This is a genomic window from Streptomyces coacervatus, assembly GCF_029223485.1.
GTDB lineage: Bacteria > Actinomycetota > Actinomycetes > Streptomycetales > Streptomycetaceae > Streptomyces > Streptomyces coacervatus.
On sequence record NZ_JARHTP010000005.1, the window covers coordinates 1 to 57,671 of the forward strand.

Below are 57,671 nucleotides of genomic sequence, written 5' to 3' on the forward strand. Positions count from 1 at the left end.
TTGATGGGGTAAGGCTCCCAGTAGACGACTGGGTTGATAGGCCGGATCTGGAAGCACCGCAAGGTGTGGAGGTGACCGGTACTAATAGGCCGAGGGCTTGTCCTCAGTTGCTCGCGTCCACTGTGTTGGTTCTGAAACCACGAACAGCCCCACGCCATGGTCACGGCGTGGTGCGGCTGACAGTTTCATAGTGTTTCGGTGGTTATAGCGTGAGGGAAACGCCCGGTTACATTCCGAACCCGGAAGCTAAGCCTTACAGCGCCGATGGTACTGCAGGGGGGACCCTGTGGGAGAGTAGGACGCCGCCGAACAATCATTGAGAAAACCCCCGGCCGGGGATACCGGTACGGGGGTTTTCTGCATTTAAGGGCTTACGTCTCGGGAGCCCTTCACAGGACCCCCTCTTGCTATAGACGTCCTGCTGCCTTTAGGGCCAGATACGCATCTGCCAGTGCTGGCGCCAATTCATCCGGGGTCTCGTCGACGACCGTGACCCCGTGACGGCGGAGTTGCTCCGCGGTGCGATGGCGTTCGCTCTGGGCCTGGGCGGCGGCTGCAGCCTCGTAGACGGCCTCGGTGTTTCCACGGGCGCTCGCCATACGGGCGACGTATGGGTCCGCTACCGATGCCAACAGAATTGTGTGGCGTTGGGTGAGTTGGGAGAGGACGGGCAGCAGGCCTTCCTCCACGGGCGCCGTGTCGAGGCTTGTGAGCAGCACGATGAGTGAGCGGCGTGGGGCTGTGCGCAGTGCGGTCGCCGTCAAGCCTCGGGCGTCTAGTTCGACCAGTTCGGGTTCAAGTGTGGCCATCGCGTTGACCATGGACGGGAGGACGTCGCGTGCTGTGCGGCCCTGGACGAGGGCGCGTACCCGGCGGTCGTATGCGAGCAGGTCCACCCGGTCGCCGGCGCGTGCAGCGAGTGCAGCCAGGAGCAGGGCCGCGTCCATCGAGGCGTCGAGGCGTGGAGCGTCACCCACGCGGCCTGCAGAGGTGCGGCCGGTATCCAGGACGAGAAGGATGTGGCGGTCGCGTTCGGGACGCCACGTGCGCACGGCGACCGTGGACTGGCGGGCCGTTGCGCGCCAGTCGATGGAGCGGGTGTCGTCGCCCGGTACGTACTCGCGCAGGCTGTCGAATTCTGTGCCTTCGCCGCGAGTGAGCACGCTGGTGCGGCCGTCGAGCTCGCGCAGGCGGGCGAGTTTCGAGGGCAGGTGCTTGCGGCTGGTGAAGGGCGGCAGGACGCGTACCGTCCAGGGGACCCGGTGGCTGCCTTGGCGCGAGAACAGACCGAGGGGGCCGTAGGAGCGGATCGTCACGCGGTCTGCCTGGCGGTCGCCGCGGCGGGTGGGGCGTAGACGGGTCGTGGCGCGGCGGCGTTCGCCGGCAGGCACGGTCAAGAGGTGGCGGGAGGCTGCTACTTCAGTGCCGGGTTGCCAACTGCTGGGGGGCCAGGCGTCGCGCAGCCGGGCCCGGAGGAGGCGCCGGGATGGATTGGTGACAGTCAGGGTCACGTCGGCGGCCTCGCCCAGGCGTACGGATGTGTCGCCGGAGCGGGCCAGGCCGAGGCGCCGTACCGGTGCTGCGAAGGCGAAGTCGCAGGCGCAGGCCACGGCCAGGGGGGCATTCACGGCGAGGATGCCCGTCCAGCTGGGGTCCCAGATGCCGACGGGGAGAGAGCCGAGGGCCGCGAGGAGCGCTGTGCGTCCGGTGGGTGCCATCAGCGGGGGACGGGGACGTGGGCGAGGATCGCGTTGATGACCGAGTCGGCCGTGACGCCTTCCATCTCTGCCTCAGGGCGGAGTTGCACGCGGTGGCGGAGGGTGGGGAGTGCCAGGGCCTTGACGTCGTCGGGGATGACGTAGTCGCGGCCTGTGAGCCAGGCCCATGCGCGCGAGGTGGCCAGAAGGGCCGTGGCGCCGCGTGGGGAGACGCCCAGGGCGAGGGAAGGCGACTCGCGGGTGGCTCGGCAGATGTCCACCACGTAGGCGGTGATTTCAGGGGAGATAGCAGTCTTGGCCACGGCTGCGCGGGCGGCCTCCAAGTCGGCCGGGCCGGCCACGGGTCGTACGCCGGCGGCGCGCAGGTCGCGTGGGTTGAAGCCCTCGGCGTGGCGGGTGAGGACGTCGATCTCGTCCTGGCGGGAGGGGAGAGGGACCGTCAGTTTGAGGAGGAAGCGGTCGAGTTGGGCTTCGGGGAGGGGGTACGTGCCCTCGTACTCGACCGGGTTCTGGGTTGCGGCGACCAAGAAGGGGTCGGGGAGCGGGCGCGGGGTGCCGTCGACCGTGACCTGGCGTTCCTCCATGGCTTCCAGGAGGGACGACTGGGTCTTCGGGGGCGTGCGGTTGATCTCGTCGGCCAGGAGGAGGTTGGTGAAGACGGGGCCGGGCTGGAACGAGAACTCGGCGGTGCGAGTGTCGTAGACCAAGGAGCCCGTGACGTCACTCGGCATCAGGTCGGGGGTGAACTGGACGCGCTTTGTGTCGAGTTCGAGTGCGGAGGCGAGGGCGCGTACGAGCAACGTTTTGGCGACCCCGGGGACTCCTTCTAGTAGTACGTGTCCGCGGCAGAGGAGGGCGACGACGAGGCCGGTCACGGCGGGGTCCTGGCCGACCACGGCTTTGGCGATCTCGGAGCGCAGGGCTTCCAGGGAGGCTCGGGCCTTGCCCGGATCCCCGGCGTACCCGGCGTTGTCAGTGGTCGGGTCCATCATGGACGGCGTACCTCTCTTTCGAGGGCGTCGAGTTGGTCGGCGAGTGCGATGAGAGCCACGTCGTCACTGGGCGGCGGGCCGAAGAGGAGCGAGTGCAGGGCCTGTCCGTCGTCGTGGAGATGGGCGGACACGGCGGGGAGCAGGGCCTCGGGCGAGTGCGCCTGGGCGACGGGGACGCCGACGAGGGGAGCGAGGCGGGTGCGGGTGGAGGAGCGAAGAGCGGAGGCCGCGCGGTCGCGGGCGTTCGCTTTGCGGTAGAGGCGGGCGCGGCCCTCGACGGTTTCGGAGGCACGGATCGCCACAGGGAGTCTTTCAGGCACGAGGGGGCCGAGTCGGCGTGCCCGCCAGAGGGCGGTGAGGGCTGCCGCGATGAAGAGTTGCAGCGTGCCCCAGAGCCAGCCTGCGGGGAGCAGGTCGAGGAAGCCTTTTTCGTCGCCCGTGTCGGTGGCGGAGTTGTCGGAGAGCGAGGGGAGGTACCAGACCAGATGGGAGCGGGAGCCGAGGAGTTGGAGGGCGAGCGAGGCGTTGCCCTCCTTGTCGAGGCGGTCGTTGAAGAGGATGTCGGGCGCGCCGAGGACGACGGTGTCGCCGTTCCCGGAGGTCTCCGGGATGCGCAGGAGGGTGGCCAGGCGCTCGCTGGGGTAGCACTCGTCGGAGCCCAGACGTGTGGTGGTGTAGCGGATGCCACCCGTGTCTGCGGTGCCCGCGCGGAGGGCTGCGGGCAGTCGGCAGTCGGGAGAGAGCGTCGAGTCGAAGCTGGTGGCGGGGTCCGCGGTGACGCCGGGGGCCAGCTTTTCGACGGACCAGCTGCCCGGGGCGATGAGGACGGTGCGGCCACCGGAGTTTGCGATCGCGGAGTGCAGCCACGTCTGTTGATGGTGTGTCAACAGGTCGGGGAGAGCGACCAGAAGCGTGGTGTCCGGGGCGGCTGCGGCGCGCGCCTCGTCCAGGGTGGTGACCACGCGTGTGGACACGCCCCGGTCGGCGAGGAGTTCGGCTACGGCGCGGCTGCCGTAGGGGTCGACGGAGCGCGGGTCGAGTTCGCCGTGCCGGGTGTCGGAGCGGATCACGGCGATCACGACGGCCGCTGCCAGGAGGAGCACGACGGCGAGCGCGATGCCCCGTGCGCGGGTCCACACCTGGCGTGCGGTGGGCGAGGCCGAAGTGGACGGGAGCGTGGCCTCGGTCGTCATCCGGCGGCTCCCTGGCGGGCGTTGTGGGTCGTGCTGGGGCTGCTGCTCGCGAGCTGGGGCTTGGTCCGTTCGAGGTCGCGGTCGAGTTCCGCGATGCGGTGGTACGACTGCTCGCTCGCCCTTCGGCCGCCGTATGTCACATCGTCGAAGTCGCGGGCGGCGGCACGCAGCCGGTCCGCGTGGGTGGGCAGTGCGCGGCCTGCTTCAGCTGCTGCCTCGTCCGCGGTACGGCCGGGGCGGATGTCGAGGAGTGCACGTTCCTCGAGGGAGCGGACGATGCCGCGCATGCGTTCCTGGACGGCTTGGTTCCAGTGGCCCTGGGCGGCGTGCGCCTCGGCGGCGGCGCGGTGTTCGGTGGCGCTGCGCGGACGGTCGTCGAACAGGGTGGCGGACGAGGTGGGTTCGCGGCGCGGTGTGCCCAGGCGCCACCACAGTGCGCCCAGCACCGCGAGGACAGCCACGATGACGACGACCAGGCCGAGCGTGCCCCCGGGTGTCGCGGCCGCGGCCGAGCCGAACAGCTTGTCGACCCAGTCCCAGAAGGCGTTCAGGGCACGCTGGAACAGGCTGGGGTCGTTCTCGTGGTACATGCGCTTGGACAGCTCGCGACGGGCTGCCTCACGTGCGGGATCCCGCGGAATCGTCACCAGCGGTTCGTCGCCGGAGCGCGCCAACGACAAGACGGATGTGTCGCCGACGCGCAGCAGCGTACGTACGGCCGATTCGGCGGCGCGCGGCAGGGCCGTCGGCACCGCTATGAGAACTCCCCCCGTCACGCTCACCGCATCAGCCTCCCGAGCCGGCGTCGGTGCCGTAGCCCTGGACACCGGCAGCGCGGGCCAGTTCGAGATCAAGGGCTTCGCGGCGGATGCGCTGGTCGATGTAGAGGAGCACAGTGACGCCGGCATTGATCGGGAAGGTGATCATGGAGCCGATCACCGAGCCGATGCCACTGATGATGAGGAAGGTCCAGCCCAGGTTGCTGCCGTCACTGTTGAGGAAGCCGATGACACCGTCGCCGCCGAGCGCTGCGGCGAGGAAAGTGAACGGGAGGATGACGATCGCCGAGATGATGTTTGCGATGATTCCGGCGAGCAACTGAATGCCGAAGACACGCCACCAGGAGCCTCGGACGAGCTTTGCGGATCGGCTCATCGACTTCACGACGCCCTGCTTCTCCAGCATCAGTGCCGGCGAGGCCAGGGAGAAGCGGATCATCAGCCACAGTGCGACGACGCCGGCTGCGATGCCGCCTACGACTGCGAGCGCGACACCCGCATCGGCGTTCCCGAAGATCGCCACGAGGATGCCGGGCAGTGTGCCCCCGAGGACAATTGCGGCGGCGATGAGAGGCAACAGCACGATCAGGCCGAACAGCTTCACGACCTGAGGACGGGCGTCGCGCCAGGCCTCGCCGGTGGTCACGGGTCGGCCGAGGACCGCGCGGCTGGTGACGGTGGTGAGCAGGGCGGTCGCGGCGACTGTGGCGATCAGAGAGATCAGAAAGACGGCGCTGGAGCTGAGCATCACCTCGCCCAGGGCGCGGGTCAGTTCGCTCGGGGTGGCGCTGGGGTCGTCGAGGGCCGCGGTGCTGGTGTCGTTCAGCACGAGGCCCTGGAGCAGGATGACGAGGATCTCGGTAACCACCGCGACGGTCAGGGAGATACCCAGCACCGTGCGCCAGTAGGTGCGCATGGTGGAGACGGCGCCGTCGAGGATCTCGCCGACGCCGAGCGGGCGGAGCGGAATGACGCCTGGCTTGGCAGCGGGTGGGGGGCCGCCCCAGCCGCCTCCCCATGCGGGGTATCCGGGAGTGCCGTATGCCCGGTGGCCGCCGGGACCGGGAGTGCCGTAGCCGCCGGGTCCGGGGGGAGGCTGGGTGCCCCAGCCGGGGCCGGGTGGCGGGGGCGGCGGAGTGGGCCGGCCGGGGTCTGCAGGGCCGGTGGGCGCGGACCACTGGCCGGGTGGGGGCTGCTGCTTGGACCACTGCGAGCCGGGGCCCTGCGGGTCAGGGGCGTCCTGCGGGTCGGGACCGGGCTGGTCCGAGGGCTCCGCGGAGCCGGGGCGGTCGGTGGGCCCGGCAGGGCCGGACGCGCCTGGCTCCTGCCCGTCGGACGGGGCAGATCCGGGCGAGGCCCAGCCCGGAGTGTCTTTCATCGTCGCTCCTTCACGGTGCCCGTCCGCGGTCGCGGCGGCAGGTTGGCAGCCATCGTGCCATGGGGTGGTCGCCGAGGTACCGGCCGCGGTATGGGCTGCGCACCTTCAATTGTCTGCCGGATAAGGGGCAGACTGACCGCATGGCTGATCAGTACGCGCAATCCGGCGAAGACAGCAGGCCGACCGAGATACCGGCGATCCGCTGGGAGGAGCCACCCGAAGGCCCCGTACTGGTACTTCTCGACCAGACGAGGTTGCCGGCCGAGGAGGTCGAGCGGGTCTGTACGGATGCGCCCGCGCTGGTGGAGGCGATCCGTTCGCTGGCCGTGCGCGGGGCGCCGCTGCTCGGCATCGCGGGAGCGTACGGTGTCGCGCTCGCCGCCGCGCGCGGCTTCGACGTGGACGAGGCTGCTACCGCGCTGGGCGGTGCCCGGCCCACTGCGGTGAACCTCGCCGTCGGTGTGCGCAGGGCCCAAACCGCCTACCGGACCGAGTTCGCCACCAGCGGCGATGCCGGGCAGGCTGCGTCGGCGGCGCTTGCCGCAGCACGGCAGCTGCACAAGGAGGACGCCGAGGCCAGTGCTCGTATGGCCGAGTGCGGGCTGGCGCTCCTGGACGAGCTGTTGCCCGGTGGCGGGCACAGGATCCTCACCCACTGCAACACCGGGTCGTTGGTGTCGGGCGGGGAGGGGACTGCGTTCGCGGTGGCGCTCGCTGCGCACCGTGCGGGGAGGCTGCGGCGGCTGTGGGTGGATGAAACGCGTCCGTTGCTGCAAGGTGCTCGCCTTACGGGTTATGAGGCGGCGCGCAGCGGCATGGCGTACACCTTGCTCACGGACAACGCCGCGGGCTCGCTCTTCGCGGCCGGCGAGGTGGATGCGGTGCTGATCGGGGCGGACCGCATCGCGGCCGACGGTTCGGTGGCGAACAAGGTGGGGAGTTATCCGCTCGCGGTGCTCGCCCGGTACCACCATGTGCCGTTCATCGTGGTGGCACCGGTGACGACGGTGGATCCGGATACCCCGGACGGGGCCTCCATAGAGATCGAGCAGCGCCCCGGCCATGAGGTGACCGAGGTCACAGCGCCTCAGGTGCCGGTGGCGGGAGCGGAAGCAGGGGGCGGGATTCCGGTGGCACCCCTGGGGACCCAGGCGTACAACCCGGCCTTTGACGTGACGCCGCCCGAGCTGGTGACCGCGATCGTCACGGAAGAGGGTGCCGTGTCGCCCGTGACGGCTGAGGCTCTTGCAGAGCTGTGTGCCAGGTCGCGTCAGGTGACGATCAGCTAATGGGGTGATGTCGGCTGGATCGATGCGAACGGCCCCTGCGCCTACGCCGATTCGCACGCCGCGGGGCCGTGGCGTCCAGTGACATATCCAACGGCCGCACCAGCGGGCGCCGGAGTTCGGTTGAGCGGCTTCCCTCCGATGTTCTCCCAGCGCAGGCGGCACGTCTCGGCCCGGCGCAGAGCTAGCGAGCTTGGCCACGTTCCGGGTGAGCCCGGTGTCTTTGACGCGCCGGAAGCTTGCGGGGCCGTGATCACTCGCGCCAAATCTGCTGCGGCCCAAAGCCGTTCTGCTGCCCGTGCGCGCTCAACGTCTCGGCAGTGTGGCCCGGACCGGAGCGCGACATCACCTGTGCCTGTCGGTGCGGCTGACCCGACGAACTCAACTGGCTCGCCGACCAGTTGGGTACCCGCCTCTTGGTTCGTGCTGCCGCGTTGACAGGTGTGTGACGGCACAGTGACGGGCCGGTGAACGATGCCCCAGATGCGGGTGGGGCAATTGATTGGCCTTGTGGGACGGGTGTCCGAACAACTCCTTCGGTGGCGAATCTCGGTGTCAGACGCCGGGTGCACGCAACCGGCGCACGAGCAGGAGAACGTTCCTGAAGCTGCTCACTCGATTCGGCCGGATGGCGCCGAAAGTGCAGAGGAGACAAGCGTGAAGATCAATGGCGGTGCACGCCGTGGTGTGGGTTCCGTGCCCGTGCGGAAGAAGCGTCTGGCGAGCAAGTGGATGGGGCTGGTGGCGTTCGCGCTGGCTCCTCTGGTGGTGATCGCCGCCCCCGGTTCCGCCTCGGCAGCCAGCACGGTGTGTCTGCAGAACTCGGACGGTTCTCAGAGCGATATCGCCGGCAACTGGTCGACTCCCGACAAGACGCGGTCGGTGGGCGTGCAGCAGGCGAACAAGACCTGGCAGGACTGGGTGTGGCGGGGCCCGACGTTCCAGTGCCCCTGGAACGTTCCCAGCTGCTCCTACGCCTGGCAGCAGGCGAAGACGACGGGCTGGCAGTGGTCGGCAGGTCTCAACCTCAAGGTCCCGGGCCCCCTCAGCAAGGCCCTGAGCGACCTCGCCGCTCTCACCCCCTCGTACGGGCGCAACGGCTCCACCACCACCTCGTTCACCTTCACGACCAACCTGTCGCCGGGGCAGTTCGCCCAGCCGATCCAGGTCGTGGAGCGTCGTTGGACGCAGGGCGTCTACCAGGGCATCTACCACTCCACCGGGAGGTCCTGCCTGCCGAGCCCGACCAGGCCGAACGGCAAGGCCTGGCAGTACACCTGGTCCCCCAACGAGCGTTGGGGCAGCTGGACGACCAACCTGAAGGTCAGCGACTACGGGACGTACCACGTCTGGAAGTGACCACGCCTGATCGTGACCGTGTTCGGTCGTGACCAGCCCGCTGAGGCACCCCGTCGGTCGGCGGGGTGCCTTTCGGCTCGAACACTTCCCGGATTCCCCCGACGAACAGGACCTGATCCCGTGATGGTGCGTCGTTTCTCCCGTGTCGCGGCGGGTTCGATCGCGGCGCTCGCATTCGGTCTGCTGGCCGCCTGCAGCACCCCGACCCATTCCACGCCCTCGGCTGACGGTGGCACCGCCGCTGCTGTCGCCGGGACCGGCGCCGCCGGTTCGGTGAAGACGGCGCCACCGTCCCAGCTGTGCACCGCCCTGACTGCGGGCGCTGCCAAGCGGCTCATCGCCGACGCCCGCCTCACGGCCCGGGTCGGTCCCGACAAGGGCGAGGCCCCGGACATCTGCGGTTACACCTCCGCCGACCGAACGTCGACGCTGTCCCTCACCCCCGCCTCCCGCGCCTACGACGCCGAACTGTCCGCCGCTCACAACCTGAGCGCGCACCCGGCCTCTGCCGGGATGCGTGACGTGCGGGTCGACCCGGTGAGCGGCCTGGGCCGGCGGGCCTTTCGGGAAACCGCCTATCAGATCCAGGCGCGGCAGCACATCACCTTTGTCGTGTGGAACTCGGGAGCCCGGACCTGGGTGCTGACCTTCGCGACCACGGCGGACACCCGGACAAAGCCGGCCACTGTGTCGGACGACAAGGTGGTCCGGGTGGCTCGCTCCGTCACCGCGAAACTGCCAGCCGGTCGGTGACCGCGATCTGGTCGTAGGCGGCCTTGCCGTCGCGGCATCGTCGCAGCCCGGCCAAGAGCCGCAGGGCCGAGCCTGTGGTCAGGCTGCGCCTACCCTGGGTAGCTGACATCCGTTACGGACATCGACGTCGCGGGGCAGGGGCAGACAGTGACGGCCGAGTACGACTATCGTCACGGGCCAGTGACGCTGCTCACCTGCACCTTCGCCACCGTTATGAGAATGGGATGATGTCGTTTATGAAGGGACGAGTCCTTGTCGTCGACGACGACACGGCACTGGCCGAGATGCTCGGCATCGTGCTGCGTGGTGAAGGTTTTGAGCCGTCTTTCGTAGCCGACGGCGACAAGGCGCTGGCTGCATTCCGTGAGAGCAAACCCGACCTGGTGCTGCTCGATCTGATGCTGCCGGGGCGGGACGGCATCGAGGTGTGCCGCCTGATCAGGGCGGAGTCGGGTGTGCCGATCGTGATGCTCACGGCCAAGAGCGACACCGTAGACGTGGTGGTCGGGCTGGAGTCCGGTGCCGACGACTACATCGTGAAGCCGTTCAAGCCGAAGGAGCTGGTGGCCCGGATCCGGGCCAGGCTGCGGAGGTCTGAGGAGCCCGCGCCGGAACAGCTGGCCATAGGTGACCTTGTCATCGACGTGGCGGGTCACTCCGTGAAGCGGGACGGGCAGTCGATCGCGCTGACGCCGCTGGAGTTCGATCTGCTGGTGGCGCTGGCGCGGAAGCCGTGGCAGGTGTTCACGCGTGAGGTGCTGCTCGAGCAGGTGTGGGGATACCGGCACGCTGCGGACACCCGGCTTGTGAATGTTCACGTGCAGCGGCTGCGCTCCAAGGTCGAGAAGGACCCCGAGCGGCCGGAGATCGTGGTGACCGTCAGGGGCGTCGGTTACAAGGCAGGGCCCAGCTGACATGTCCGGTGACAGTGCCGCTTCGGCGCCCGGGCCGGACAGGGCCCGCGCGGGGCGGCCTGTCGGCCGGAAGACGACAGGCTCCCGCTGGGGCCGTCTGCTGGAGGGCGGGCTGCTGCAGGGCGGAGTCCAGGGCAGCCCGGTGCTCCGGTTGTTCATGCGCTGGGTCCGGCGGCCCTTGCTGCCCGTCATGCGGTTGTGGCGGCGGAACATCCAGCTCAAGGTCGTCGTCACCACGCTGCTGATGTCCTTGGGCGTGGTGCTGCTGCTCGGGTTCGTCGTCATCGGTCAGGTGCGCAACGGGCTGCTGGACGCCAAGGTGAAGGCCTCGCAGAGTCAGGCGACCGGTGGGTTCGCGGTGGCCAAGCAGAAGGCCGACGAGGCTGCGGTCGGGACCGGCGACGACGGCACGACCGGGGACGCACGCCCCTCGCAGAACCTCACCCCGTGGATGAGCGACCTCGTGTCGTCGCTGTCCAGCGGCGGTCAGGGCGCCTTCGACGTGGTGACGCTGCCCGCGGGCGACAACAGCGGCGGCGGGCGCGGGCCACGTGCCTCCGGGTACGTCGACCCTACGGCCAGCGTGCCCGAGGCACTGCGCGCGCGGATCAACGTGAACCCGACGGCTGCCCAGAGCTATACCCGCATCGTCTACAACAACGACAAGGAACCCCAGCCGGCGCTGGTCATCGGCAAGCAGGTCAACGACCCCAACGGCGACCCGTACCAGCTGTACTACCTCTTCCCGCTCACCCAGGAGGAGAAGTCGCTGAGCCTGGTCAAGGGCACGCTGGCGACCGCCGGGCTCTTCGTCGTCGTACTCCTGGGGGCCATTGCCTGGCTCGTGGTGCGGCAGGTCGTCACGCCCGTGCGGATGGCGGCCGGGATCGCCGAGCGGCTGTCCGCCGGGCGGCTGCAGGAACGCATGAAGGTCACCGGCGAGGACGACATCGCGCGCCTCGGTGAGGCCTTCAACAAGATGGCGCAGAACCTGCAGCTGAAGATCCAGCAGCTGGAGGACCTGTCGCGGATGCAGCGGCGGTTCGTGTCGGACGTGTCGCACGAGCTGCGGACGCCGCTGACGACCGTACGCATGGCCGCAGACGTCATCCATGAGGCGCGGGAGGACTTCGATCCGATCACCGCGCGGTCTGCGGAGCTGCTCGCCGATCAGCTGGACCGGTTCGAGTCGCTGCTCGCGGATCTGCTGGAGATCAGCCGGTTCGACGCGGGTGCGGCGGCGCTGGAGGCGGAGCCGATAGACCTCAGGGAGGTCGTACGGCGCGTCGTCAGCGGGGCCGAGCCGCTCGCCGAGCGCAAGGGCACGCACATACGCGTGCTGGGCGACCAGCAGCCCGTCGTGGCCGAGGCGGACGCGCGACGCGTGGAGCGGGTGCTGCGCAACCTCGTCGTCAACGCCGTGGAGCACGGCGAAGGCAGGGACGTCGTCGTCAAGCTCGCCGCGGCGGGCGGGGCGGTCGCCGTCGCGGTGCGCGACTACGGGGTCGGGCTCAAGCCCGGCGAGGCCACGCGCGTGTTCAGCCGCTTCTGGCGGGCCGACCCGGCACGCGCGCGTACCACCGGCGGTACCGGCCTCGGGCTGTCCATCGCCCTGGAGGACGCGCGGCTGCACGGCGGCTGGCTGCAGGCGTGGGGCGAGCCGGGCGGCGGCTCGCAGTTCCGGCTGACGCTGCCGCGGACCGCCGACGAGCCGCTGCGGGGCTCGCCGATACCGCTGGAGCCCAAGGACTCGCGGCGCAACCGAGGACTCAACGATGCCGGGCTGCCGCGCGGGGGCGGGGACAAGGTCGCCACCGTGCCCGTGCAGCCGGTCGGGGACCAGATACCGCCGATAGCCCCGAGACTGGCCGGTGCGGCCCCCACCGCCGACCCGACGGCGCTGCCCGGGAACGGCGCGCGCGTGGTGCCCCGGCCCGCCTCGGGAGCGCGGCGACAGGACGGGACAGCCAGTGAGGACGGGGCGCTGGGCGACACCTCGGGCCGACCGGAGGACACCGGGCCCAAGGATGCGAAGAAACCAGGGGAGGCATTTCGTGGGCGCTGACCGCGACGGGGGCGCCGGGCGGATACCGATGCGCGCGGTGGCGTACACCGCCTGTGGTGTCGTACTGCTGGCGGGGTGCGCCTCGATGCCCGACAGTGGCGACCTGCGCGGCGTCGACTCCACACCGCGGCAGGACACCCAGGTGCGGGTCTTTGCCATGCCGCCCCAGGACGACGCCCAGCCCTCGGACATCGTCTCGGGTTTCCTCGAGGCGTTGACCAGCGACGACCCGAACTACTCGACGGCGCGCCAATACCTGACCAAGGCTGCGTCGCAGGCATGGAAGCCGGGGCTGTCCAGCACTGTCCTCGCGGACGGGCCGGGCATCGACCCCAACCGCCTGGGCGGCCGGGAGGGCGCCGACGACCTCTCGTTCACCCTGACCGGCACGAAGGTCGCCAAGGTGGACGAGCAGCAGGCGTACTCGCCCGCCGGGGGGTCCTACGAGGCGCCGGTGCATCTCACACGCGACAAGAAGACCAAGCAGTGGCGCATCGACAGGCTGCCGCAGGGCGTCGTCATGGGTAAGTCGGACTTCCAACGCAACTACATGTCCGTCAACAAGTACTACTTCGCCTCGAACGCCGCGGCCGGGACGACGACGCAGCCGGCGGCCGTCGCCGATCCCGTGTACGTGCGCCGGCGCGTGGACCCCATGACGCAGATGGTCCGCTCGCTGCTGAACGGGCCCACGAACTGGCTCGATCACGTGGTCCGGACGAGTTTCCCGACCGGTACGGCGTTGAACAAGGGCGTCACCGCGCTGACGCCCGACGACCAGAACAAGCTGACCGTGCCGCTGAACGAGAAAGCCGCCCGGGTCGGCCAGGGCCAGTGCAACGAGATGGCGGCCCAGCTCCTCTTCACCCTGCAGAACCTCACCCCGGCGGTGGACCAGGTCGAGCTGCAGTCCGGCAACTCGCGGCTGTGCTCGCTCAGGGAGGACCAGGCCGACACCGTCGCCGCGCGCGGCTCGGTGCAGCAACCCGACTATCTGTACTTCATCGACCGCAAGAACCGGCTCGTACGGACGGCGGCCGGCAAGAACAGCACCAAGGCCGAACCGGTGCCCGGGGCGCTCGGCGAGGGCGCCAAGGAGCTGCGCTCGGTGGCCGTGTCGCGCGACGAGGACACGGCGGCCGGGATCGCGGCCGACGGCAAGGAGCTGTACGTCACGTCGCTGGTGTCCGGCGGTTCGCTCGGGGACCCCGTGCTGACCAGCCACGGCAAGAAGGAGCAGGACCGGCTGGCGATGCCCAGCTGGGACGCGAACGGCGACCTCTGGGTGGCCGACCGCGACCCCGACAACCCCCGGCTGCTCCTGCTGGAGCAGGGCAAGGGCGAGCCGCTCGTGGTGAAGACCCCGGAGCTGGACGGCCGCATCCAGGACGTCAGGGTGGCCGCCGACGGGGTGCGAATAGCGCTCGTGGTGGCGAAGGGCAGCAAGAAGTCCCTGCTCATCGGGCGGATCGAGCGGCGGCAGGAGGCCGGGGAGGACCGGCCGGCCGTTTCGGTGCTCGGACTGCACTCCGTGACACCGGAGTTGGAGGACATCACGGCCATGTCGTGGGCCGGGGACAGCCGGCTCGTGGTGGTCGGGCGTGAACAGGGCGGACTGCAGACCATGCTGTACGTACAGGTCGACGGCTCCACACCGGAGGGACCGGCGCCCGCGGCCCTGTCCGGGATCAAGGAGATCACCGCGGCCGACTCCGACCGGCTGCCGTTGGTGGCGTACTCGGAGGACGGGATCGTACGACTGCCGACCGGGACGCAGTGGCAGAAGGTCACGGACGGGGTGGCGCCGGTTTACCCGGGGTGAAGTGCCGTCGAGGGGGCGGTTTGCGTCCGGCGCGAGTTGTCCACAGCTAGTTATCCACAGGGGTGGCCGGGCGGCTCGGGCATTGGCACAGTGGTGGGCATGCGGGGGTGGTGGCAGGACCTCACCGACCTGGTGCTGCCGGCCGAGTGCGGAGGCTGCGGGAGGCCTCGCACGGTGCTCTGCCCGGAGTGCCGTGCCGCCCTGAACGGGGCCGCACCGAGCCGGGTGCGACCGGTGCCGGAGCCGCCCGGGCTGCCCGTGGTGCACGCGGCCGCCCGGTACGCCGACGAGGTGCGAGCCGCGCTGCTGGCCCACAAGGAACGGGGTGCGCTGGCCCTCGCAGCACCACTGGGCACGGCACTGGCAGGAGCTGTGCGGGCGGGGCTCAGAGAGGCGCCCGGCCATGCGGCTGCGGGCGGTGAAGTGCCCGTACTGCTCGTTCCCGTTCCGTCCGCGCGTGGGGCGGTTCGGGCGCGGGGTCACGACCCGGCGCGGCGGATCGCGCTGGTGGCGGCGGGTGAGCTGCGGCGGACCGGGACCGCGGCGCGAGTACTCGCCGTGCTGCGGCAGCGGCGTGCCGTGGCCGACCAGTCGGGGCTCAACTCCCGGCAGCGGCTGGACAATCTCGCAGGCGCGCTGGCCGTGGCCCCCGGTGGTGACCGGCTGCTTCGCGGTGGTTCGGTCGTGCTCGTCGACGACCTGATGACCACGGGCGCGTCCCTGGCGGAGGCGGCGCGTGCCGTGCGAACGGCGACTGCGGCGGCGGAAGAGGAGACGGGCGCGTATGAGAGGAGGGCACAAGAGGCGGTTGCGTACCGGCACTTCTCGGAGCTGGATTCGTACGCCGAAGCAACTACGGCTGTGTACACGGCAGCTGCTCGGGAAGGCACAGAGGAACGGATGGCTGGATCAGCGGAGGAAGGGACCGGCCGTATGCACTCCGTGCCAGGAATGGCGGGCGCGGGCGGCGCAGGTGACGTGATGTGCGCAGCAGTGGTCGCCGCGCCGCCGGATTCTTTCGAAATAAACCGGAACTGACTGCCAACTTGCATCGTTGCAGGTAATGAGAGGGTCAATTCACCTGAACGGAGGTACGCCGCGGTAGAGGGTGACGACATCCGTCCGGGCGAGATATGTTCGGTTGTGAGAGAAAGGCGCAGGCCATCGCTCTCGTACCGGAATGCCGTGCTGCGGGTTTTTCACAATCACCCGTCGCGGTGGAGTGGAGATCTTGCCCGCGGGGGAGGAGGTGGAAGTCACCGAGTCCGAGGTTCCGGAGCACCGGAGCCTGGTGCAAAAGGGAGATGCTCCGCAGCGAGGCGGAGCGATCCGGGAACGGAGTTCTGCGTGGACATCGTCGTCAAGGGCCGCAAGACCGAGGTGCCCGAGCGGTTCCGCAAGCACGTGGCCGAGAAGCTGAAGCTGGAGAAGATCCAGAAGCTCGACGGCAAGGTGATCAGCCTCGACGTCGAGGTGTCCAAGGAGCCCAACCCCCGACAGGCCGACCGTTGTGACCGAGTGGAGATCACGCTCCGCTCCCGCGGTCCGGTGATCCGGGCGGAGGCAGCGGCCAGCGATCCGTACGCGGCACTCGACCTGGCGGCGGAGAAGCTGGATGCCCGGCTGCGCAAGCAGCACGACAAGCGGTTCTCTCGCCGTGGCGCGCGCAGGATCTCGGCCGCCGAGGTCCCCGACCACGTCCCGGGCGCGGCGACGCTCAACGGGAACGGCCACCCCGTCCACGAGGAAGACCAGGACGGAGTGCCCACCAAGAAGATCGGCTCGCTGGAGGTCAAGGGCGAAGGCCCCCTCATCGTCCGCGAGAAGACGCATGTCGCCTCCCCGATGACCCTCGACCAGGCCCTCTACGAGATGGAACTGGTCGGACACGACTTCTACCTGTTCGTCGACTCCGAGACGAAGGAGCCCAGTGTCGTCTACCGGCGGCACGCCTACGACTACGGCGTCATCCACCTCAGCACCGACCCGATGGTTGCCCAGGCGCAGTCTCCCGCGCCGGGCGGCACGCTGGGTGGCTGACCCACGCGGCTGACGGCTGAGCCGGTGCCCCTGGAGCGCCTGTGCGCCCCCAGGGGCACCGGTGTGCGACCCCTTCACGAGCCGCTCTGTCACCGTGTTGTCGTCCGGGCATGGAATCATGGCGGCAATGGCCCAACCGGTGGGTCGCTGCCTTGGGTTGGCGATGGCACAGCACCACAGGCCACAGCCTTCAGGGGGAGGAACGATGGCGGACAGCTTCGGACCGATGCATGACGAGGGTGCCGACGGCGGCGTCGTCGGCATGGGCCCGGACGCGGGCTCTCCACGCAAGGAGCCGATCAGAGTCCTTGTCGTGGACGACCACGCCCTCTTCCGCCGGGGCCTGGAGATCGTGCTCGCGGCCGAGGAGGACATCCAGGTCGTCGGGGAGGCCGGGGACGGCGCGGAGGCCGTCGACAAGGCGGCCGACCTGCTGCCGGACATCGTCCTGATGGATGTGCGGATGCCCAAGCGCGGCGGGATCGAGGCCTGCACCTCCATCAAGGAGGTCGCACCCAGCGCCAAGATCATCATGCTGACGATCAGCGACGAGGAGGCCGACCTCTACGACGCGATCAAGGCGGGCGCGACCGGTTATCTCCTCAAGGAGATCTCCACGGACGAGGTGGCCACCGCCATTCGCGCGGTGGCCGACGGGCAGTCCCAGATCAGCCCTTCCATGGCGTCGAAGCTGCTCACCGAGTTCAAGTCGATGATCCAGCGGACCGACGAGCGTCGGCTCGTGCCCGCGCCGCGGCTGACGGACCGCGAGCTGGAGGTCCTCAAACTCGTCGCCACCGGAATGAACAACCGGGACATCGCCAAGGAACTGTTCATCTCCGAGAACACCGTGAAGAACCACGTCCGCAACATCCTGGAGAAGCTGCAGCTGCACTCCAGGATGGAAGCGGTGGTCTACGCGATGCGGGAGAAGATCCTCGAAATCCGCTGAGCAGCTGGTCCGCCGGCCGTGACGCCGGTCAGCGCAGGGCGGCGATCAGTGCTCGGGTCACCGCCTTGGTGAGCGGCTCATGCAGCTCCGGGGCGTCCACGCGCTCCACGCGTACGCTCGTGCAGTTCACCCAGCTCGCCGCCTCGACCAGCGCCTCCGCCACGGCCGGGACCACCTTGGCGCCGTCCAGGGTGACCTGCTTGGCGACCAGGGTGCTGCCCTCCCGGGCCGGGTCGACACGGCCGACGAGGCGCCCGCCGGCGAGGACCGGCATCGCGAAGTAGCCGTACACCCGCTTCGGCTTGGGGACGTAGGCCTCCAGGCGGTGGGTGAAGCCAAAGATCCGCTCCGTGCGCGCCCTTTCCCAGATCAGGGAGTCGAAAGGGGACAGGAGTGTGGTGCGGTGGCGGCCGCGCGGCGGCGTGTCCAGGGCTGCCGGGTCGGCCCAGGCCGGTTTGGACCAGCCCTCGACCGTGACCGGGACCAGGCCCGAGTCGGCGATCACCGCGTCGACCTGCTCGCCCTTGAGACGGTGGTAGTCGGCGATGTCCGCGCGCGTGCCGATGCCCAGGGACTGGCCCGCCAGGCGGACCAGACGGCGCAGGCACTCAGTGTCGTCCAGCTCGTCGTGCAGCAGGGTGTCCGGGATCGCGCGCTCGGCGAGGTCGTAGACCCGCTTCCAGCCGCGGCGCTCCACGCACACCACCTCGCCGTACATCAGCGCGCGCTCCGCGGCGACTTTGGCGCCGGACCAGTCCCACCACTCGCTGGTGCGCTTTGCGCCGCCCAACTCTGTGGCCGTGAGGGGGCCTTCGGTGCGGAGCTGCTTGATGACCTGGTCGTAGGTGCCGTCAGGGAGCTCGTGGTTCCAGTGCGGGCGGCTGCGGTAGGCGCGGCGGCGGAAGGCGAAGTGGGGCCATTCCTCGACGGGGAGGATGCACGCCGCGTGCGACCAGTACTCGAAGGCGTGCGTCTGCGTCCAGTAGGCGTCCTCGACCGTCCTGCGTCCCACCGCACCGAGGCGGGCGTACGGGATGAGCTCGTGGGAGCGTGCCAGCACCGAGATCGTGTCCAGTTGGACCGCGCCGAGGTGGCGGAGGACGCCGCGGACGCCGGCCCTGCGGTCGGGCGCGCCGAGAAAGCCCTGGGCGCGCAGGGCGATGCGGCGGGCGTCGTCTGCCGAGAGGTCGGTGGCGGGGCGCGGGGTCGTCATGGTCCGCACGATAGAAGGCGGCACTGACAACGCAGGTTGACCTGCGGATTCGTCACTGGGCGCCCGCTGTTGAGGCGGGTGCGGGGAGATACGGCGCCGTCGACGGCAGCCCCAGGTCCGACGGCAGCAGGGCACCCACCCAGGAGTCCCTGCGGACGCCCTGGTGGATGATCGAGGAGCGCAGGACGCCCTCGATGACGAAGCCGGCGCGCTCCGCCACCGCGCGGGAGGGGCTGTTGCCGACTTCCGCACGCCATTCCACGCGGTCGACCGACAGTTGGGTGAAGGCCCAGCGGGAGACCTCGACGACGGCTTCGGTGACGTAGCCGTTGCCGCGGTGCTCCTTCGTGCCCCAGAACCCGATCTCGGCCGTGCTCAGGGAATGCATGGAGAGGCTGAGCATGCCCACGAGTTCCTCCCCTTCGGGGAGGAACAGAGCGAAGGTGAGTATGGAGCCGTTCGCCCAGCCGCCCGGGGCGAGTTCCTCAGTGAAACTCCGCGCGTGCTCGGCGAGGTAGGGCGAGGGAATCGTCGTCCAGCGCTGGATGTCGGGATCCTGGGCCGCGGCGTACACCGCGTCGGTGTCCTCGGGGCCGACCGTGCGCAGGAGCAGCCGGGAGGTCTTGAGCGTGACGGGTTCCATCGGCTGATTCTGCTCGGAGGCCCGACACGGACGCCATCCTTTTGCCGTGCGTGAGCGCGTGATCACAATTCGCGCAATTCGTCGGTGTGATGCGGCACCATCCGCAGGGCCCGTCCGTTGTCTCCTTTGAAGAAGATTTGAAGCGGTGCGCGAAGCCTTCGGGGTCGTCGTACCGGCAGGCCTCCCGGCTTGGTGGGGTCCTCGCATACGATGGCCGTTGCTCAGCAAGTCAAATGGAAACCGACCGTCCCAGGCCCGACCGGCAAGGAGACCCACCCCCGTGTCCGTCCTCTCGAAGATCATGCGTGCAGGCGAAGGCAAAATCCTGCGCAAGCTGCACCGCATCGCGGACCAGGTCAGCTCCATCGAAGAGGACTTCGTCGACCTCTCCGACGCCGAGCTGCGGGCCCTCACCGATGAGTACAAGCAGCGCTACGCCGACGGCGAGAGTCTGGACGACCTGCTTCCCGAAGCGTTCGCCACCGTGCGCGAGGCCGCCAAGCGCGTTCTCGGACAGCGTCACTACGACGTCCAGATGATGGGCGGCGCCGCGCTCCACCTCGGCTATGTCGCCGAGATGAAGACCGGTGAGGGCAAGACCCTGGTGGGCACACTGCCCGCGTATCTGAACGCCCTCTCCGGGGAGGGCGTTCACCTGATCACGGTGAACGACTACCTGGCCGAGCGCGACTCCGAGATGATGGGCCGCGTCCACAAGTTCCTCGGCCTGACCGTCGGCTGCATCCTCGCCAACATGACGCCGGCCGAGCGCCGCCAGCAGTACGAGTGCGACATCACGTACGGCACGAACAATGAGTTCGGCTTCGACTACCTGCGCGACAACATGGCGTGGTCGAAGGACGAACTGGTGCAGCGCGGCCACAACTTCGCCATCGTCGACGAGGTCGACTCCATCCTCGTCGACGAGGCCCGGACGCCGCTGATCATCTCCGGCCCGGCCGACCAGGCCACCAAGTGGTACGGCGACTTCGCCAAGCTGGTCACGCGCCTGAAGAAGGGCGAGGCGGGCAACCAGCTGAAGGGCGAGGAGGAGACCGGCGACTACGACGTCGACGAGAAGAAGCGCACGGTCGCCATCCACGAGCCCGGTGTCAGCAAGGTCGAGGACTGGCTGGGCATCGACAACCTCTACGAGTCGGTGAACACGCCGCTGGTGGGCTACCTGAACAACGCCATCAAGGCCAAGGAACTCTTCAAGAAGGACAAGGACTACGTCGTCATCGACGGCGAGGTCATGATCGTCGACGAGCACACCGGCCGTATCCTCGCCGGCCGCCGCTACAACGAGGGCATGCACCAGGCGATCGAGGCGAAGGAAGGGGTGGACATCAAGGACGAGAACCAGACGCTCGCCACGATCACCCTGCAGAACTTCTTCCGCCTCTACAGCAAGCTCTCCGGCATGACCGGTACGGCGATGACCGAGGCCGCCGAGTTCCACCAGATCTACAAGCTCGGTGTCGTCCCGATCCCGACCAACAGGCCGATGATCCGCAAGGACCAGTCGGACCTGATCTACCGCACCGAGGTGGCCAAGTTCGAGGCGGTCGTCGACGACATCGCCGAGAAGCACGAGAAGGGCCAGCCGATCCTCGTCGGTACGACGTCGGTCGAGAAGTCCGAATACCTCTCGCAGCAGCTCTCCAAGCGCGGCATCCAGCACGAAGTGCTGAACGCGAAGCAGCACGACCGTGAGGCGACGATCGTCGCCCAGGCCGGCCGCAAGGGCGCCGTGACCGTCGCGACCAACATGGCCGGCCGTGGTACGGACATCAAGCTCGGCGGCAACCCCGATGACCTCGCCGAGGCGGAGCTGCGCCAGCGCGGCCTCGACCCCGAGGAGCACATCGAGGAGTGGGCCCAGTTCCTGCCCGACGCCCTGGAGCGTGCCGAGAAGGCCGTGAAGGCGGAGTTCGAGGAGGTCAAGGACCTCGGCGGGCTCTATGTCCTGGGCACCGAGCGGCACGAGTCGCGGCGTATCGACAACCAGCTGCGCGGCCGCAGCGGCCGTCAGGGCGACCCTGGCGAGTCCCGCTTCTACCTCTCGCTCGGCGACGACCTGATGAGGCTCTTCAAGGCCCAGATGGTCGAGCGCGTGATGTCGATGGCGAACGTCCCGGACGACGTCCCGATCGAGAACAAGATGGTCACGCGCGCGATCGCGTCCGCCCAGTCGCAGGTCGAGCAGCAGAACTTCGAGACCCGCAAGAACGTCCTGAAGTACGACGAGGTCCTCAACCGCCAGCGCGAGGTCATCTACGGCGAGCGGCGCCGCGTCCTGGAGGGCGAGGACCTGCAGGAGCAGGTCGTGCACTTCATGGACGACACGATTGACGCGTACATCTCCGCGGAGACCGCCGAGGGCTTCGCGGAGGACTGGGACCTGGAGCGGCTGTGGGGCGCCTTCAAGCAGCTCTACCCGGTGAAGGTGACCGTCGAGGAGCTGGAGGAGGCGGCCGGCGACCGGGCCGGTCTGACCGCCGAGTGGATCTCCGAGTCCATCAAGGACGACATCCACGAGCAGTACGAGTCGCGTGAGGCGCAGCTCGGCTCCGAGATCATGCGTGAGCTGGAGCGCCGGGTCGTGCTGTCGGTCCTGGACCGCAAGTGGCGCGAGCACCTCTACGAGATGGACTACCTCCAGGAGGGCATCGGCCTGCGCGCGATGGCGCAGAAGGACCCGCTGGTCGAGTACCAGCGCGAGGGCTTCGACATGTTCACCGCGATGATGGAGGGCATCAAGGAGGAGTCCGTCGGCTACCTGTTCAACCTGGAGGTCCAGGTCGAGCAGCAGGTCGAGGAGGTCCCGGTCGAGGACGCCGAGCCGGTCGACATGGAGAAGCAGGACGTGGTGCCGGCGCAGGCGGGCAGCCGTCCGGAGATCCGGGCCAAGGGGCTGGACGCCCCGCAGCGCCGGAACCTGCACTTCTCCGCGCCGACCGTGGACGGCGAGGGCGGCACCATCGAGGGCGACTTCGTCGGCGACGAGGAGCCGGTGCGCTCCGAGGCCGACGGTCTCACGCGCGCGGAGCGGCGCAAGCAGTCCCGGAGCGGGCGGCGCCGCAAGAAGTAGCCGGCGGAGCAGTAGCGGCTTGAAGGGCCGGGTCACCCCGAGGGTGACCCGGCCCTTCGGCGTACGGCGGTGTGGCGGGGGCCGGGCTGTGCCGGCGGCCCTCCGGTCGTCTAGTCGTCGCCGGTGGGTCGGGGCGGGCGTGGGCCGCCGAGTTCCACCGCGGTGCAGCGCCAGCGCAGGTCCCGGCCCCGTTCCAGGCGGAAGGCCATGGCCCGCAGCTGGTCGCCGGCGCCGATGCGGGCGAAGGCCTCGACGGCACCGGGACGGGCTTCGTAGTAGCCGATGTCGCGGACGACCGGGCTGGCGCCGCGGGTGCGCAGGGGGCCGCGTTCGGCGAGCCAGGCCAGTTCGTCGTAGGCCCGGCCCGCGGTGTGCCGCAGCATCGAGTGAACGGGGCGGCGGCCGCTCAGCACCGCGAGCAGCAGGTCGGCGAAGACGTCGGTGGGGCGGGGCTGGGGGACCGGCCGCGGGTGGGTCCCGGCGTGGACGGCGGGGCAGGCCGGGTGGTCGGCTGTGAGCCCTCCCGCCGGGGCGGGAAGCGCGTTCGGCGGCGCGTGGGTGGTGGTGCGGGCGCGGGCCGCGGTCTCGGCACCCGCGTCTGGAGCCGTGGTGGCGGTCGTGGCGCCCTCGGGCGGTGCGGCCGGTCCGGGAGGGCGGACCGGCCCGGTACGTGCCGTGGTCGCGCTCCTGGCCGGAGTGGCAGGAGCTGTCGGTGGGCGGTTGTCGGCGGGCCTGGTGCTCGGGGAGACGCCGCCGGCCCGGGAGCCCGGCGGGCGGCCGCCGCCCAGGGCGGTGCGGGTCGGGGTTCCGCCCGGGGTGCGGGGCGGGGCGCCGCCGGGGCGGCGGGAGTCGCGGCGGCCGGGAGGGCGGCTGCCCGGCTGGTGCTGTGCCCTGGTCATGACCTTGTGCATGTGCGTCCCCGTTCGGTGAACCCGGCTGATACCGGTCGGTAACTTGGCGTTGGGGATCTTGTACGGGGCGAGGGGTGCCGGCAGCAAGGACGCGTGGAGCCGGGGCGGGGTGGCCGGAATCTTCACCTATCAGGGTGATGGAGAGGGCGCGGAAGCCCGTGACCATGGGGGTGCGCCGGGTGAATTCCGGGGCCTCAAGTGGACGGCTGCGGGCCTGTGGGCAGGGACTCGAAAGGGGACGCCCACACGTATCCTGAAGGCCCTCCAGGAGGCGCGTGAGCGCGCCCAGCCACCGACCACGAAAGCGGCCAGCCATGCGCGTCTACGTCCCCCTGACCCTCTCCGGTCTCGCCGAGGCGTACAAGACGGGAGAGCTGGGGGCAGGGCCGCTCGCCGCGTACGCCGTCACGCCCGCCCTGCGCGAGTGGTACCTCTCCGACGACATCGAGGAACTGGAGTACGCGGCCCTCAACCGCGCCGCGCTCGCCTCGCTGCGGCTGCTGGCCGCGGACCCCGGGGCGGTACGGCGCCGGGTCGTGGTCGCCGTCGACGTGCCCGACGGTGCGGCGGCCGCCGACCCCGACCGGGGCCTCGACCCGGCCGCGCTCGGCGAGGTACGGGTGACCGGGACCGTGGCGCTGGCCAAGGCGGCCGCCGTGCACGTCGACCTCGACGATGCGGCGCAGGACGTGGCCGCCGCTGCCGAGGCGCTCGAGGCGGCCGACCGCGGGGACGACGACGCACAGTTCGTGGTGGACGGGGCCGAGGACCACGAACTGCTGTGGTACGCGACGCAGGAGATCCCCAACCTGGTCGGGCTCGGTGACTGAGCCCTCCCGCATGCGCCCCTTTCACACCTGCTCAATGGCGTTCTGACCTGCGGAGCTCTTGATTGTCAGTGGCGGCGGGTACGTTTTTGGCATGGGGAAGCAGACAGGGGTGCACATCGTCTGGGACTGGAACGGGACGCTGTTCCACGACAATGACGCGATCATCGGGGCGACGAACGCGGCGTTCGCCGAGCTGGGTCTTGAGCCGATCACGATGGAGCAGTACCGGGCGCTGTACTGCGTGCCGGTGCCGAAGTTCTACGAGCGGCTCATGGGCCGGCTGCCGACGGACGCCGAATGGGAGGTCATGGACGAGACCTTCCACCGGTACTACGCGGAGCACCGGGTCGGCTGCGGGCTGACCGAGGGGGCGCCGGAGCTGCTCGCCGGGTGGCGATCGGCAGGGCGCAGCCAGTCGATCCTGAGTATGTACGTGCATGACGAACTCGTCCCGCTGGTGCGGGGGTTCGGGATAGAGGCGCACTTCATACGTGTCGACGGGCGGACCGGGCCCTCGGGGGGCAGCAAGGCGGAGCACATGGTGCGCCACCTCGCCTCGCTCGCCGGTGTGGACCCGGCTCGTACGGTGGTGATCGGCGATGCCGCCGACGATGCGGTGGCCGCGCGGCATGTGGGGGCGGGTGCGGTGCTGTACACCGGCGGGTCGCACGGCCGGGCCAGCCTCGAAGAGGTGGGGGTGCCGGTGGTGGACTCGTTGGCGGAGGCCGTCGCAGAAGCGGAGCGGCTGGCCGCATAGGTGCCCCGAGCAGGGGGCCGGCTGGGGGGTGGATTTCGCTCGCCGCGCTTGGCGGGTGCCGCCTCTCTTTGGGTCGGGAGCCGCCCCAGCGGCACGACTGCCCGCAGACGGCACGGCGTGGTGGGTCTGCCCGCAGACGGCACGGCGTGGTGGGTCTGCCCGCAGACGGCACGGCGGGGGCGGCCGTCCCCAGCTGCGTCAGGTCACCGGTGCCTTCGCCCGTAGCACCGTCAAGAACTCCCGCATCCACGCCGAGTGGTCCGGCCATGCCCGGGACGAGACAAGGGTGCCGTCGACCACCGCCTCGGCGTCCTGGAAGTCGGCGCCGGCGGCCTGCATGTCCGGTTCCAGCGCCGGATATGCCGTGACGCGCCGGCCGCGGAGGCCGTCGATCGCGGCGGTGAGCAGGGGGCCGTGGCAGATCTGGGCGACCGGCTTGTCAGCGTCGAAGAAGGACTTGAGGATCTTGCGGAGTTCGGGGTCGTTGCGGAGGTACTCGGGGGCGCGGCCGCCGGGGATGACGAGGGCGGCGTACTGGCCGGGGTCGACCTCGGCGAAGGCGAGGTCGGCGGGCCAGGTGTAGCCGGGCTTTTCGGTGTAGGTGTCGAAGCCGGGTTCGAAGTCGTGGACGACGAACTGGAGCTTCTTGCGGGCGGGGGCTGCGATATGGACGTCGTAGCCCTCCTCGCGGAGGCGCTGGTAGGGGTACAGGACCTCGAGTGACTCTGCTGCGTCACCGGTGACGATGAGGATTTTCGCGGTCATGTTCGGGCGGCTCCCCTCGGGCGGGTGTGCGCTGTCATGGGCAACGTGCCTCTTGGGGGTGGCCTTGCCAAGAGGTCCGGTCGTTTTCGAACAGGGGATCATGAACAGGGGGATCAGATGACGGATTCGTATGGCCGACCCGCACGACCGTGGGGCCTTTGCCCCTGTGCAGAGTGTCAAAGTTCCACCCCTGGTTTTGTACACATACGGCTCATGACGGGGCCCCCGTACTGAGCGATAGCCTTGTGGCGTGATCAGCGCGATAGTTCGCGGGGGCATCGTTGCCCCTGCCCTGCGCCCGGTGAGCACGGACTACCTCCGTGACCGGGCGGCGGTCGCTGGTCTTCGCGGGCAGGAGGGGGCCGGAAGGGCTCCCGGGATGCCATTCACCCCCTGGACGCGGGCGCTGCGGAGAGCAGCGTCACACCCTCGGGGCAGCTCAAATATGGCTCATATTTGCCCGCTCTTCTCACCTTGCGGCATAGCGTCGGACCAGACCGGAGAACCCGGGCCGTGGCGTCGAGCCGCAGGGGAAGAGACCGTACTTCCTTCTACGTCACGCAACGGCGCGCGACAGGAGCCAGAGGACAATGCAGACCAAGCTGGACGAAGCCAAGGCCGAGCTGCTCGAGAGGGCCGCCCGGGTAGCTGAGAACAGCCCGGTCGGGGGGCACCTACCGACTGGGACGACGGATGAGAGTACGCCCGACCGGGACACCGTGCTCGCGTTCCTCCAGCGCTACTACCTGCACACCGCCCCGGAGGACCTCACCGGCCGTGACCCGGTCGACATCTTCGGAGCCGCGCTCTCGCACTACCGGCTGGCCGAGAACCGCCCCCAGGGCACGGCCAACGTACGGGTCCACACGCCCACGGTGGAGGAGAACGGGTGGACGTGCAGCCACTCCGTCGTCGAGGTCGTCACCGACGACATGCCCTTTCTCGTCGACTCCGTCACCAATGAGCTGACGCGACAGGGACGTGGCATCCACGTCGTCATCCACCCGCAGATCGTGGTCCGCCGGGATGTCACCGGCAAGCTCATCGAGGTGCTCCACGCGCAGTCCAACGGCGAGCTGCCGCACGACGCGCACACCGAGTCCTGGATCCATGTCGAGATCGACCGGGAGACCGACCGCGGCGACCTCAAGCAGATCACCGCCGACCTGCTGCGCGTCCTGTCCGACGTCCGCGAGACCGTCGAGGACTGGGACAAGATGCGGGACGCTGCTCTGCGCATGGCCGACGAGCTGCCCGAGGAGCCGATCGCCACCGACCTGCGTGAGCAGGACATCGAGGAGGCCCGCGAGCTGCTGCGCTGGCTGTCCGCCGATCACTTCACCTTCCTCGGCTACCGCGAGTACCAGCTGCTGGACGACGACTCCCTGGCCGCCGTGCCCGGCACCGGGCTCGGCATCCTGCGCTCCGACCCGCACCACGCCGGGGACGACAGCCACCCGGTGAGCCCGTCCTTCGAGCGGCTGCCCGCCGACGCCCGCGCCAAGGCCCGCGAGCACAAGCTGCTGGTCCTGACCAAGGCGAACAGCCGGGCCACCGTGCACCGGCCCTCGTATCTGGACTACATCGGCGTCAAGAAGTTCGACGCGGACGGCAATGTCGTCGGTGAGCGCCGCTTCCTCGGTCTGTTCTCCTCCGCGGCCTACACCGAATCGGTGCGCCGGGTGCCGGTCATCCGCCGCAAGGTCGAGGAGGTCCTGGAGCGCGCCGGCTTCTCGCCCAACAGCCATGACGGGCGCGACCTGCTGCAGATCCTGGAGACGTACCCGCGCGACGAGCTCTTCCAGACCCCGGCCGACGAGCTCGAGTCCATCGCCACCTCCGTGCTCTATCTGCAGGAGCGCAGGCGGCTCAGGCTCTACCTCCGGCAGGACGAGTACGGGCGCTACTACTCCGCCCTCGTCTACCTCCCGCGCGACCGCTACACCACCGGCGTCCGGCTCAGGATCATCGACATCCTGAAGGAGGAACTCGGCGGCATCAGCGTCGACTTCACGGCCTGGAACACCGAGTCGATCCTCTCCCGGCTGCACTTCGTGGTCCGTGTCCCGCAGGGCACCGAGCTGCCGCAGCTGTCCGACTCCGACAAGGAACGCATCGAGGCCCGCCTGGTGGAGGCCGCCCGCTCCTGGGCCGACGGCTTCGCCGAGGCGCTGAACGCCGAGTGCGGCGAGGAGCGCGCCGCCGAACTGCTGCGCCGCTACAACAACGCCTTCCCCGAGGGCTACAAGGCCGACCACACCCCGCGTGCCGCGGTCGCCGACCTCGTCCACCTCGAACAGCTCAGCGAGGCACAGGCCCACAGCGGCCAGGACTTCTCCCTCAGTCTGTACGAGCCCGTCGGCGCCGCCCCCGAGGAGCGCCGGTTCAAGATCTACCGCAAGGGCGAGGCCGTCTCCCTGTCCGCCGTACTGCCGGCCCTCAGCCGGCTCGGCGTCGAGGTGACGGACGAGCGGCCGTACGAGCTGCGCTGCTCGGACCGCACCACCGCCTGGATCTACGACTTCGGCCTGCGTATGCCCAAGTCGCTGAACGGCAGCGGCGACTACCTCGGCGACGACGCCCGCGAGCGCTTCCAGGAGGCCTTCGCCGCCACCTGGACCGGCAAGGCGGAGAACGACGGCTTCAACGCCCTTGTGCTGAGCGCCGGGCTGAACTGGCGGCAGGCGATGGTGCTGCGGGCGTACGCCAAGTACCTGCGCCAGGCTGGTTCCACCTTCAGTCAGGACTACATGGAGGACACCCTCCGCAACAATGTCCACACCACCCGGCTGCTCGTCTCGCTGTTCGAGGCGCGGATGTCGCCGGACCGGCAGAGGGCCGGGCACGAGATCGTCGACGCCCTCCTCGAAGAGGTCGACGCGGCCCTCGACCAGGTGGCCTCCCTCGACGAGGACCGGATCCTGCGGTCCTTCCTGACCGTCATCAAGGCGACCCTCCGGACGAACTTCTTCCAGGAGGCGGCGGGCGGCAAGCCGCACGCGTACGTGTCCATGAAGTTCGACCCGCAGGCCATCCCCGATCTCCCGGCGCCGCGACCGGCGTACGAGATCTGGGTGTACTCGCCGCGCGTCGAGGGCGTGCACCTGCGCTTCGGCAAGGTCGCGCGCGGAGGCCTGCGCTGGTCCGACCGGCGTGAGGACTTCCGTACCGAGATCCTCGGCCTGGTCAAGGCGCAGATGGTGAAGAACACCGTCATCGTGCCGGTCGGCGCCAAGGGCGGCTTCGTCGCCAAGCAGCTGCCGGACCCGAGCGTGGACCGGGACGCGTGGCTGGCCGAGGGCATCGCCAGCTACAAGACGTTCATCTCGGCGCTGCTCGACATCACCGACAACATGGTCGCGGGTGAGGTCGTGCCGCCCGCCGACGTCGTACGGCACGACGAGGACGACACCTACCTCGTCGTCGCCGCCGACAAGGGCACCGCGACCTTCTCCGACATCGCCAACGGGGTTGCGGAAACGTACAACTTCTGGCTCGGCGACGCCTTCGCCTCCGGCGGCTCGGCCGGCTACGACCACAAGGGCATGGGCATCACCGCCCGCGGTGCCTGGGAGTCCGTCAAGCGGCACTTCCAGGAGCTGGGTGTCGACACGCAGAGCGAGGACTTCACCGTCGTCGGCATCGGCGACATGTCCGGCGACGTGTTCGGCAACGGCATGCTGCTGAGCGAGCACATCCGCCTGGTAGCCGCCTTCGACCACCGGCACATCTTCATCGACCCGAACCCGGACGCGGAGGCCTCGTACGCCGAGCGCCGGCGCATCTTCGAGCTGCCACGCTCCAGCTGGGCCGACTACAACACCGAGCTCATCTCCGCCGGCGGCGGCGTGTTCCCGCGTACCGCCAAGGCCATCCAGCTCAACTCGCAGATCCGCGAGGCCCTCGGCATCGAGGGCAAGGTCGCCAAGATGACCCCGGCCGACCTGATGAAGACCATCCTCCAGGCACCGGTGGACCTGCTGTGGAACGGCGGCATCGGTACGTATGTGAAGGCCAGCACGGAGACCCAGGCGGACGTCGGCGACAAGGCCAACGACCCGATCCGCGTCGACGGCGCCGACCTGCGCGTCAAGGTCGTCGGCGAGGGCGGCAACCTGGGCCTGACCCAGCTCGGGCGGATCGAGTTCGCACGGCACGGCGGCAAGATCAACACGGATGCGATCGACAACAGCGCGGGCGTGGACACCTCCGACCACGAGGTGAACATCAAGATCCTGCTCAACGGCCTGGTCGCCGACGGCGACATGACCGTCAAGCAGCGCAACAAGCTGCTCGCCGAGATGACCGACGAGGTCGGCGCCCTGGTCCTGCGCAACAACTACGCGCAGAACACAGCGCTCGCCAACGCGCTGGCCCAGTCCAAGGACATGCTCCACGCCCAGCAGCGCTTCATCCGCCACCTGGTGCGCGAGGGCCACCTCGACCGGGCCCTGGAATTCCTGCCCGCGGACCGCCAGATCCGTGAGCGCCTCGGCGCCGGCCAGGGCCTCACCAGCCCGGAGACGGCCGTCCTGCTGGCGTACACGAAGATCACGGTCTCCGACGAGCTGCTGCACACCTCGCTGCCGGACGACCCGTACCTGCGCAGCCTGCTGCACGCGTACTTCCCGACGGCGCTGCGCGAGCAGTTCCCCGAGTACATCGACAGCCACCCGCTGCACCGCGAGATCGTCACGACGGTCCTGGTCAACGACACGGTCAACACGGGCGGTACGACCTATCTGCACCGGCTGCGCGAGGAGACCGGCGCCTCGCTGGAGGAGATCGTCAGGGCGCAGACCGCGGCCCGCGCGATCTTCCGTTCGGCGCCGGTGTGGGACGGGGTGGAGGACCTCGACAACCAGGTCGAGGCCGCCGTCCAGACCCGTATCCGGCTGCACTCGCGCCGTCTGGTGGAGCGCGGCACGCGCTGGCTGCTCAACAACCGGCCGCAGCCGCTGCAGCTCGCCGAGACGGTCGAGTTCTTCGCCGAGCGTGTCGAGCAGGTCTGGCAGCAGCTGACGAAGCTGCTGCGCGGTGCGGACCTCGAGTGGTGGCAGCAGATCTACGACGAGCTGACCGGCGCCGGCGTCCCGGACGAGCTCGCCACCCGCGTGGCCGGGTTCTCCTCCGCCTTCCCGGCGCTGGACATCGTCTCGGTGGCCGACCGCATGGGCAAGGAGCCGCTGGACGTCGCCGAGGTCTACTACGACCTCGCCGACCGGCTGCACATCACCCAGCTCATGGACCGCATCATCGAGCTGCCGCGCGCCGACCGCTGGCAGTCCATGGCCCGCGCCTCCATCCGCGAGGACCTGTACGCGGCCCACGCGGCCCTGACCGCGGACGTCCTGGCTGTCGGCAACGGCACCTCGACCCCCGAGCAGCGCTTCAAGGCGTGGAACGAGAAGAACGCCGCGATCCTGGGCCGGGCGCGCACGACCCTGGAGGAGATCCAGAGCTCGGAAACGTTCGACCTCGCCAACCTGTCGGTGGCGATGCGGACGATGCGGACGCTGCTGCGGACGCATTCGTAGGCGGTACGTCTTCCAGTACGTCTTCCACTTCGAGTACGTCTGCTACGACTAAGGGGGCGCCCCGGGCCGGATCGGCTCGGGGCGCCCCCTTTTGCGCAGGGTCTCGCAGGGCGTCGCAGGTGCTCAGGCGGCCTTCGGCTTGGCCTTGTCGGCGCCGCCGGTGAACTCCTCGTACGCGGCCATGACCTCCTCGGTCGGGCCGTCCATGCGCAGCTCGCCGCGCTCCAGCCACAGGACCCGCTCGCAGGTGTCGCGGATCGACTTGTTGTTGTGGCTGACCAGGAACACCGTGCCCGCGTGCTGGCGCAGTTCGCGGATGCGCTCCTCGGAGCGCCGCTGGAAGGAACGGTCGCCGGTGGCGAGCGCCTCGTCGATGAGGAGCACGTCGTGGTCCTTGGCGGCGGCGATGGAGAAGCGCAGCCGGGCGCCCATGCCGGAGGAGTAGGTGCGCATGGGGAGGGTGATGAAGTCGCCCTTCTCGTTGATGCCGGAGAAGTCGACGATGTCGTCGTAGCGCTCCTTGATCTCCTCGCGGGACATGCCCATGGCGAGGCCGCCGAGGTAGACGTTCTTCTCGCCGGTCAGGTCGCCCATGAGGGCCGCGTTGACGCCGAGGAGGGAGGGCTGGCCGTCGGTGTAGATGTGGCCGTTCTCCACCGGGAGAAGGCCCGCGACCGCCTTGAGCAGCGTCGACTTGCCGGAACCGTTGGTGCCGATGAGGCCGATGGCCTCACCCTTGTACGCGACGAAGGACACCTTCTTGACCGCGTGCACCGTGCGCACGCCTGCCGCCTTCTCGGCCTGCTGGCGGCGCAGCATGCGGTTGAGGGCCGCGGTCGCGGAGCCGCGTCCGGCACCCGTGCCGTTGACCCGGTAGACGATGTCGACGCTGTCGCAGACGACGGTGGGGATCGTGCTGTCCGCGGGCACGGGGGTCCGCTCGGTGATGTGCTCAGCCACGGCCGTACGTCTCCTCAGCCTTCCAGAAGTAGATGAATCCGCCGACGCCGGCGACCAGGGCCCAGCCGGTCGCGGCCGCCCACACGTGCGGGGGCAGCTGGCTGGAGTGGAAGCTGTCGATCAGCGCGTAGCGCATGAGGTCGATGTAGACCGCGGCCGGGTTGGTCTCCAGGGCGATCGTCAGCGCGTGCGGCAGGTGGTCGCCCTTGGTCAGCTTGGAGATGCTCCACATCACGCCGGACAGGTACATCCAGGTGCGCAGCACGAACGGCATCAGCTGGGCGATGTCCGGGGTCTTCGCACCCATCCGGGCCATGATCATCGAGACGCCGGCGTTGAACATGAACTGCAGGACCAGGGCCGGCACCGCCAGCAGCCAGGAGAACGCGATCGGCACGCCGAAGCACAGCAGGATGACGACCAGTGCCGCCATCGAGAACAGCAGCTGCTGCAGCTGCTGGATGGCGAACGAGATCGGCAGCGCGGCCCGCGGGAAGTGCAGCGCCCGGACCAGGCCGAGGTTGCCGGAGATCGCGCGGGTGCCCGCCATGATCGAGCTCTGCGTGAACGTCCAGATGAACACGCCCGTGACCAGGAACGGGATGTAGTCCGGCACATGCCTCTTGGTGCCCAGCAGGACGCCGAAGATGAAGTAGTACACAGCCGCGTTCAGCAGCGGGGTCATGACCTGCCAGACCTGGCCGAGCTTCGCCTGGCTGTACTGGGCGGTGAGCTTGGCGGTGGCGAAGGCGGTGATGAAGTGGCGCCGGTCCCACAGCTGCCGGACGTACTCGGGCAGGGTGGGGCGGGCGCCGCTGACCGAGAGGCCGTGGCGGGCGGCGAGGGCCGCGAGGTCGTCGTCGGCCGGGGCCGGCGTCGGGGGCGGTGTGTCGAGGACCTGGCTGCTCACATCCGCTGCTTTCACTCGGGGGAGGGGGGTGTGGGCGTCCGGCCCGTCGGCCGGACGGTCCGTTGCCCGGCGTTTCCTTACGCTTCTCTTCATGTTCTCTTACGTCGGGACGGGTCCGTATCGTCGCAACGCGAGCGTAGGCCGAATCAGCGTCGGAACGCAACCGTTTCGTCGTCACGTCTTCGTCGGTCGAGGCGTCGGGACGACACCGTTTCGTCGCAACGCCTCCCGCGTCAGGACGCAACCGTTTCGTCGTAACGCCCTATGCTGGTCCGTATGACGACGAACGCCGACGAGCCCCAGACGCGTCCGCGCCGCCGCACCCCCGCCGGGGCGGCCGTACTCCGGGAGGATGTGACGGAAGCCATCCGTGCGGCCGTCTTCGAGGAGCTGGCGGCCGTCGGCTATGCGCGGATGTCCATCGAGGGGATCGCGCGCCGCGCGGGCGTCGGCAAGACCGCGGTCTACCGCCGCTGGCGCTCCAAGCTGCACCTGGTCCTCGACGTCGTCTCGGCGATAGCGGTGATGGGTCTGCCGACGCCGGACACCGGTTCCCTGGAGGGCGACCTGTGTCTGCTGTACGAGGTCACCTCGCGGGCCCTGCGTCACCCGGTGGCCTCGCAGATCATCCCGGACCTGCAGGCCGAGGCCGCCCGCAACCCCGAGATCGCCGAGGCCATGCAGAAGACCCTGCGCGAGGGGCAGGAGGGCGTTGCCAGCAAGATCATCGTGGCGGCGGCGCAGCGCGGTGAGATCAGCGGGCACCTCGACGAGGATCTGGCGCTCGACCTGATCTCCGGGCCCCTCTACTGGCGCTCGGTGGTGATCCGCAGCCCGAAGCTGCCGAAGGGGTACCTGGCGGCGCTGGCCCGGGCCACCGCGGAGGCTCTGAAGGCACTGTGAGTATGCTGCGGTCCCCGGCCGCCGGTGGCCGAAAGCGAGTCGCCGCCTGCGGTGACCGGAGTTGAGGCGGACCTGCCGTGAGAGTCGTGATCGCCGAGGACAACGCGCTGCTGCGCGAAGGGCTGGTCCTCTTGCTGACGTCCGCCGGACACGAGGTCGTGGCCGTGGCAGGCACCGGCCCCGAGGTCCTGCCCGCGCTCCTGGAACACCGTCCCGACGCCGCCGTGCTCGACGTGCGCATGCCGCCCGGATTCCGTGACGAGGGCCTGCGTGCGGCGATCGAGGCACGCGCGCAGATCCCCGGGCTGCCGGTGCTGGTGCTCTCGCAGTACGTCGAGGAGTCGTACGCCGCAGAGTTGCTGACCGGGGGCGCGAGCGGGCTCGGCTACCTGCTCAAGGATCGCGTCGGCCGGGTCGACGAGTTCCTCGACGCGCTGGAGCGGGTCGCCGCCGGCGGTACCGCTCTCGACCCCGAGGTCGTCACCGAACTCCTCACCCGACGCAAGGACTCGCCCCTCGACTCGCTCACCCCGCGCGAGCGCGAGGTGCTGACGCTGATGGCCGAGGGCCACGACAACGCGACCATCGCCAAGACCCTCGTCGTCACGGAACGCGCGGTCCACAAACACATCGGCAACGTCTTCCTCAAGCTGAGCCTGCCACCGAGCGACAGCGGCCACCGCCGGGTGCTGGCTGTGCTGACGTATCTGAACAACCGGTAGCTTCAGGCCGCCCGGCCGTGCAGCCGCCGCGCGAGCGCAGCCAACTCCGGGGTCCGGAGCACCCGTTCGCCGAAGCCCGGCAGGGGCACGTGCAGCGGGGCGGTCCAGCGTTCGGGGATGGCATCGATGCCGTGCACCGCTCCCGCGAGCCCGCCGGTCACTGCGGCGACGGTGTCCGTGTCGCCGCCCAGGTCGATGGCGGCGCGTACGGCGGACTCGTAGGAGAGGGTGGTGCGCAGGGCCCAGACGGCGGAGGCGAGGCAGGGCCACACGGCCCCGTTGAATTCCGTCGCGAGGTCGGGGTGCCAGTCGGCGGCGAGCACGCGCGCGTAGCGTTCGCGGTGGTCGGGGTGGACCGCCGCGAGTGTGTCCTGGACGGCGGCGATCGGATCGCCCCCGGCCAGAGCGACCCGCATCAGCTCATGGAAGATCGCGGTGCCCTCCCAGGCCGCGCGGTCCCCGTGGGTGAGAGCCGCGATACGGCGGGCGGCGTCCATCGTGGCTTCCCGGCCTGCGTCCGCGAAGTACACGGCTGAGGTGGCCGCCCGCATCAACGCCCCGTTCCCCGCGGCTCGTTGGCTGGTCTGGAAATGCAGGGCCGCGGCCAGGTTCCAGGGGTCGCCGCTGCCCAGTACGGCTTCCGTCTGCAGGCCGATGTCCTTCGGGTCGGAGGCCGCCCAGCGCTGGAATCTGGCGAAGACGTCCGGCAGTTCGAGGCCGTCGTGCTCCAGCAGGGACTCGGCGACGAGGACCGCCATCTGCGTGTCGTCGGTCGCCTCGCCGGGGTCCCAGCCACCGCCCCCGCACATCTCGCCGCCCTGCCCCGGCTCGGGGAAGCGGGCGGAGAATGCTCCCTCGGGGCCGAACTCGAAGGGAGCGCCCAGGGCGTCGCCGACGGCGGAGCCGATGACGGTCCCCAGCGCGCGGTCGGTAGCGGTGATCATCCGCGCAGGCTAGCCCCGCCCCGCCCCCGGATGCACCCGTACCCACCCCTCCCAAGCCGACGTGATCATGTCCTGGACGTCGTGCTTGGCCTTCCAGGTCAGTTCGGTGGCGGCGCGGTCTGCGGAGGCGACGACGCGGGCCGGGTCGCCGGGGCGGCGTGGCACAACCGTCGGGGGGCGGTCGTAGCCGGTGATTGCGTTGATCAGGTCGATCATTTCGCGGACGGAGACGCCCTCGCCGCGGCCGATGTTGAGGGTGAGGTCGCGGCCGGGGGACGACTGGAGTGTGCGGGCGGCCGCGACGTGGGCTTCGGCCAGGTCCATCACGTGGATGTAGTCCCGTACGCACGTGCCGTCAGGGGTTTCGTAGTCGTCGCCGAAGATGCGCGGGGGCATGTTCTCGGTGAGCTTCTCGAAGACCATGGGGATCAGGTTGTGGACGCCGGTGTCCGCGAGTTCGGGGGTCGCGGCGCCCGCCACGTTGAAGTAGCGGAGGGAGGCTGTGGAGAGGCCCGTCGCGCGGGCCGTCGCGCGCACCAGCCATTCGCCGATCAGCTTCGTCTCGCCGTACGGCGACATGGGCAGACAGGGCGTCTCCTCCGTCACCAGGGTCTCGTCCGGCATGCCGTACACCGCTGCGGAGGACGAGAACACGAAGGACGCGACGCCGGACGCCGTCACTGCCTCCAGGACGGTGCGCAGGCCCTCGACGTTCTCCCGGTAGTAGTGCAGGGGCAGGTCCATCGACTCGCCCACCTGCTTCTTCGCCGCCAGATGGACCACCCCGGTGACATCGTGGACCGCGAGGGCGCGCCCGACCCGCTCGCCGTCCAGCGTCGATCCCACCACCAGCTGCACACCCCGCGGCACGCGCTCGGCGATGCCCGTCGACAGGTCGTCGTACACCACGGTCCGCTCGCCCGCCTCGATCATCGCCCGGACGACGTGCGCCCCGATGTAACCGGCGCCGCCGGTGATCAGCCAGGTCATGTGCGGCCGTCCCCTCGTCAGTTGGCCCGTGGTGGTGGGGTGGTGGTGGGGTAACAGTGAAGCAGGCGGCGGAGTCCGGCTCCGCCGACGGTTTTTTACGCTCCGGAGTGCTGGGGAAGGCGACGGGCCACCGGGCCCGCATCGCGCGCGGGCGCGGGAGTTCCGGGTGTCGGGCGGGTGGAGCGCCACAGGCGGGTGAGGGACAGTACGGCGGCTGCGGCGAGCAGGCCGTTGCGGGTGAGCATCAGGGCGCAGCCCGTCCAGGTGCAGGCCATGACCTGGCCGTACAGGACCGGAAAGGCGACGGCGCTGACCGCGGTCGCGGCCAGGATCAGGGCGGCCACCGGGCGTTGCACGGTGTGCCGCGAGGTCAGGCACACGGCGGCCAGGCCCAGCAGCCAGATCATGTACTGCGGGCTGATCACCCTGCTGGTCACGGTGAACAGCAGCACGGCGCTCAGCGCGGCGTCGTACGGCGTCGCGGGCGTCCAGCGCCGGGCCCGCAGCCGCCACAGGAGCAGCAGCCCGAAGGCGACCGCCGTGAGTGCGAGCAAGATGTGCGCGACGGTCTGCACATACGGGCCGGTGAACTCCAGGGCGCCGTACTGGTAGCGCACCTTCCCCGGCCACCCGGCGTGCGTCGCGAGGGCGAGCGCCGTGCCGCCGAGCGACTCGATCTGCACGCCCCGCCCGCCCTGCTGGCGCAGGAAGTCGAAGGGGTCGGCGAACAGTGCCGCGAGGACCGCGAGCGACCCGGCCCCGGTGACGGCGGCCCACGCCCACGCCGAACGCGTCGTACGCCCCCTCGGCGTGCCCAGCAGCACCAGCGCCGGCCACACCTTCACCAGGGCGCCGAGCGCCGCGAACACCCCGCACGCACGCGTGGAGCGCGGCAACGTCAACAGGGAGATGACGGCCAGGGCTGTGACCTGCACGTCGTAGCGGGCGAGGGGGGTGTGCAGGAGGAGTGGGAGGCCGCCCACCCACATCGCGGCCCCGAGGAGCCGGCGGCCGGGGCGGGCGCCCACGACGGCCAGCGCCAGAGTGATCGCCGCGTCGGCGATGAGGGTGAGGACGACGAACGCCTGGAAGTACGTCAGGCCCGGCAGCAGCCCGGGCGACAGCAGCACGGCCCCGGCGCCCGGCGGGTACTGCCAGAGCGGGTCGTGCGCGGGGAAGGCGCCGTGCGAGAGAATGCCGTACCAGTGGTGGTACAGGCGCCACACCTCCCGTGCGACCGCACCCCCGCCGAGCAGGGGTGCCGCGTTGTACGCGAGCAGCCACAGCATCAGGGCGCGGGTCGCGAGCCAGGCGGCGGCGAGGGCGAGGAGGCTGCTTTTTTCGGGTTTTCCGGCGGTGGTCATCACGGCGTTCATCACCGCGGATCGTAAGCCGGGCGAATGGTGTATGCGTGCTAATACACCGTCAATGCTCGGTAAGAGCTTGCCGACCGCACAAAATCAGCCGTGTGCTGAGCGAGGACACGGGGCGGGCGAACCGTCGGTGGGTGCGTGCGGAGGTCGTGGCCGTGGCGGTTCCCGCCGCCGTCATGCTTGCGATCGGCCTGTGGGGACTCGACCGCGGCGGCATGTGGGGCGACGAGAGCGTCACCTTCCTGGTCGGGCGGCGCACGGTGCCGCAGATCTGGCAGCTGCTGCACGGCCTGGACGCCGTGCACGGCCTGTACTACCTGTTCATGCATGTCGTCCTCGCCGTCGACCCCAGTGAGGTCGTCCTCCGGCTCCCGTCCGTGTGCGGGGCCGCCGCGACCGCCGGTCTGGTAGCGGCTCTCGGCGTACGGCTGGTCCGGCCGCGGGTCGGCCTGTGGGCCGGGCTGCTGTACGCGGTCACCCCGCTGGCTGGCCACTACGCGCAGGAGGGGCGGTCGTACGCGCTCGTCGCGGCGGGCGTCGCGGGGGCGACGCTGCTGCTGGTGCGGGCGGTGGAGGAGCCGTCGCGGCGCGGGTGGTGGTGGTACGCGGGCCTTCTCGCCGTGACCTGTCTGCTGCACGAGCTGGTCGCCCTGGTGCTGTGCGCGCATGCGCTGACCTTGGCCCTCCTGCGGGTGCCGAGGGAGGTGTGGCTGGGCTGGGGGCGGGCGGCGGGGCTGGTGGGGGCCGTACTGCTGCCCTTGGTGTGGGTGTCGCAGAAGCAGTCGGCGCAGGTGGGGTGGCTGGTGACACCCGGGTGGGACCAGGCGGGACAGCTGGTGCAGGACTTCGCCGTCGGCCCGGAGGGGGCGGTGTTCTGGGTGTCCCTCGGGCTGATGGTGCTGGGGCTCGGTGCGGGCCGGCCGGCGGCGGTCGCACTCCCGCTGCTCGTGCTGCCGCCGGCGCTCCTGATCGCCGTATCGCAGATCCGGCCGCTGTATCACGAGCGGTATGTGCTGTATGCGCTGGCGGGGGCGCCGTTGCTGGCCGCCGCCGGTGCGGAGTGGGTGGTATCGGCCCTGGTGCAGTTCCGGCCGAGCGGCCACCGCCTGCGCTACGGCCGACTCGGCACCCTCACCGGTGTCCTGGCCGTCGCCCTCGCTTTCGTCCAGTGCCTGCCCCTCTATCGGCAGGACCGTACGCCGGGGCACCGCCCCGAGAACCTCGGTGCCGTGGCCGCCCGGGCCGCCCGCGACATCCGTCCCGGCGATCCCGTGCTGTTCCTGCCGTCGAACTGGCGGCTCACGGCGCTCACGTATCCGAAAGCCTTCCGCAGGGCCCGGGACATCGCGCTGCGGGAGTCCGGGCCGCGGTCGGGGACGCTGAGCGGCATCGAGACCACGCCGGCGGAGCTGCGGCGCAGGCTGGCCGATGTGGACCGGGTCTGGGTCGTCGGTCAGTCGCGGGTCCTGCGCTCGGGCCTGCTGCCGGCCGACCCGACCGAGCGCGTCAAACTCGCGGTCGTGGAGGAGCAGTTCATCGCCCGGGAGCGCTATGTGAGCGGCCGGGTGACCATCCTCCTCTACGTCCGCCGCCCCGCCGTCTCCGCGGCCGTGGCCGCGTCCAATGCCTGAGTGAGCTCGTCGAGGCGGGACCGCAGCTGCCGGATCTCGTCCACGTCGAAGCCCGTCGCCGCGACGATCCGGCGCGGCACCTGAACCGCCTGGTCGCGCAGGGCGGCGCCCTCCTCGGTCAGCCGTACCTCCACCGAGCGCTCGTCGCGGGCGCTGCGCTCACGCCGTACCAGGCCGGCCGTCTCCAGCCGCTTGAGCAGCGGGGACAGGGTGCCTGAGTCGAGGCGCAGGTGTTCGCCCAGCTTCTTGACCGGCAGATCGCCGTGCTCCCACAGCAGCAGCATCACCAGGTACTGCGGATAGGTGAGCCCGAGGTCCTTGAGGATCACCCGGTAGACGCCGCCGAAGGCGCGCGACGCGGCGTTCAGGGAGAAGCAGATCTGCTGGTCGAGCCGGAGCCAGTCGGTCGTGGCCGTCGTGACCGTCGTGGCTTCCGCGGGTGTGTCGGGTGTGGTGGGCGTCGTGCTGCTCATGTCCCCAGGATAGCTCTTGCCCGCCATTAAGTTGTGCGCAATTGAATTGTGTGCTCTACTTGTGGTCGTGAGGCGGTCGAGGAAGAGCCGCCGGAACGTGACTTCGAGAGGGATGGTTTTCCATGGACGCGCTCTACACCGCTGTCGCCACCGCCACCCACGGCCGTGACGGTCGCGCCGTCTCCAACGACGGCAGGATCGACCTCAAGCTGGCCCCGCCGGTGGAGCTGGGCGGCAACGGGGAGGGCACCAACCCGGAGCAGCTGTTCGCCGCCGGTTACGCCGCCTGTTTCGGCAGCGCCCTCGGCCTGGTCGGCCGCCAGGCGAAGGTCGACGTCACCGACGCCGCCGTCACCGCCGAGGTCGGCATAGGCAAGCAGGGCGAGGGCTTCGGTCTGAAGGTCACCCTCCGCGTGGAGCTGCCGGACACCGTGGACGAGGCGACCGGCCGCAAGCTGGTCGAGACCGCCCACCAGGTGTGCCCCTACTCCAACGCCACCCGCGGCAACATCGAGGTCGACCTCGTCATCGAGTAGGTCTCACGGATCAACGGATCACCCGACCTGCGCCGGCATCAGCCGGCGCAGGTCGTGGCCGTCACTGGGGGCCGTCACTGCATCGAGTGAGCCCGTTCGGCGGCCGGAGCGGGCAGGACGGGGGCCGTCCGGGGCTCCGGCATCTCCTCGCCCAGCAGCACCGTCCGTACCACCCGCTCGGCGGCCCGCCCGTCGTCGAACTCGCAGAACCGCTGCCGGAAGGCGGCCCGCAGCCCCGCCGACTCCTCGTCGCGCCAGGTCTCCGAGGTGAACAGCCATGCCAACTCCCGGTAGGAGCGCGACACATGGCCCGGCGCCTCGGCGGTGATGTCGAAGTAGGCGCCCCGGCTCGCCGCGTACGCGCCCCAGTCGTCGGCGTGGACCACGATCGGCCGGTCCAGGTTGGCGTAGTCGAACATCAGGGCCGAGTAGTCGGTCACCAGCACATCGGAGGCGAGCATCAGGTCCTCGACGTGCGGCTCGTCCGTCGCGTCGAGCAGGACTCCCCGTGCGTGCAGGTCGGCGAGGCCCAGCCCGCGCGCCGTGCCGGTGGCGAGGGTCGGATGCAGGCGTACGACGAGGGTGTGGCCGGCGCCGAGGTCCGCGGCGAACCGGGCCAGGTCGATCCGGTCGACGTGTCCGCCCCGGCGGTAGTCGCGGCGGGTCGGCGCATACAGCACGACCGTGTTCCCGGCGGGGATGCCGAGCCGCGCGCGGACCTCCGCAGAGTGCTCCGCGGGCGCCTCGACCAGCACGTCGTTGCGCGGACTGCCCGTCCGCAGCGAGGTGAAGTGACAGGGGTACGCCCGGTCCCACACCAGTTCCGAGTGGCGGTTGGCGACCAGGCTGAGATCCCAGCGGTCGGCGCGGTGCAGCATCTTCGGCACGCTGAAGCCGTGCCGGGCGCCGGGCTTGTCCAGCAAATCGGCGCCCATGTACTTGAGCGGGGTGCCCTGGTGGGTCTGGACGTGGACCTGGCCCGGGCGCTTGACCAGCGAGCCCGGCCAGTTGACGTTGTTCATCCAGTACGTGGCCCGTCCCATGACCGCGTGGTAGCGCGGTGAGCCTGGCACCACATGGTCGACGCCGGGCGGCAGCGAGTCCACCGCGTCCTCCCGGACCACCCACACCCCGTGGATGTGCGGCGCGAGTTCGCGGGCCTTGGCGTGGATCGCGGCCGGGTCGCCGTGCATGCCCGCGTGGTGGGTCGCCGAGTAGACGGCCAGCTGCGGATCGAGCGGCAGCCTCGACTGGGCGGTGTACCAGGCCTGTTGGGCCGCCCCCGACGCCCTGTCCAGCGTATGCCGCTTGCCCGCCCCGGCGATCCTGCGCAGACCGCGGACCCCGCGCAGCGCCGCGTACGAGACGTACGGCGCGCTCGCCAGTAGCCGCATCTCGGTGCCGCGCGCGCCGTCCGGTGGGGTGAAGCCCTCGGGGCAGTGGCGGCGGTGGAAGGAGCGCATCTCGCGGTAGAAGGCGGAGCGGTCCGCGGGGGTCACCCGGTCCTCGCGGGCGAGCACGAACAGCATGTGGTCCAGGGCTCGTTCGAAGAGGAGGGGGCGCGCCCATGCCAGGTCCTCGCGCTCCTCCAGGAACGCGAACAGGCCCTCGTACTGCGGAAAGATGTCGAAGTGCCGCCGCCCCGGCGTCTTGGTGATCGCGCCCTGCCGGCGCTGCCGGTACTCGACGCCGATCCGGTTCAGACAGGCGATGCGGTCGGCCAGCACCATCGAGCGGTAGGTGACGGGCGCGTCCTCGTACAGGCCCGGCGCGTATTCCAGCCCGTGCTCCTGGAAGAAGGAACGCCGGTACGCCTTGTTCCAGGCGACCAGGAACAGATGGACGTACTGCGGGCTTTCGCGAAGGCTGAACACGTCCTGGCCCGCGGCGGCCAGCAGGGCGGAGGCGTCGCTCGGGCCGCCCCGGCCCCACCAGTGGGTGCGGACATGGTCGAAGACCAGGATGTCCGGGTCCTCGGCCGACTTCAGCCGGTCGGCGACCGCGCCCAGCAGGCCCGGCGTGTAGTGGTCGTCGCTGTCGAGGAAGAGGACGTAGTCGCCGCGGGCCGCTGCCAGACCGGCGTTGCGGGCCCGGCCCAGGCCGACGTTCTCGGGCAGGTGCAGCACCCGCACCCGCTCGTCGCGCTCCGCGTACTCGTCGAGGATCGCGCCGCAGCCGTCGGGCGAGCGGTCGTCGACGGCGATCACCTCGAAGTCGGGGTACGACTGTCCGAGCACCGAGTCGATGCACTCGCGCAGGAAGCCCTGCACCTTGAAGACGGGGACGATGATGCTGAAGCGGGGCACGGGTTTCAGTTCCTCACAAGGGCGGGGACCGGGGCCGGGGTGCGCTCGGCGAGCGGGATCACGGGCGGGATCGACTCGGGCGGTTCCCCGAGCAGCACCCGCCGTACGACCCGCTCGGCGGCGCGTCCGTCGTCGAACTGGCAGAACCGCTCCCGGAAGGCGGCCCTTGCCGCGGTGGACTCCGCTCCCGCCCAGGAGCCGTCGCGGAAGACGCGCGCCAGCTCCTCGGGCGTCCGCGCCACCGGCCCCGGCGGGCTCTCCATCAGGTCGAAGTAGACGCCCCGGGTCTCCCGGTAGACGTCCCAGTCGTCCGCGTACACCACGACGGGCCGGTCCAGGTTGGCATAGTCGAACATGATCGACGAGTAGTCGGTGATCAGCGCGTCGGCGGCCAGGCACACGTCCTCGGAGGAGCGGTGCGCGGTGACGTCGATGATCCGGCCGGTGCTCTGCGCCTTGCCCTGGTCGTAGAAGTAGTGGGCGCGCAGCAGCACGACCACGTCCTCGCCGGCCTCCTCGCAGAAGGCCTCCAGGTCCAGGCCCGTCTCGAAGCCCGTGTGGTAGTCGCGGTGGGTGGGCGCGTACAGGACGGCCGTCTTCCCCTCCGGGACCCCCAGCTCCCGCCGGATACGGGCCACGTCGTCCGCCGTCGCCGTGTAGTACACGTCGTTGCGCGGATAGCCGTACTCAAGGGTCTCGTGCGCGGCGGGGAAGGCCCGCTCCCACATCTGGGTGGAGTGGCTGTTGGAGGTGAGGTTGTAGTCCCAGCGGTCGATACGGGCCAGCAGCTTGGCGAAGCTGCCGGTCGCCGAGGCCACCACGGGATACGTCGCCTGGTCGACGCCCATCTTCTTCAGCGGGGTGCCGTGCTGGGTCGACAGATGGACGCTGCCGGGACGCTTGACGACGGCGTCCGCGAAGTTGGCGTTGTTGACCAGGTACTTGGCGCGGGCCAGCACGTCCCAGTACTTCGCGCTGCCGATGACCGCGTACTCGATGCCGTCCGGCATGGTGTGTTCCTGGTCCGGTTCGACCAGGAACACCGAGCGAAGCTGCGGGGCGAGTTCGCGGGCCTTGGCGTGGATCGCGGCCGGGCTGCAGGCATAGCCGCGGCCCCAATAGGCGCAGTACACCACCAGGTTGGGGTCCAGCGGGCGGCGCAGATCGCGCGCGTACCGCAGGCGGGTGCGCACCATGCGCGGCCGCGGCAGGCGCTCGGCCGCCTTCGCCGCCGCCTGGTTGGCGCCCCGCAGCGCACGGAACGCGGTGTACGCCCCCGTCGCCAGCAGCCGGTGCTGCACACCGAGACTGCCGCCCGGCGTCCGGTGCTCGGCGGGGCGGTGGCGGCGGTACAGCCTGCTCGCCAGCCGGAAGAAGGCGCGGCGCCTGCCGGACAGCCGCCTGGGATGGGCGGCGGTCTTCAGCACGGCCGCGAAGAGCTGCTCGAACAGCGGGCACAACCGGTCGTCGGACAGGCCCTGTTCGGCGGCGCGGGTGAGCACCAGGTCGGTCTGGGCGAGGAGTTCGAGGTGGTGCTCCCCGGGGAGGGCGAGCCGGCTGCCCTGTCTGCGCACCAGATGCCGTACGACGACCTGGCGCAGTACCGCGGCCTTCTCGGCCCTCAGCGTGACCAGGCCGGCGAAGCCGACATCCGTGAAGTGGCCATTGGGGAAGACGATGCACTCCTCGGCCAGGAAGGCCCGGCGGTAGGCCGCGCTCCACGCCGGGAGCTGCACACCCGTCAGCTGGGGCACCTGGTCCGGGGAGAAGGCGCCCGACGGTGTCTTCGGCAGGAGCAGCGCGGCCGGGTTGGTCGGCTCGCCCTCCCACCAGGGCACGCGCTCGTGCTCGACGTACAGGACGTCGATGTCGCCCGTCTCGGTGAGGCGGGTGTCCAGTGCCGCCAGTGCGCCGGGGACGAAGGTGTCGTCGCAGTCCAGGAACAGCAGATATGTACCGGTCGCCGCCCGCATCCCGGTGTTGCGCGCCCCGGCCAGACCGGCCGTGGGGGGCGAGTGCACCGGGGCCAGCCGGGAGTCCCGTTCGGCGTATCCGGCGACGATGTCCGCGGTGGGCGTGTCGGGGCCGTCGCAGACCGGGATCAGCTCGAAGTCGCCGAAGGACTGCGCGAGAACGGAGTCCAGCGCCTGGGACAGCCGGCCTGCCACCCCATGGGACGGGACGATGATGCTGAAGCGGGGCATTCTGCTCTTTCTGTCGTTGTTCTTGCGGGGCGGCCCGGATGCGTCTCAACCTTTGCGACGGCGTCCCGGCCGCCCGGTGGGACGCCAGGTGGACGGCCGGCTCGGTGTGGGCCGCGACGGGCTGGAGGGCATGCGAACTCCCCGGAGTGAGAACGGTGTTCAGTGGCTGTCGGTGACGGTCAGCGGAGCGGTCGGTTGCGGCACGGTGGCTTGCGGGGGGTGCGCGAGGGCCGCTGCCGCGGAGGGCACGGGGTGGCGCTCGGCGAAGGGGGTCACCGGCAGGTCCCGCTCGCCCAGGACGACATGGCGTACGACGCGTTCGGCGGCGCGTCCGTCGTCGTACGGGCAGAAGCGCTCACGGAAGGCGGTCCGCAGCTGGGTGGAGCGGGAGCCGCGCCAGTGGCCGGTGGCGAAGATGTCGATCAGCTCGTCCTCGCTGCGGGCGACCGCACCCGGCGGACAGGCACGCACGTCGAAGTAGGTGCCGCGGGCCGCCTCGTACGCGGCCCGGTCGTCGTCGGGGGTGTGGATCACGATCGGCCGGTCGAGGCCCGCGTAGTCGAACATCAGGGACGAGTAGTCGGTGAGCAGGACGTCCGAGGCGAGGCAGAGGGACTCGACGCCGGGGTGGCCGCTCACATCGATGATCCGTGCACCGGGCGGGACGGGGCTCTGGGTGCGGGCGAGGACGACGTACCGGGGGCCCAGGCGGCGCAGGAGGCGTTCCAGGTCCAGGGGGGAGTGCTGGGTGCGGCGGTGGTCGCGGTGGGCGGGGGCGTAGAGGACCGCGACGGTGTCCTCGGGGATGCCCAGGGCGGCGCGGAGGCGGGTGACCTCCGTCGAGGTGGCCTTCTGGAACACGTCGCTCTGCGGGGAGCCGTATTCGAGCGTGGTGTAGCCGCCCGGGTAGACGCGCTCCCAGGTGAGGGTGGAGTGGCGGTTGGCCGATACGACGTAGTCCCACTTGTCGACGTCGGCGAGGAGCCCCTCGAAGTCCAGGCCGTGTGCTGCGGCCGGGCGTTCCTGGAGGTCGAGGCCCATGTGCGCGAGCGGGGTGCCGTGCAGGGTCTGGATCAGGACCTGGCCGGTGCGCTTGACCAGTCGGGGCTCGAAGCCGGTGTTGCTGACCAGGTACTTGGAGCGGGCCAGGGCCGTCCAGTAGGCGGCCGTGTCGGGGCGGCCGGTCCAGGCCGTGCGGATGTGCGGCGCGAAGGCGCGGAAGGCCTCCTCCAGGGCGCCGGGGTTGCAGCCCTTGCCGCGACCGTCGTACGCGGTGAAGACGGCACGGTCGGCGCGGAGCGGGAGCCGGAGCTGGATGCGGTAGTGCAGCCGCAGGGCCGTCGACCTGACGCTGCGCAGGAGTTTGACGGCGAGCTTGGCCGTGCGGCGGTGCGCGGCGGCCGCCAACTGCAGGGCGCGGTACGTGCGGTGCAGGCCCCAGCGGATCAGCGTGTGGCGGAGGCGGGACCCCGCGACGGGGGTGCGGGGGACGCGGTAACGGCGGTAGTGGGCGCGGGCCTTGCGCAGGAACTCGGCGCGCGAGCCGCGCGGCAGGCGGTCGCGGTGGGAGAACACCTTCGTCAGGTGGTCGACCATCCGGCGGAACAACACCGGCCGCCAGCGGGCTAGTTGGGGGCGCCCGTCGAGGAACGCGAAGACACGGTCGTACTGTTCGAAGAGGTCGAAGTGCTTACGGCTGGTGGTGGAGAGGATGCTGCCTTGGCGCCGCTGCCGGTAGTGGACGCACACCCGGTCGAGGGTCGTGATGGACTCCGCGGCCATCAGCACCGGGAACGTCCACGGGGTGTCCTCGTAGTAGCCCGGCGGGAAGGCGAAGCCCTCGCGCTCGACGAACTCCCGCCGGTATGCCTTGTTCCAGGCCACCATCAGCAGCTTCAGCAGGCCCGGGCGGTCCTCCAGGCGGAAGGGGGCCGGGCCCTGCTCGGTGAGCTGGTCGGCGACGACGTTGCGGACGATCTCGCCCGACCAGAACGTGCGCGCGTAGTCGTAGACGACGACGTCCGGCTCGCCCGTCTCCTTCAGCCGGTCGGCGATGGAGCGCAGGGCGTGCGGGGTGAGGGTGTCGTCGCCGTCCAGGAAGACCAGGTAGTCGCCGCTCGCCTGCTCCAGACCGGCGTTGCGGGCGCGGCCCAGACCCTGGTTCTCGGCCAGGTGCAGGGGGCGCACGCGCGGGTCACGCTCCGCGAACTCGTCGATGATCGCGCCGCTCGAGTCCGGCGAGCAGTCGTCGACGGCGATCAGTTCGAGATCGGGATACGACTGCGACAGCACCGATTCCAGGCATTCGTGCAGATACGCCTGAACCTTGTACGCGGGGACGATGACACTGAACCTGGGCAAAGGACATCCATGGGTCGGCGCGGACTACAGGGCCTTGCCCGGGAACGGCCGATGGAGTGACTTGGTTACGGTGCCTGCGGCATACGGGGGATCCTGGGTGAACGAAAGGGGGCGGGACCGTAACGTCCCACCCCCTCAATCCCGTTGTCCTACGGGCTATTTGACGGCTCCCGCCATCACGCCCGAGACGAACTGCCGCTGGAACGCGAAGAACACGGCCAGCGGGATCACCATCGAGATGAACGCGCCGGGTGCCAGCACGTCGATGTTGTTGCCGAACTGCCGTACCTGCTGCTGCAGTGCGACCGTCAGCGGCTGCGACTCCGCGTTCGAGAACACCAGCGCCACCAGCATGTCGTTCCACACCCACAGGAACTGGAAGATGCCGAGGGACGCGATCGCCGGCGCGCCCAGCGGCATGACGACCGTGAGGAACAGCCGGGTCTCGCCGGCGCCGTCCAGCCGTGCCGCCTCCAGGAGTTCACGCGGGATCTCGGCGAAGAAGTTCCTCAGCAGGAAGATGGCGAACGGCAGCCCGAAGCCGACGTGGAAGAGGACCACGCCGATGATGTCGCCGAAGATCCCGATCCGGCCGAAGAGATCGGCGAGCGGGATCAGGGCGACCTGGACCGGGACGACGAGAAGTGCCACGACGACCAGGAACCACCAGTCGCGGCCCTTGAAGTCCATCCAGGCGAAGGCGTATCCGGCCATCGCGCCGAGCAGCACCACGAGGAGCGTGGCCGGGACCGTGATCCAGACGGTGTTGAACAGCGCGTGGGTGATCGCGTCCTTCTCCAGGAGCGACTGGTAGCTCTTGGCGGTCAGTTGGCTCGGCGCCGTGAACACCTTCCACCAGCCCGAGGCGGCGATGTCGGTCGGGTCGCGGAACGAGGAGACCAGCAGGCCGAAGGTGGGCACCAGCCAGAACAGGGCGACCACGATCAGGAAGATCCGCATCACCCCGCCCGCCGTACCGCTCGCCACCCGCGCGGCGAGGGTGCGCTTGGCGCGCACGGTCGTGTCGAGGGTGGTCACCGCTGACGCTCCTTCCTCAGCCGGCGGATGTTCACGAACATCACCGGCAGTACGAGCAGCAGCAGGATGACGCCGATCGCGCTGCCGACGCCCTCGTTGCCGCCGCCGCCGAAGGACGACAGGAACAGCTGCAGGGCAAGGACGTTGGCGTCGTCCTGGCTGGGCTGCGGGGCGATGATGTAGACCAGGTCGAAGATCTTCATCACGTTGATCATGAGCGTGATGAGGACGACGACCAGGACGGGGGCGAGGAGGGGGACGGTGACCCTTCGGAACACCTGCCATTCGTTGGCGCCGTCCACGCGGGCCGCTTCGAGCAGGTTGCGGTCGACGCCGGCCAGGCCCGCCGCGATCAGCACCATCGCGAAGCCCGCCCACATCCATACGTACGCGCCGATGATGGCCGGGGTGACCAGCGTCGGGCCGAGCCAGTCGATGCCGTTGTACGGTGCTGAGAAGTTCGAGGCGGGGAGCCTGAGTTGGGCCCCGTCGGCACTCGCCGGGAGGGTGAAGGTGCCGTCGGCGCCGCTCTTCGCGGAAGCGACCACCTTGCCGCCCTTCACGGCCTCGACCTTCACGCCCTTGAGCGCCTTCTCACCGGGGTCGACCTTGCCCTTTGTGCCACCGCCGCCCAGCTTGAAGTCCAGCCAGACGGTGCCCGTGATGCCCGGACCGCTCGCCGTCTTCGCGTTCTCGGGAGTGCCCGGCAGCCTGTTGGGCGCGATGCCGACGAGAGGGAGCAGGGCCGGGGTGCCCGCGTGCACGGTGCCGGTCGTGGTGAACGAGCCGCCGCCGGACGGCTTGAGATCGCTCGCCGTCGCGTTCGGCCGGGCGTTGGGATAGACGGAGGAGGAGACGAAGGTGTCGTGGATCGACTTGGCGACCGCGTTGGCGGCGCCCAGGCCCGGGTCCTGCTCGTAGACGAGACGGAAGATGATCCCGGCCGCGAGCATCGAGATCGCCATCGGCATGAAGACGATCAGCTTGAACGCCGTTCCCCAGCGCACCCGTTCGGTCATCACGGCGAAGATCAGACCGAGCGCGGTGACCAGGGCCGGCGCCACCGCCACCCAGATCGCGGTGTTGCGTACGGCGGTCAGTGTGGCGCTGTTGCTGAAGATGTCGCCGTAGTTCTTCAGCCCGACGAAACCGGAGCCGTCGGCGTCGTAGAGACTGCGCCAGACCGAGTACCCGATCGGGTAGACCACGAGCGCCCCGAGAAGCACGAACGCGGGCAGCAGGAACAGCACCGCCACCCACAGCCGTGTCCCCGTGACGCTCTTGCGCGGCGAGACGGAGGGCGTCGGCAGTGCGCCGGCGCCCCCTGCCGAATTCGCTACGGACGTCATGGCCTCGCCGTCAGCCCGCCGCGTACGCCTTGGCCGCGTCGGCCTCCAGCTTCTGCTGGGTGCCGGCCACGTCCTTCGGGTTCCTCAGGAAGTCCTGCAGGTCCTTCCACTCGCCGATGCCCGCCGTGCCGCCGAAGGCCGCCGGTGCCTGGTCGGACATGTCGAAGCGGAAGTCGTCACCGGCCGCGAGCAGCTGCTTGGCGATCTGGCCGGTGATCGCGTCCTTGTACTTGGACTGGTCCATCTCCTTGTTCGGGGAGAGGATGCCGCCCTGCGCCGCCCAGATCTCCGCCGCGTCGGTGGAGGCCAGGAACGTCAGCAGCGCCTGCGCGCCCTTGCTGTCCTTCAGCGCCACGGCCACGTCGCCGCCGCTGACCACGGGGGCCTGGGAGCCGACCGCCGGGAACGGGAAGACCTTCGCGTCCGTGCCCAGCTTCGCCTTGGTGTCACCGTTGATGTTCGCCGCGACGAAGTCGCCCTCGAAGACCATCGCCGCCGGGGTGGAGCCGGAGAAGGTCTGCGTGACCGACTTCGGGAACTCCGTGTTCAGCGCGCCCTTGGTGCCGCCCGCGATCAGGTCGTTCTTGCCCCAGAGCTGGGCGAGCGTGGTCAGGGCCTGCTTGACCGAGGGGTCGGTCCACTTGATCTTGTGTGCGGCCAGTTGGTCGTACTTCTCGGGGCCCGCCTGGGAGAGATAGACGTTCTCGAACCAGTCGGTGAGCGTCCAGCCGTCCGCGCCGCCGACCGACACGGCGGGTGAGCCGGCGTCCGACAGTGTCTGCGCGGTGCTGAGGAAGTCCTTCCAGGTCTTCGGCGCCTGCGTGATGCCCGCCGCGTCGAAGGCCTTGGTGTTGTACCAGACCAGGGACTTGTTGGCGGCCTTGGCGTAAACGCCGTACTGCTTGCCCTTCCAGGCGCCGAGGTCGACCCAGCCCTTGGAGAAGTTCTTCTCCAACTGGGCCTTGGCTTCCGGGCCGAGGGGCTTGAGCCAGCCCTTGTCCGCGAACTGGTGCAACACGCCGACCTGGGGCAGGAACGCGACGTCCGGCGGCTTGCCGCCCTGGATCTTGGTACCGAGGAACGTGGAGGTGTTGTTGCCGGTCGGCACGAAGTCGACCTTGGCGCCGGTGCGCTTCTTGAACTCGTCCATGACCTTCATGAAGTTGTCCTGCTCGGCGCCGGTCCAGACGGCGGCCACCTCAAGCGTCTGGCCGCTCAGTTTGGGCAGTGTGACGGAGCCTGAGCTCGACGAGCTGCCACCGCCGTTGCTGCTCTTGTTGCCGCTTCCGCCGCAGCCCGTGAGTGCCAGCGCGAGTGCCGCTGCGAGGAGTGCGGCTGCGGATTTGGCGGCCCTGCGTGTCCGGTTCTTGCTGCTCGTGCTGCGCATCACTGCCCCGTTCTTCGATCTTCGTCGAACGTCGAGCGCTGTCCCGTGTGATCTGGTCTACGCCCGCGGGAATGGGTCGGCAAGTGTGCGTCCGCTGTCAACCGGGGGATCGTGACTGCCTTGTGACGGTTGCCTCCGGCGGTTGGGCCGGTATGCAGGCGCGTGGGGGTGCGCGGCCCTGGGGGCTGTGCCCCCAGACCCCCCATCGGCCCGAAAGGCCTCGTCCTCAAACGCCGGACGGGCTGGGTACACAGACCGGCGCTACAGAAGTGACGGGACTTCAGATGCTGAAACCTCCCGCGCCGCCCGCTCCAGTGCGCTGGCCAGCAACGCCAGATCCGTCGGGCCGTTGCCCAGTTCTCGTACGGGTCTGCGGGTCGGGGGGTCGCCCATGCGCTGCCAGTCCAGGGGGACGACCGTGGGGCGGAGGGTTGCCGTGCGGGGGATGCGGCCGGTGACGCGGCCGCCCTGGAAGGGGGTCGTCCTGCCGTCGGGGCGGGTCAGGCTGCCGCGGCCCGGTGCCGGTTCGTCGGGGCCGGTGCCCAGGGCGTCGAGGGTCACGCGGAGGGTGGCCTTCCGGGCCGGTTCCGTGTCCGCCGTACGGCCCCCGGGGGCGGTCGCGGCCACCATGTGGACGCCGAGTTGCTCGCCCTCGCGGGCCACCGCCTCCAGCGCCCGCATGACGGAACCCGCGGCCGGGCGGCCCGGTGAGCCGAGTGCGGGGGAGACCAGGGCGTCCAGGTCGTCCACGACCACCACGAGCCGGGGGAGCGGTGGTGCTGCCTCCGTCTGTCGGCGCGCCGCTCCCGGGCGCAGCCGTATCGTCGAGCTGGGCGGGGATTCCAGGTCGCCGGATGCGGTCGCTCCGGTCGCCCGCTGGGACACGATGCGGCCCGACAGCTCCCGGCCCCTGTGCCACTCGGTGAACGCGGAGCGGCCCAGCAGCTCGGCCCGGCGTTTCAGCTCGGCGCTCAGGGACTGGGCGAACTCCCGCATCCGGACAGGGTCGTTGGCGGTGAGATGGGTCGTCACGTGCGGGACGTCCGTACAGACGCGCAGGCCGTCGCCGTGGCCGCCGCCCGCGCCCACGCTGTCCCGGCCGTCCATCAGGACGATGCCCAGCCGGTCGGGGCGCTCGGCCGCGGCCAGCGAGGCGACCACGGCCCGCAGCAGCTCCGTACGTCCGCTGCCCGGCGGGCCCTCGATCAGCAGGTGCGGGCCGTCGGCGGCGAGATCCGCGCTGACCGGGCCGCGCGGACCGGCCCCGAGCACGGCCCAGGCCCGCCCGCCGAGCGCCTGCGCGTCGTCCGCCGCGTCCGCCCAACGCGCCATCAGCGACGCCGGGGTGGCCCTTGCGAGCCCCAACTCGTCCAGCAGCCGCGCCGCTTGGGGCAACGGCACCGACACGCGTGCGTGCCGCTCGGTGCCGGAACCGTCCGTCCTGAGCGGCGCCAGCGCCCGCGCGAACCGCTCGGCCCAGGCGAGGGAGACGGCGTCCACGGCGGCCACGGTGCCGGGGCCCATGGGGCCGGGGTGGGTCGTACCCGTGAGTGGGGCGGCGGCCGGGGCTATGGGTGCCGGCGCGGGCATGGGCATGGTGTGCGTGTCTGTCGGTGCGGGCGGTTCGGCCGGGGCCGGCGGCGTCGGTGTCCGGTCCGCGGTCCCGCTTCCGGGGGCCCCGGAACCGGTCCGCGCCACCCGCATCAGCCGCAGCGCCGTCGCCACGTCGCCGCTCAGCAGCGCCACCGCTCCGCAGTCCCGGAACGCCGGTGCCACCGCGCAGGCCGCCTCGTACGTCTCCGTCACCGGCGACGCGGGCGACGCCGACACCGTCTCGGCGAGGCAGACGACATGTATTCCGGCCCGCGGTCCCTCCAGCGCCAGCCGCGCCACCGCCTCCCGCACCGCGGCGCCTCCGGGGTCGCCGTCCACGACGACCACGCTGTACGGCCCGGGGAAGCCGTCCGTCGCCTCCGCGCCCTCGTCGGTACGCGCCCAGGAGGGCCGCCGGGCGGTACTGCGGGTAGGGGAATGGCCGCCGGCCATGTGTGCCGGCCCTGTTCCGTTCCTTGCCTCCGTCTGCTGGTCCTCCAGGCGTCGCAGCAACTCGTCGGTGCGGGCCGTGGCCTGTTCGCGGTCGTAGGCGAGGAGGAGACGGCAGTCCTGGCCGTGGCCGGGGCGGAGGTGGGGGAGCCAGCCCAGCCAGGACCACTCCGCCGTGCGCTCCTCCAGGGGGCGTGAGCGGTCCGCGGCGATCAGGACGATCTCCAGGGCGTCCGGGGAGTGCAGCGCGGCGAGCTGGGCCAGCACCGCGCGGGCCAGCCCGGACAGCCGGGTGCGGGGGCCGGCCAGGCCCAGCGCTCCGGCCTCGCGCAGATCCGCGGTCACCGGCACCGCGGGCAGCAGCCCGGAGCCGTCGGGCGCCGCCCGGTCCGCCGTGCCGAGCCGCACCGTGAGCGCCTCCGGGTGCCCCGGCCCGCGCTCCCACAGCCGCGGGCCCGGGCCGAGCGCCGTCAGCAGCAGCGCCGCCGGGTCGGGCCAGGTCTCCGGGAGCTGGGGGCCGGTGAGCGGCGCGGGCCCCGGCGTCGTATCGGGGCCGTCCTCCTCGTCGTACGCCTCGCCCTCGGGCGGCAGCTGCTCGCCGCGCCCGCCGGCCAACCGTCGCGCCCACGCCGAGAGGCCCCCGCGCCTGCGCAGGCCCGGGGGCACGTCGGTCCCGCGCAGCGGGGTTCCCTTGCGCCCGCCCGTTCCGGGGGCGTTCGGGTCTTCCGGTGCGGCCGTGGACGAGTCCCATACGACTGCACCGAACCGGCCCGCGTGGGTGTCACCGCCCGCCGCGAACCCTCCTGCGACGCTGGTCTCGATGCGCGGTGCCCCGCCCTGCTCGGGCACCAGCTGGGGTTCGGCGGAGTCGTGTCCCTGGGCGGCGGGTACGCCGCGCGAGGGCGTGGCGGAGATGTCGCCGCCGTCGGCCACGCGCGCGTGAGGTGTCGTTTCCGGCGCCGCCGTGCCGCTTGCCGGGGCCGGCGCTGTCCCCGCCTCCTGCTCGCGCCCGGAGGGAACGCGCACATGCCCCTCCCCGTCCGGAGCCGTCGGCACCCGCGCCCCCGGCCCTCCGGCCGGAGCGACCCGCAGTGCCGACTCCCCGATACGGAGCAGCGCGCCCGGTGTGAAACGCACCGCCCGCTTGCTCAGGCGGGTGCCGTCCAGAGTTGTGCCGTTCGTGGAGTCGAGGTCGGCGACCGAGACCTGGCCGTCGGCGGCGACCGTGACCGCGCAGTGCAGCCGGGAGACGTCCGGGTCGTCGAGCGGGACATCGGCGTCGGCGGAGCGGCCGATGCGGATCTCGCCGCCGTGCAGAAGGTGGACGCCGCCCGCGTCCGGGCCCGCGATCACCTGGAGCTGGGTCGGGGCGTCGTCCAGCTCGGGGTGGGGCTCGGGCTCGGCCGGGGCACCCAGGGAGAGCACGGCGCCGTCGATCAGCGGGGGCTCGCCCACGGTGCAGCGGCGATCGTCCAGGCGCTCCGCGCCCGCGTACAGCACCACCGCGCCGCCGGAGGCCGAGGCATGCGCGTCGCCCGCGACCGCCGAGGCCAGTGCCGACGCCACCGCGGCCAGGGCCGTGCCGGCGGGCGCCGTGAGCAGCACGTCGCAGCTCGCGGTGCGACCCCGCGCCCGGTCGGGCGGGCCCAGCGGGTCTACGACGGTCAGCCGGATCTGCATCGCCGTCAGCGGTCCCTTCTGCGCGGGCATGCGAGGGCGCGGACTACCCCACCCCACACGAGCACATCGGCCAGTACTAGTACTCCAGGCATCCTCGCACCTGCCACTGACAACGCGCCCGCCCCTCGGGGTCAAGTGATCTTGATTGGTCGGCTCTGCCCGCAAAAGTGCCTGACAGATGACATAGCGCAGACCGCTTGAGATCGGTCACGCCCGCTTCGGGCAACCGGCGGACCGAGTCGAGCGTCTTTCCTTCGAACATGCACGGGGAGCCGTACGTAAGACGCTGGGACGGCGACAGGTCGGTGCCGCGCACAGCGGCACTACAGTGGGTCGGAACGGTAAGCAAGCAGCAGGGAGCACATGACGTGCGGCCGGTAGGCAGCAAGTACCTGCTCGAGGAGCCGCTCGGACGCGGCGCCACGGGCACCGTCTGGCGGGCCCGCCAGCGAGAGACCGCGGGGGCCGAGGCCGCCGTGCCCGGTCAGCCCGGCGAGACCGTCGCGATCAAGGTTCTCAAGGAAGAGCTCGCGAACGACGCCGACATCGTGATGCGGTTCCTCAGGGAGCGCTCGGTCCTGCTGCGTCTGACCCACCCGAACATCGTCCGGGTCCGTGACCTGGTGGTCGAGGGCGATCTGCTGGCGCTGGTCATGGACCTCGTCGAGGGCCCCGACCTGCACCGCTACCTGCGCGAGAACGGCCCCTTCAGCCCCGTCGGCGCGGCTCTCCTCACTGCCCAGATCGCCGACGCGCTCGCCGCCAGCCATGCCGACGGCGTCGTGCACCGCGATCTGAAGCCGGCCAACGTCCTGCTCAAGCAGAACAGCGGCCAGATGCACCCGATGCTCACCGACTTCGGCATCGCCCGCCTCGCCGACTCCCCGGGCCTGACCCGCACGCACGAGTTCGTCGGCACGCCCGCGTACGTCGCACCGGAGAGCGCCGAGGGCCGCCCGCAGACCTCCGCCGTCGACATCTACGGCGCCGGCATCCTGATGTACGAGCTGGTCACCGGCCGTCCCCCGTTCGGCGGCGGATCGGCCCTGGAAGTACTGCACCAGCACCTGAGCGCCGAGCCGCGCCGCCCGTCCACGGTCCCCGACCCGCTCTGGACGGTCATAGAGCGCTGCCTGCGCAAGAACCCGGACGAACGGCCCAGCGCCGAGAACCTCGGGCGCGCCCTGCGCGTGGTCGCCGAGGGCATCGGCGTGCATGCGAACTCCGCGCAGATCGCCGCCGCGGAGTCCGTCGGCGCCCTGCTGGCCCCCGACCCGATGCCGGCCGCCGTCCCCGGCTCGGCCGACCCCACACAGGTCCTGCCGCACGGCGCGGGTGCCTCGTACGACCCGAACGCCGCGACCAGCTATCTGCCCCACACCGGCGGACCCGGACCGGTCGGCGCCGCCGACCCCACGGCCGTACTCCCGAACACGGGGGCGGCGGACCCGACCGCGGTCATGCCGCCGATGCCCCAGGGGCAGCCGGGGCAGCCGGGGCAGCCGGGGCAGCAGCCCGAGCAGCCGCACCCCTGGCAGAACCAGCTGCGCGCCGCCCGCGACCGCAACGAGCAGACGCAGGTCCAGCAGTACGTCAACCCCGACGACGATCCGCTGCGCCGCCGCCCCCAGCGCCAGGTCGCCCGCCCGCAGCAGCGCCCCCAGCAGCAGCGACCGCAGCAGGCCTACGGCTATCCGCAGCAGCAACAGCCGCAGCAGTACGCCCCGCCGCAGCACCAGCAGCCCCAGCGGTACGCGCCTCCGCAGCAGCCCCAGCAGCCCGCCCATGAGCCGCGGGAGCCCCGGCAGCCGCGGCAGCGCAGCGCCAACCCGATGAAGATCCCGGGGCTCGGCTGCCTGAAGGGTTGCCTGTTCACGATCATCATCCTGTTCGTCGCGGGCTGGCTGGTCTGGGAGCTGAGCCCGCTCCAGGAGTGGATCGGTACCACCAAGAGCTACTGGCAGCAGCTCTCCGACATGTTCAACACAGTGACCGGCTGGATCGGGAAACTGGGCGATCTGGTCGGCAACAAAGGCGGCAGCGGCGGCAACTGAGCAGCGAGCTTGGTGATTTGTCGACACCTGGCGGGTGATTTCCGTCTCTGCGGTGAAGGTTGGCTCCTCGGACGCGTAGCTTTAGCGACACACGCGTCTGGTAGGAGCAGTCTTGGCACGGAAGATCGGCAGCCGGTACACCGCGAACCAGATCCTGGGGCGGGGCAGCGCCGGCACGGTGTGGCTGGGCGAGGGGCCCGAGGGGCCCGTTGCCATCAAGCTGCTGCGCGAGGATCTCGCCTCCGACCAGGAGCTCGTCGGACGCTTTGTGCAGGAGCGCACGGCGCTGCTCGGCCTCGACCACCCGAACGTCGTCTCCGTACGTGATCTGGTGGTGGACGGCAACGATCTCGCGCTGGTCATGGACCTGGTCCGCGGCACCGATCTGCGCACCCGCCTCGACCGCGACCGGCGGCTCGCGCCCGCGGCGGCGGTGGCGATCGTGGCCGACGTTGCGGACGGACTCGCGGCCGCACACGCGGCGGGCGTCGTGCACCGGGACGTCAAGCCGGAGAACGTACTGCTGGACATGCAGGGGCCGCTGGGCCCCGGCGGCTCCCACCCGGCCCTCCTGACCGACTTCGGCGTGGCCAAGCTGATCGACTCCCCGCGCCGCACCCGCGCGACGAAGATCATCGGCACGCCCGACTATCTGGCCCCGGAGATCGTGGAGGGCCTGCCCCCGCGCGCGGCGGTGGACATCTACGCCCTCGCAACGGTCCTCTACGAGCTGCTGGCGGGCTTCACACCGTTCGGCGGCGGCCACCCCGGCGCCGTGCTGCGGCGGCATGTCACGGAGACCGTGG

At 70.5% G+C, this 57,671-nt stretch carries 41 protein-coding genes and 2 rRNA genes (1 of these 43 running past the window's edge); 21 read left to right on the forward strand and 22 right to left on the reverse strand.

Features of this window, described 5'->3' with window-relative positions; genetic code table 11:
* Both P2Q00_RS13705 and rrf read left to right on the forward strand, forming a co-directional pair.
* Positions 1-105 (forward strand): 23S ribosomal RNA (locus tag P2Q00_RS13705); the annotation flags it as partial.
* Between the two features lie 89 nt (positions 106-194).
* A 5S ribosomal RNA gene (rrf, locus tag P2Q00_RS13710) occupies positions 195-311 on the forward strand.
* A gap of 96 nt (positions 312-407) precedes the next feature.
* On the opposite strand, the gene P2Q00_RS13715 is transcribed toward rrf, so the two are convergent.
* The 5 genes from P2Q00_RS13715 to P2Q00_RS13735 are packed head-to-tail and all read right to left on the reverse strand — an operon-like array spanning position 408 to position 6,060.
* Positions 408-1,718, reverse strand: a complete 1,311-nt coding sequence (locus P2Q00_RS13715) for a DUF58 domain-containing protein (protein ID WP_275772723.1) — start codon at positions 1,716-1,718, stop codon at positions 408-410.
* Entirely contained in the window at positions 1,718-2,707 is a 990-nt protein-coding gene (locus P2Q00_RS13720) for an AAA family ATPase (protein WP_275773161.1), read from the reverse strand. The genes P2Q00_RS13715 and P2Q00_RS13720 overlap by 1 nt, the downstream gene beginning before the upstream one ends.
* Positions 2,707-3,903, reverse strand: coding sequence for a DUF4350 domain-containing protein (locus P2Q00_RS13725; RefSeq protein ID WP_275772724.1), 1,197 nt, complete (start codon positions 3,901-3,903; stop codon positions 2,707-2,709). The genes P2Q00_RS13720 and P2Q00_RS13725 overlap by 1 nt, the downstream gene beginning before the upstream one ends.
* Entirely contained in the window at positions 3,900-4,685 is a 786-nt protein-coding gene (locus P2Q00_RS13730) for a DUF4129 domain-containing protein (protein ID WP_275772725.1), read from the reverse strand. Before P2Q00_RS13730 ends, P2Q00_RS13725 begins: the two co-directional genes overlap by 4 nt.
* Before the next feature lie 4 nt (positions 4,686-4,689).
* Entirely contained in the window at positions 4,690-6,060 is a 1,371-nt protein-coding gene (locus P2Q00_RS13735) for a DUF7847 domain-containing protein (protein WP_275772726.1), read from the reverse strand.
* Between the two features lie 140 nt (positions 6,061-6,200).
* Between P2Q00_RS13735 and mtnA the strand changes: the two genes are divergently transcribed.
* The 9 genes from mtnA to P2Q00_RS13780 all read left to right on the forward strand — a co-directional run bounded on the left by mtnA (position 6,201) and on the right by P2Q00_RS13780 (position 17,251).
* Entirely contained in the window at positions 6,201-7,349 is a 1,149-nt protein-coding gene (gene mtnA / locus P2Q00_RS13740) for an S-methyl-5-thioribose-1-phosphate isomerase (protein ID WP_275772727.1), read from the forward strand.
* 654 nt (positions 7,350-8,003) lie between these two features.
* On the forward strand, positions 8,004-8,705 hold the full coding sequence (locus P2Q00_RS13745) for a hypothetical protein (RefSeq protein WP_275772728.1): 702 nt from the start codon (positions 8,004-8,006) through the stop codon (positions 8,703-8,705).
* Positions 8,706-8,828: 123 nt separating this feature from the next.
* The gene (locus tag P2Q00_RS13750; RefSeq protein WP_275773162.1) at positions 8,829-9,458 is read left to right on the forward strand and encodes a hypothetical protein; all 630 of its coding nucleotides are present in this window, start codon (positions 8,829-8,831) and stop codon (positions 9,456-9,458) included.
* Between the two features lie 224 nt (positions 9,459-9,682).
* The gene (gene mtrA, locus P2Q00_RS13755) at positions 9,683-10,372 is read left to right on the forward strand and encodes a two-component system response regulator MtrA (RefSeq protein WP_187284748.1); all 690 of its coding nucleotides are present in this window, start codon (positions 9,683-9,685) and stop codon (positions 10,370-10,372) included.
* Position 10,373: 1 nt separating this feature from the next.
* Positions 10,374-12,437 carry an MtrAB system histidine kinase MtrB gene (gene mtrB / locus P2Q00_RS13760; protein ID WP_275772729.1) on the forward strand — a complete coding sequence of 688 codons (2,064 nt, stop codon included), beginning with the start codon at positions 10,374-10,376 and terminating at the stop codon, positions 12,435-12,437.
* Positions 12,427-14,259 (forward strand): LpqB family beta-propeller domain-containing protein, encoded by a 1,833-nt coding sequence (locus tag P2Q00_RS13765; RefSeq protein WP_275772730.1) that lies wholly within the window; start codon positions 12,427-12,429, stop codon positions 14,257-14,259. Before mtrB ends, P2Q00_RS13765 begins: the two co-directional genes overlap by 11 nt.
* Before the next feature lie 99 nt (positions 14,260-14,358).
* A complete protein-coding gene (locus tag P2Q00_RS13770) occupies positions 14,359-15,297 on the forward strand; it encodes a ComF family protein (RefSeq protein WP_275772731.1) in 939 nt (312 codons plus the stop codon).
* A gap of 309 nt (positions 15,298-15,606) precedes the next feature.
* Positions 15,607-16,299, forward strand: a complete 693-nt coding sequence (gene hpf, locus P2Q00_RS13775) for a ribosome hibernation-promoting factor, HPF/YfiA family (RefSeq protein WP_260326615.1) — start codon at positions 15,607-15,609, stop codon at positions 16,297-16,299.
* Positions 16,300-16,504: 205 nt separating this feature from the next.
* Positions 16,505-17,251 (forward strand): response regulator, encoded by a 747-nt coding sequence (locus P2Q00_RS13780; RefSeq protein WP_275772732.1) that lies wholly within the window; start codon positions 16,505-16,507, stop codon positions 17,249-17,251.
* A 28-nt stretch (positions 17,252-17,279) separates the two neighbouring features.
* On the opposite strand, the gene P2Q00_RS13785 is transcribed toward P2Q00_RS13780, so the two are convergent.
* Positions 17,280-18,464 carry a winged helix-turn-helix domain-containing protein gene (locus P2Q00_RS13785; protein ID WP_275772733.1) on the reverse strand — a complete coding sequence of 395 codons (1,185 nt, stop codon included), beginning with the start codon at positions 18,462-18,464 and terminating at the stop codon, positions 17,280-17,282.
* 52 nt (positions 18,465-18,516) lie between these two features.
* Positions 18,517-19,107, reverse strand: a complete 591-nt coding sequence (locus tag P2Q00_RS13790; RefSeq protein ID WP_275772734.1) for a GNAT family N-acetyltransferase — start codon at positions 19,105-19,107, stop codon at positions 18,517-18,519.
* 280 nt (positions 19,108-19,387) lie between these two features.
* Between P2Q00_RS13790 and secA the strand changes: the two genes are divergently transcribed.
* Positions 19,388-22,201, forward strand: coding sequence for a preprotein translocase subunit SecA (secA, locus tag P2Q00_RS13795; RefSeq protein ID WP_275772735.1), 2,814 nt, complete (start codon positions 19,388-19,390; stop codon positions 22,199-22,201).
* Positions 22,202-22,311: 110 nt separating this feature from the next.
* On the opposite strand, the gene P2Q00_RS13800 is transcribed toward secA, so the two are convergent.
* On the reverse strand, positions 22,312-23,112 hold the full coding sequence (locus tag P2Q00_RS13800) for an Rv3235 family protein (protein ID WP_275772736.1): 801 nt from the start codon (positions 23,110-23,112) through the stop codon (positions 22,312-22,314).
* Between the two features lie 314 nt (positions 23,113-23,426).
* Between P2Q00_RS13800 and P2Q00_RS13805 the strand changes: the two genes are divergently transcribed.
* Together P2Q00_RS13805 and P2Q00_RS13810 are read left to right on the forward strand one after the other, a co-directional pair.
* Complete coding sequence (locus P2Q00_RS13805; RefSeq protein WP_275772737.1) at positions 23,427-23,942, forward strand: DUF6912 family protein; 516 nt, start codon at positions 23,427-23,429, stop codon at positions 23,940-23,942.
* Positions 23,943-24,033: 91 nt separating this feature from the next.
* Positions 24,034-24,699, forward strand: coding sequence for an HAD family hydrolase (locus P2Q00_RS13810; protein WP_275772738.1), 666 nt, complete (start codon positions 24,034-24,036; stop codon positions 24,697-24,699).
* 198 nt (positions 24,700-24,897) lie between these two features.
* Here the strand turns inward: P2Q00_RS13810 and P2Q00_RS13815 are convergent, their stop codons facing one another.
* Complete coding sequence (locus P2Q00_RS13815; protein ID WP_275772739.1) at positions 24,898-25,464, reverse strand: DJ-1/PfpI family protein; 567 nt, start codon at positions 25,462-25,464, stop codon at positions 24,898-24,900.
* A gap of 590 nt (positions 25,465-26,054) precedes the next feature.
* Between P2Q00_RS13815 and P2Q00_RS13820 the strand changes: the two genes are divergently transcribed.
* A complete protein-coding gene (locus P2Q00_RS13820; RefSeq protein ID WP_275772740.1) occupies positions 26,055-31,001 on the forward strand; it encodes an NAD-glutamate dehydrogenase in 4,947 nt (1,648 codons plus the stop codon).
* A gap of 123 nt (positions 31,002-31,124) precedes the next feature.
* Here the strand turns inward: P2Q00_RS13820 and P2Q00_RS13825 are convergent, their stop codons facing one another.
* The gene (locus tag P2Q00_RS13825; protein ID WP_275772741.1) at positions 31,125-31,961 is read right to left on the reverse strand and encodes an ABC transporter ATP-binding protein; all 837 of its coding nucleotides are present in this window, start codon (positions 31,959-31,961) and stop codon (positions 31,125-31,127) included.
* The gene (locus P2Q00_RS13830) at positions 31,954-32,871 is read right to left on the reverse strand and encodes an ABC transporter permease (protein ID WP_275772742.1); all 918 of its coding nucleotides are present in this window, start codon (positions 32,869-32,871) and stop codon (positions 31,954-31,956) included. Before P2Q00_RS13830 ends, P2Q00_RS13825 begins: the two co-directional genes overlap by 8 nt.
* A gap of 276 nt (positions 32,872-33,147) precedes the next feature.
* Here P2Q00_RS13830 and P2Q00_RS13835 point away from each other — a divergent pair, with 276 nt between their 5' ends.
* Together P2Q00_RS13835 and P2Q00_RS13840 are read left to right on the forward strand one after the other, a co-directional pair.
* Positions 33,148-33,774: a TetR/AcrR family transcriptional regulator gene (locus P2Q00_RS13835; RefSeq protein WP_275772743.1), complete on the forward strand. Its 627-nt coding sequence runs from the start codon at positions 33,148-33,150 to the stop codon at positions 33,772-33,774.
* Between the two features lie 77 nt (positions 33,775-33,851).
* Positions 33,852-34,496: a response regulator transcription factor gene (locus P2Q00_RS13840; protein ID WP_275772744.1), complete on the forward strand. Its 645-nt coding sequence runs from the start codon at positions 33,852-33,854 to the stop codon at positions 34,494-34,496.
* Between the two features lie 2 nt (positions 34,497-34,498).
* Here P2Q00_RS13840 and P2Q00_RS13845 read toward each other — a convergent pair whose 3' ends face one another.
* The 3 genes from P2Q00_RS13845 to P2Q00_RS13855 all read right to left on the reverse strand — a co-directional run bounded on the left by P2Q00_RS13845 (position 34,499) and on the right by P2Q00_RS13855 (position 37,806).
* A complete protein-coding gene (locus P2Q00_RS13845) occupies positions 34,499-35,440 on the reverse strand; it encodes an ADP-ribosylglycohydrolase family protein (RefSeq protein ID WP_275772745.1) in 942 nt (313 codons plus the stop codon).
* Positions 35,441-35,449: 9 nt separating this feature from the next.
* On the reverse strand, positions 35,450-36,430 hold the full coding sequence (galE, locus tag P2Q00_RS13850; RefSeq protein ID WP_275772746.1) for a UDP-glucose 4-epimerase GalE: 981 nt from the start codon (positions 36,428-36,430) through the stop codon (positions 35,450-35,452).
* 95 nt (positions 36,431-36,525) lie between these two features.
* Positions 36,526-37,806: a glycosyltransferase 87 family protein gene (locus P2Q00_RS13855; RefSeq protein ID WP_275772747.1), complete on the reverse strand. Its 1,281-nt coding sequence runs from the start codon at positions 37,804-37,806 to the stop codon at positions 36,526-36,528.
* 92 nt (positions 37,807-37,898) lie between these two features.
* Between P2Q00_RS13855 and P2Q00_RS13860 the strand changes: the two genes are divergently transcribed.
* The gene (locus P2Q00_RS13860) at positions 37,899-39,434 is read left to right on the forward strand and encodes a glycosyltransferase family 39 protein (protein WP_275772748.1); all 1,536 of its coding nucleotides are present in this window, start codon (positions 37,899-37,901) and stop codon (positions 39,432-39,434) included.
* Here P2Q00_RS13860 and P2Q00_RS13865 read toward each other — a convergent pair.
* Positions 39,383-39,907: a MarR family winged helix-turn-helix transcriptional regulator gene (locus tag P2Q00_RS13865; RefSeq protein ID WP_275772749.1), complete on the reverse strand. Its 525-nt coding sequence runs from the start codon at positions 39,905-39,907 to the stop codon at positions 39,383-39,385. The genes P2Q00_RS13860 and P2Q00_RS13865 overlap by 52 nt on opposite strands.
* A gap of 122 nt (positions 39,908-40,029) precedes the next feature.
* Here P2Q00_RS13865 and P2Q00_RS13870 point away from each other — a divergent pair, with 122 nt between their 5' ends.
* A complete protein-coding gene (locus P2Q00_RS13870) occupies positions 40,030-40,443 on the forward strand; it encodes an organic hydroperoxide resistance protein (RefSeq protein ID WP_275772750.1) in 414 nt (137 codons plus the stop codon).
* Between the two features lie 74 nt (positions 40,444-40,517).
* Here P2Q00_RS13870 and P2Q00_RS13875 read toward each other — a convergent pair whose 3' ends face one another.
* The 7 genes from P2Q00_RS13875 to P2Q00_RS13905 all read right to left on the reverse strand — a co-directional run bounded on the left by P2Q00_RS13875 (position 40,518) and on the right by P2Q00_RS13905 (position 54,811).
* On the reverse strand, positions 40,518-42,749 hold the full coding sequence (locus P2Q00_RS13875) for a bifunctional glycosyltransferase/CDP-glycerol:glycerophosphate glycerophosphotransferase (RefSeq protein WP_275772751.1): 2,232 nt from the start codon (positions 42,747-42,749) through the stop codon (positions 40,518-40,520).
* Positions 42,750-42,754: 5 nt separating this feature from the next.
* A complete protein-coding gene (locus tag P2Q00_RS13880; RefSeq protein ID WP_275772752.1) occupies positions 42,755-44,953 on the reverse strand; it encodes a bifunctional glycosyltransferase/CDP-glycerol:glycerophosphate glycerophosphotransferase in 2,199 nt (732 codons plus the stop codon).
* A gap of 159 nt (positions 44,954-45,112) precedes the next feature.
* A complete protein-coding gene (locus tag P2Q00_RS13885; RefSeq protein ID WP_275772753.1) occupies positions 45,113-47,314 on the reverse strand; it encodes a bifunctional glycosyltransferase/CDP-glycerol:glycerophosphate glycerophosphotransferase in 2,202 nt (733 codons plus the stop codon).
* 156 nt (positions 47,315-47,470) lie between these two features.
* Positions 47,471-48,352 (reverse strand): carbohydrate ABC transporter permease, encoded by an 882-nt coding sequence (locus P2Q00_RS13890; protein ID WP_275772754.1) that lies wholly within the window; start codon positions 48,350-48,352, stop codon positions 47,471-47,473.
* The gene (locus P2Q00_RS13895; RefSeq protein WP_275772755.1) at positions 48,349-49,701 is read right to left on the reverse strand and encodes a carbohydrate ABC transporter permease; all 1,353 of its coding nucleotides are present in this window, start codon (positions 49,699-49,701) and stop codon (positions 48,349-48,351) included. Before P2Q00_RS13895 ends, P2Q00_RS13890 begins: the two co-directional genes overlap by 4 nt.
* A 10-nt stretch (positions 49,702-49,711) precedes the next feature.
* A complete protein-coding gene (locus tag P2Q00_RS13900) occupies positions 49,712-51,088 on the reverse strand; it encodes an ABC transporter substrate-binding protein (protein ID WP_275772756.1) in 1,377 nt (458 codons plus the stop codon).
* A 261-nt stretch (positions 51,089-51,349) separates the two neighbouring features.
* Complete coding sequence (locus P2Q00_RS13905; RefSeq protein ID WP_275773163.1) at positions 51,350-54,811, reverse strand: FHA domain-containing protein; 3,462 nt, start codon at positions 54,809-54,811, stop codon at positions 51,350-51,352.
* A 368-nt stretch (positions 54,812-55,179) separates the two neighbouring features.
* Between P2Q00_RS13905 and P2Q00_RS13910 the strand changes: the two genes are divergently transcribed.
* Entirely contained in the window at positions 55,180-56,865 is a 1,686-nt protein-coding gene (locus P2Q00_RS13910; protein ID WP_275772757.1) for a serine/threonine-protein kinase, read from the forward strand.
* 112 nt (positions 56,866-56,977) lie between these two features.
* Positions 56,978-57,671: the 5' portion of a serine/threonine-protein kinase gene (locus P2Q00_RS13915; RefSeq protein WP_275772758.1), read on the forward strand. The gene runs 548 nt beyond the window's last position; only the first 694 of its 1,242 coding nucleotides appear in the window; it begins with the start codon at positions 56,978-56,980; the stop codon falls past the right edge of the window.

What these genes read in the sequence shown, in the direction of transcription:
- P2Q00_RS13715 (WP_275772723.1), bottom strand. Translation starts at nt 1,718, where the DNA reads ATGGCACCCACCGGACGCACAGCGCTCCTCGCGGCCCTCGGCTCTCTC.
- P2Q00_RS13720 (WP_275773161.1), bottom strand. Translation starts at nt 2,707, where the DNA reads ATGGACCCGACCACTGACAACGCCGGGTACGCCGGGGATCCGGGCAAG.
- P2Q00_RS13725 (WP_275772724.1), bottom strand. Translation starts at nt 3,903, where the DNA reads ATGACGACCGAGGCCACGCTCCCGTCCACTTCGGCCTCGCCCACCGCA.
- P2Q00_RS13735 (WP_275772726.1), bottom strand. Translation starts at nt 6,060, where the DNA reads ATGAAAGACACTCCGGGCTGGGCCTCGCCCGGATCTGCCCCGTCCGAC.
- mtnA (WP_275772727.1), top strand. Translation starts at nt 6,201, where the DNA reads ATGGCTGATCAGTACGCGCAATCCGGCGAAGACAGCAGGCCGACCGAG.
- P2Q00_RS13750 (WP_275773162.1), top strand. Translation starts at nt 8,829, where the DNA reads ATGGTGCGTCGTTTCTCCCGTGTCGCGGCGGGTTCGATCGCGGCGCTC.
- mtrA (WP_187284748.1), top strand. Translation starts at nt 9,683, where the DNA reads ATGATGTCGTTTATGAAGGGACGAGTCCTTGTCGTCGACGACGACACG.
- mtrB (WP_275772729.1), top strand. Translation starts at nt 10,374, where the DNA reads ATGTCCGGTGACAGTGCCGCTTCGGCGCCCGGGCCGGACAGGGCCCGC.
- P2Q00_RS13770 (WP_275772731.1), top strand. Translation starts at nt 14,359, where the DNA reads ATGCGGGGGTGGTGGCAGGACCTCACCGACCTGGTGCTGCCGGCCGAG.
- P2Q00_RS13780 (WP_275772732.1), top strand. Translation starts at nt 16,505, where the DNA reads ATGGCGGACAGCTTCGGACCGATGCATGACGAGGGTGCCGACGGCGGC.
- P2Q00_RS13785 (WP_275772733.1), bottom strand. Translation starts at nt 18,464, where the DNA reads ATGACGACCCCGCGCCCCGCCACCGACCTCTCGGCAGACGACGCCCGC.
- P2Q00_RS13790 (WP_275772734.1), bottom strand. Translation starts at nt 19,107, where the DNA reads ATGGAACCCGTCACGCTCAAGACCTCCCGGCTGCTCCTGCGCACGGTC.
- P2Q00_RS13800 (WP_275772736.1), bottom strand. Translation starts at nt 23,112, where the DNA reads ATGCACAAGGTCATGACCAGGGCACAGCACCAGCCGGGCAGCCGCCCT.
- P2Q00_RS13805 (WP_275772737.1), top strand. Translation starts at nt 23,427, where the DNA reads ATGCGCGTCTACGTCCCCCTGACCCTCTCCGGTCTCGCCGAGGCGTAC.
- P2Q00_RS13810 (WP_275772738.1), top strand. Translation starts at nt 24,034, where the DNA reads ATGGGGAAGCAGACAGGGGTGCACATCGTCTGGGACTGGAACGGGACG.
- P2Q00_RS13815 (WP_275772739.1), bottom strand. Translation starts at nt 25,464, where the DNA reads ATGACCGCGAAAATCCTCATCGTCACCGGTGACGCAGCAGAGTCACTC.
- P2Q00_RS13820 (WP_275772740.1), top strand. Translation starts at nt 26,055, where the DNA reads ATGCAGACCAAGCTGGACGAAGCCAAGGCCGAGCTGCTCGAGAGGGCC.
- P2Q00_RS13835 (WP_275772743.1), top strand. Translation starts at nt 33,148, where the DNA reads ATGACGACGAACGCCGACGAGCCCCAGACGCGTCCGCGCCGCCGCACC.
- P2Q00_RS13845 (WP_275772745.1), bottom strand. Translation starts at nt 35,440, where the DNA reads ATGATCACCGCTACCGACCGCGCGCTGGGGACCGTCATCGGCTCCGCC.
- galE (WP_275772746.1), bottom strand. Translation starts at nt 36,430, where the DNA reads ATGACCTGGCTGATCACCGGCGGCGCCGGTTACATCGGGGCGCACGTC.
- P2Q00_RS13855 (WP_275772747.1), bottom strand. Translation starts at nt 37,806, where the DNA reads ATGAACGCCGTGATGACCACCGCCGGAAAACCCGAAAAAAGCAGCCTC.
- P2Q00_RS13865 (WP_275772749.1), bottom strand. Translation starts at nt 39,907, where the DNA reads ATGAGCAGCACGACGCCCACCACACCCGACACACCCGCGGAAGCCACG.
- P2Q00_RS13870 (WP_275772750.1), top strand. Translation starts at nt 40,030, where the DNA reads ATGGACGCGCTCTACACCGCTGTCGCCACCGCCACCCACGGCCGTGAC.
- P2Q00_RS13880 (WP_275772752.1), bottom strand. Translation starts at nt 44,953, where the DNA reads ATGCCCCGCTTCAGCATCATCGTCCCGTCCCATGGGGTGGCAGGCCGG.
- P2Q00_RS13895 (WP_275772755.1), bottom strand. Translation starts at nt 49,701, where the DNA reads ATGACGTCCGTAGCGAATTCGGCAGGGGGCGCCGGCGCACTGCCGACG.
- P2Q00_RS13900 (WP_275772756.1), bottom strand. Translation starts at nt 51,088, where the DNA reads ATGCGCAGCACGAGCAGCAAGAACCGGACACGCAGGGCCGCCAAATCC.
- P2Q00_RS13905 (WP_275773163.1), bottom strand. Translation starts at nt 54,811, where the DNA reads ATGCAGATCCGGCTGACCGTCGTAGACCCGCTGGGCCCGCCCGACCGG.